The 48,182-nt window shown below is 39.6% G+C and carries 49 protein-coding genes (1 of these 49 only partly in view); 34 read left to right on the top strand and 15 right to left on the bottom strand.

Annotated features, from left to right (window positions below):
- Nucleotides 1-160 precede the first annotated feature (160 nt).
- Complete coding sequence (locus J3L16_RS14105; RefSeq protein WP_207613638.1) at nucleotides 161-691, top strand: gamma carbonic anhydrase family protein; 531 nt, start codon at nucleotides 161-163, stop codon at nucleotides 689-691.
- Here the strand turns inward: J3L16_RS14105 and aroE are convergent.
- The 8 genes from aroE to J3L16_RS14065 all read right to left on the bottom strand — a co-directional run bounded on the left by aroE (nucleotide 660) and on the right by J3L16_RS14065 (nucleotide 7,133).
- Nucleotides 660-1,475 (bottom strand): shikimate dehydrogenase, encoded by an 816-nt coding sequence (gene aroE, locus J3L16_RS14100; protein WP_207613637.1) that lies wholly within the window; start codon nucleotides 1,473-1,475, stop codon nucleotides 660-662. The two genes, J3L16_RS14105 and aroE, sit on opposite strands and share 32 nt — an antisense overlap.
- Nucleotides 1,476-1,599: 124 nt before the next feature.
- Complete coding sequence (locus J3L16_RS14095; RefSeq protein WP_207613636.1) at nucleotides 1,600-2,271, bottom strand: OmpW family outer membrane protein; 672 nt, start codon at nucleotides 2,269-2,271, stop codon at nucleotides 1,600-1,602.
- A 98-nt stretch (nucleotides 2,272-2,369) separates the two neighbouring features.
- On the bottom strand, nucleotides 2,370-3,296 hold the full coding sequence (hemF, locus tag J3L16_RS14090; protein ID WP_207613635.1) for an oxygen-dependent coproporphyrinogen oxidase: 927 nt from the start codon (nucleotides 3,294-3,296) through the stop codon (nucleotides 2,370-2,372).
- A 2-nt stretch (nucleotides 3,297-3,298) separates the two neighbouring features.
- On the bottom strand, nucleotides 3,299-3,865 hold the full coding sequence (locus J3L16_RS14085) for a Sua5/YciO/YrdC/YwlC family protein (protein ID WP_207613634.1): 567 nt from the start codon (nucleotides 3,863-3,865) through the stop codon (nucleotides 3,299-3,301).
- Nucleotides 3,849-4,400 (bottom strand): topoisomerase DNA-binding C4 zinc finger domain-containing protein, encoded by a 552-nt coding sequence (locus tag J3L16_RS14080; protein WP_207613633.1) that lies wholly within the window; start codon nucleotides 4,398-4,400, stop codon nucleotides 3,849-3,851. Before J3L16_RS14080 ends, J3L16_RS14085 begins: the two co-directional genes overlap by 17 nt.
- 24 nt (nucleotides 4,401-4,424) lie before the next feature.
- Nucleotides 4,425-4,901, bottom strand: coding sequence for a DUF494 family protein (locus J3L16_RS14075; RefSeq protein WP_207613632.1), 477 nt, complete (start codon nucleotides 4,899-4,901; stop codon nucleotides 4,425-4,427).
- A gap of 2 nt (nucleotides 4,902-4,903) precedes the next feature.
- Nucleotides 4,904-5,998: a DNA-processing protein DprA gene (gene dprA / locus J3L16_RS14070; protein ID WP_207613631.1), complete on the bottom strand. Its 1,095-nt coding sequence runs from the start codon at nucleotides 5,996-5,998 to the stop codon at nucleotides 4,904-4,906.
- 52 nt (nucleotides 5,999-6,050) lie between these two features.
- On the bottom strand, nucleotides 6,051-7,133 hold the full coding sequence (locus J3L16_RS14065; protein WP_207613630.1) for a LysM peptidoglycan-binding domain-containing protein: 1,083 nt from the start codon (nucleotides 7,131-7,133) through the stop codon (nucleotides 6,051-6,053).
- Nucleotides 7,134-7,308: 175 nt separating this feature from the next.
- On the opposite strand from J3L16_RS14065, the gene def reads away from it, so the two are divergent.
- From def to trkA, 4 genes are read left to right on the top strand one after another with little or no spacing between them, the layout of a single operon-like run.
- On the top strand, nucleotides 7,309-7,818 hold the full coding sequence (def, locus tag J3L16_RS14060; RefSeq protein ID WP_207613629.1) for a peptide deformylase: 510 nt from the start codon (nucleotides 7,309-7,311) through the stop codon (nucleotides 7,816-7,818).
- A gap of 9 nt (nucleotides 7,819-7,827) precedes the next feature.
- Nucleotides 7,828-8,757 carry a methionyl-tRNA formyltransferase gene (gene fmt / locus J3L16_RS14055; RefSeq protein WP_207613628.1) on the top strand — a complete coding sequence of 310 codons (930 nt, stop codon included), beginning with the start codon at nucleotides 7,828-7,830 and terminating at the stop codon, nucleotides 8,755-8,757.
- Nucleotides 8,754-10,034: a 16S rRNA (cytosine(967)-C(5))-methyltransferase RsmB gene (rsmB, locus tag J3L16_RS14050; protein ID WP_207613627.1), complete on the top strand. Its 1,281-nt coding sequence runs from the start codon at nucleotides 8,754-8,756 to the stop codon at nucleotides 10,032-10,034. Before fmt ends, rsmB begins: the two co-directional genes overlap by 4 nt.
- A gap of 29 nt (nucleotides 10,035-10,063) precedes the next feature.
- Nucleotides 10,064-11,443, top strand: coding sequence for a Trk system potassium transporter TrkA (trkA, locus tag J3L16_RS14045; protein ID WP_207613626.1), 1,380 nt, complete (start codon nucleotides 10,064-10,066; stop codon nucleotides 11,441-11,443).
- A 17-nt stretch (nucleotides 11,444-11,460) separates the two neighbouring features.
- Here trkA and J3L16_RS14040 read toward each other — a convergent pair whose 3' ends face one another.
- Nucleotides 11,461-12,912 (bottom strand): TrkH family potassium uptake protein, encoded by a 1,452-nt coding sequence (locus tag J3L16_RS14040; protein ID WP_207613625.1) that lies wholly within the window; start codon nucleotides 12,910-12,912, stop codon nucleotides 11,461-11,463.
- A gap of 422 nt (nucleotides 12,913-13,334) precedes the next feature.
- Between J3L16_RS14040 and polA the strand changes: the two genes are divergently transcribed.
- Complete coding sequence (gene polA, locus J3L16_RS14035; protein WP_207613624.1) at nucleotides 13,335-16,103, top strand: DNA polymerase I; 2,769 nt, start codon at nucleotides 13,335-13,337, stop codon at nucleotides 16,101-16,103.
- A gap of 576 nt (nucleotides 16,104-16,679) precedes the next feature.
- Here the strand turns inward: polA and yihA are convergent.
- A complete protein-coding gene (yihA, locus tag J3L16_RS14030) occupies nucleotides 16,680-17,288 on the bottom strand; it encodes a ribosome biogenesis GTP-binding protein YihA/YsxC (RefSeq protein ID WP_207613623.1) in 609 nt (202 codons plus the stop codon).
- Nucleotides 17,289-17,464: 176 nt separating this feature from the next.
- Between yihA and J3L16_RS14025 the strand changes: the two genes are divergently transcribed.
- From J3L16_RS14025 to J3L16_RS14000, 6 genes are all read left to right on the top strand, one after another.
- The gene (locus tag J3L16_RS14025; RefSeq protein ID WP_207613622.1) at nucleotides 17,465-18,112 is read left to right on the top strand and encodes a cytochrome c; all 648 of its coding nucleotides are present in this window, start codon (nucleotides 17,465-17,467) and stop codon (nucleotides 18,110-18,112) included.
- Between the two features lie 376 nt (nucleotides 18,113-18,488).
- Nucleotides 18,489-18,977 carry a Der GTPase-activating protein YihI gene (yihI, locus tag J3L16_RS14020; RefSeq protein WP_207613621.1) on the top strand — a complete coding sequence of 163 codons (489 nt, stop codon included), beginning with the start codon at nucleotides 18,489-18,491 and terminating at the stop codon, nucleotides 18,975-18,977.
- Between the two features lie 3 nt (nucleotides 18,978-18,980).
- Nucleotides 18,981-19,433 carry a DUF2489 domain-containing protein gene (locus tag J3L16_RS14015; protein ID WP_207613620.1) on the top strand — a complete coding sequence of 151 codons (453 nt, stop codon included), beginning with the start codon at nucleotides 18,981-18,983 and terminating at the stop codon, nucleotides 19,431-19,433.
- A gap of 64 nt (nucleotides 19,434-19,497) precedes the next feature.
- Nucleotides 19,498-20,403, top strand: coding sequence for a glycine--tRNA ligase subunit alpha (gene glyQ, locus J3L16_RS14010; protein WP_207613619.1), 906 nt, complete (start codon nucleotides 19,498-19,500; stop codon nucleotides 20,401-20,403).
- Nucleotides 20,403-22,460, top strand: a complete 2,058-nt coding sequence (glyS, locus tag J3L16_RS14005; RefSeq protein WP_207613618.1) for a glycine--tRNA ligase subunit beta — start codon at nucleotides 20,403-20,405, stop codon at nucleotides 22,458-22,460. The genes glyQ and glyS overlap by 1 nt, the downstream gene beginning before the upstream one ends.
- Entirely contained in the window at nucleotides 22,457-22,924 is a 468-nt protein-coding gene (locus J3L16_RS14000; RefSeq protein WP_207613617.1) for a hypothetical protein, read from the top strand. Before glyS ends, J3L16_RS14000 begins: the two co-directional genes overlap by 4 nt.
- Before the next feature lie 288 nt (nucleotides 22,925-23,212).
- Here the strand turns inward: J3L16_RS14000 and gyrB are convergent, their stop codons facing one another.
- The 4 genes from gyrB to dnaA are packed head-to-tail and all read right to left on the bottom strand — an operon-like array spanning nucleotide 23,213 to nucleotide 29,351.
- A complete protein-coding gene (gyrB, locus tag J3L16_RS13995) occupies nucleotides 23,213-25,633 on the bottom strand; it encodes a DNA topoisomerase (ATP-hydrolyzing) subunit B (protein ID WP_207613616.1) in 2,421 nt (806 codons plus the stop codon).
- A gap of 3 nt (nucleotides 25,634-25,636) precedes the next feature.
- Nucleotides 25,637-26,734, bottom strand: coding sequence for a DNA replication/repair protein RecF (recF, locus tag J3L16_RS13990; RefSeq protein ID WP_207613615.1), 1,098 nt, complete (start codon nucleotides 26,732-26,734; stop codon nucleotides 25,637-25,639).
- A gap of 18 nt (nucleotides 26,735-26,752) precedes the next feature.
- Complete coding sequence (dnaN, locus tag J3L16_RS13985; RefSeq protein ID WP_207613614.1) at nucleotides 26,753-27,856, bottom strand: DNA polymerase III subunit beta; 1,104 nt, start codon at nucleotides 27,854-27,856, stop codon at nucleotides 26,753-26,755.
- A 31-nt stretch (nucleotides 27,857-27,887) separates the two neighbouring features.
- Nucleotides 27,888-29,351, bottom strand: coding sequence for a chromosomal replication initiator protein DnaA (gene dnaA / locus J3L16_RS13980; RefSeq protein WP_207613613.1), 1,464 nt, complete (start codon nucleotides 29,349-29,351; stop codon nucleotides 27,888-27,890).
- 530 nt (nucleotides 29,352-29,881) lie between these two features.
- Between dnaA and rpmH the strand changes: the two genes are divergently transcribed.
- From rpmH to J3L16_RS13870, 22 genes are all read left to right on the top strand, one after another.
- Nucleotides 29,882-30,016 (top strand): 50S ribosomal protein L34, encoded by a 135-nt coding sequence (gene rpmH / locus J3L16_RS13975; RefSeq protein ID WP_207613612.1) that lies wholly within the window; start codon nucleotides 29,882-29,884, stop codon nucleotides 30,014-30,016.
- A 3-nt stretch (nucleotides 30,017-30,019) separates the two neighbouring features.
- Complete coding sequence (gene rnpA / locus J3L16_RS13970; protein ID WP_207613611.1) at nucleotides 30,020-30,409, top strand: ribonuclease P protein component; 390 nt, start codon at nucleotides 30,020-30,022, stop codon at nucleotides 30,407-30,409.
- Nucleotides 30,397-30,645: a membrane protein insertion efficiency factor YidD gene (gene yidD, locus J3L16_RS13965; RefSeq protein ID WP_207613645.1), complete on the top strand. Its 249-nt coding sequence runs from the start codon at nucleotides 30,397-30,399 to the stop codon at nucleotides 30,643-30,645. The genes rnpA and yidD overlap by 13 nt, the downstream gene beginning before the upstream one ends.
- 9 nt (nucleotides 30,646-30,654) lie before the next feature.
- Nucleotides 30,655-32,307 carry a membrane protein insertase YidC gene (yidC, locus tag J3L16_RS13960; RefSeq protein WP_207613610.1) on the top strand — a complete coding sequence of 551 codons (1,653 nt, stop codon included), beginning with the start codon at nucleotides 30,655-30,657 and terminating at the stop codon, nucleotides 32,305-32,307.
- Between the two features lie 19 nt (nucleotides 32,308-32,326).
- A complete protein-coding gene (locus tag J3L16_RS13955; RefSeq protein ID WP_207613609.1) occupies nucleotides 32,327-32,809 on the top strand; it encodes a YajQ family cyclic di-GMP-binding protein in 483 nt (160 codons plus the stop codon).
- Nucleotides 32,796-34,172: a tRNA uridine-5-carboxymethylaminomethyl(34) synthesis GTPase MnmE gene (gene mnmE / locus J3L16_RS13950; RefSeq protein ID WP_207613644.1), complete on the top strand. Its 1,377-nt coding sequence runs from the start codon at nucleotides 32,796-32,798 to the stop codon at nucleotides 34,170-34,172. Before J3L16_RS13955 ends, mnmE begins: the two co-directional genes overlap by 14 nt.
- Nucleotide 34,173: 1 nt before the next feature.
- Nucleotides 34,174-34,602, top strand: coding sequence for a flavodoxin domain-containing protein (locus J3L16_RS13945; protein ID WP_347564681.1), 429 nt, complete (start codon nucleotides 34,174-34,176; stop codon nucleotides 34,600-34,602).
- Nucleotides 34,603-34,605: 3 nt separating this feature from the next.
- A complete protein-coding gene (locus J3L16_RS13940; protein ID WP_207613607.1) occupies nucleotides 34,606-35,271 on the top strand; it encodes a DnaT-like ssDNA-binding domain-containing protein in 666 nt (221 codons plus the stop codon).
- A gap of 10 nt (nucleotides 35,272-35,281) precedes the next feature.
- Nucleotides 35,282-36,097, top strand: coding sequence for an ATP-binding protein (locus J3L16_RS13935; RefSeq protein ID WP_207613606.1), 816 nt, complete (start codon nucleotides 35,282-35,284; stop codon nucleotides 36,095-36,097).
- Between the two features lie 656 nt (nucleotides 36,098-36,753).
- Nucleotides 36,754-38,655, top strand: a complete 1,902-nt coding sequence (gene mnmG / locus J3L16_RS13930) for a tRNA uridine-5-carboxymethylaminomethyl(34) synthesis enzyme MnmG (protein ID WP_207613605.1) — start codon at nucleotides 36,754-36,756, stop codon at nucleotides 38,653-38,655.
- Nucleotides 38,656-38,668: 13 nt separating this feature from the next.
- The gene (gene rsmG / locus J3L16_RS13925) at nucleotides 38,669-39,310 is read left to right on the top strand and encodes a 16S rRNA (guanine(527)-N(7))-methyltransferase RsmG (RefSeq protein ID WP_207613604.1); all 642 of its coding nucleotides are present in this window, start codon (nucleotides 38,669-38,671) and stop codon (nucleotides 39,308-39,310) included.
- An 8-nt stretch (nucleotides 39,311-39,318) separates the two neighbouring features.
- Complete coding sequence (locus tag J3L16_RS13920; protein ID WP_207613603.1) at nucleotides 39,319-40,116, top strand: ParA family protein; 798 nt, start codon at nucleotides 39,319-39,321, stop codon at nucleotides 40,114-40,116.
- Nucleotides 40,117-40,150: 34 nt separating this feature from the next.
- Entirely contained in the window at nucleotides 40,151-41,068 is a 918-nt protein-coding gene (locus J3L16_RS13915; RefSeq protein ID WP_207613602.1) for a ParB/RepB/Spo0J family partition protein, read from the top strand.
- 111 nt (nucleotides 41,069-41,179) lie between these two features.
- Entirely contained in the window at nucleotides 41,180-41,563 is a 384-nt protein-coding gene (locus J3L16_RS13910; RefSeq protein WP_242698842.1) for an ATP synthase subunit I, read from the top strand.
- A 55-nt stretch (nucleotides 41,564-41,618) separates the two neighbouring features.
- Complete coding sequence (gene atpB / locus J3L16_RS13905; RefSeq protein WP_207613601.1) at nucleotides 41,619-42,452, top strand: F0F1 ATP synthase subunit A; 834 nt, start codon at nucleotides 41,619-41,621, stop codon at nucleotides 42,450-42,452.
- A 46-nt stretch (nucleotides 42,453-42,498) separates the two neighbouring features.
- Nucleotides 42,499-42,720 carry a F0F1 ATP synthase subunit C gene (gene atpE, locus J3L16_RS13900; protein ID WP_207613600.1) on the top strand — a complete coding sequence of 74 codons (222 nt, stop codon included), beginning with the start codon at nucleotides 42,499-42,501 and terminating at the stop codon, nucleotides 42,718-42,720.
- A 46-nt stretch (nucleotides 42,721-42,766) separates the two neighbouring features.
- Entirely contained in the window at nucleotides 42,767-43,237 is a 471-nt protein-coding gene (gene atpF, locus J3L16_RS13895; RefSeq protein WP_207613599.1) for a F0F1 ATP synthase subunit B, read from the top strand.
- Between the two features lie 15 nt (nucleotides 43,238-43,252).
- Nucleotides 43,253-43,786, top strand: coding sequence for a F0F1 ATP synthase subunit delta (gene atpH / locus J3L16_RS13890; RefSeq protein ID WP_207613598.1), 534 nt, complete (start codon nucleotides 43,253-43,255; stop codon nucleotides 43,784-43,786).
- Nucleotides 43,787-43,813: 27 nt separating this feature from the next.
- The gene (gene atpA, locus J3L16_RS13885; RefSeq protein WP_207613597.1) at nucleotides 43,814-45,355 is read left to right on the top strand and encodes a F0F1 ATP synthase subunit alpha; all 1,542 of its coding nucleotides are present in this window, start codon (nucleotides 43,814-43,816) and stop codon (nucleotides 45,353-45,355) included.
- Nucleotides 45,356-45,383: 28 nt separating this feature from the next.
- A complete protein-coding gene (atpG, locus tag J3L16_RS13880) occupies nucleotides 45,384-46,244 on the top strand; it encodes a F0F1 ATP synthase subunit gamma (RefSeq protein ID WP_207613596.1) in 861 nt (286 codons plus the stop codon).
- Between the two features lie 46 nt (nucleotides 46,245-46,290).
- A complete protein-coding gene (gene atpD / locus J3L16_RS13875; RefSeq protein ID WP_207613595.1) occupies nucleotides 46,291-47,676 on the top strand; it encodes a F0F1 ATP synthase subunit beta in 1,386 nt (461 codons plus the stop codon).
- A 35-nt stretch (nucleotides 47,677-47,711) separates the two neighbouring features.
- Nucleotides 47,712-48,122 (top strand): F0F1 ATP synthase subunit epsilon, encoded by a 411-nt coding sequence (locus tag J3L16_RS13870; protein ID WP_207613594.1) that lies wholly within the window; start codon nucleotides 47,712-47,714, stop codon nucleotides 48,120-48,122.
- 30 nt (nucleotides 48,123-48,152) lie between these two features.
- Here the strand turns inward: J3L16_RS13870 and J3L16_RS13865 are convergent, their stop codons facing one another.
- Nucleotides 48,153-48,182: the end of a tRNA-uridine aminocarboxypropyltransferase gene (locus J3L16_RS13865; protein ID WP_207613593.1), read on the bottom strand. Its footprint extends 549 nt past the window's final position; the window shows 30 of its 579 coding nt (coding positions 550-579); its start codon lies beyond the right edge, outside the window; it ends in the stop codon at nucleotides 48,153-48,155.

Raw genomic sequence — 48,182 nt, 5'->3', positions numbered from 1 at the left:
CTTACTTGCTTGACTGATCCCTAAACCCAACTCGTTGAGTCATTTACCTGTCGAAGCGGAGGCGCATTCTACAGAATATATGGGAGGCGTCAACCCTATTTATAAAAGAATTTAAGACTATTATACTTATTGTTTAAAATATGAATTAACGATAGGTATTATGGAAAACTTCAATGGCTTTATTCCGCTTATTAAAGAGCGGGTCTATGTTCATACGTCCGCAGTATTAGTTGGCGACATACATATAGATGAAGACGCGAGTATTTGGCCACTGGTGGCAGCTCGCGGTGATGTTAACCATATTCGCATTGGTAAAAGAACTAATATACAAGACGCTACTGTTTTACACGTTAGCCGTGCTTACCCTGACAACCCCGATGGTTTCCCATTGATTATTGGCAACGATGTTACTGTTGGTCATAAATGCATGTTACACGGATGTATTCTTAAAAATCGTATTCTGGTAGGCATGGGTGCCATAGTCATGGATGGTGTTGTTGTAGAAGACGATGTATTTATTGGCGCCGGAACATTGGTCCCGCCTAATAAGGTCCTTAAGAGTGGTTATTTATATGTAGGCAACCCTATGGTACAAAAACGGAAGCTCACAGAAAAAGAACTGACGTTTTTAAAAACGTCAGCCCAAAACTATGTGACACTTAAGCAAGCATACCTTGACGAAGCGTCTTAATTAACGATTCGGTATCAGGCTCAAACCCCGTCCAAATAGTAAATGAGACTGCCGCCTGACCAATTAGCATACCTAATCCATCAGCGCACATACGGCTACCTTGTTGTTGGGCAGACACTAAAAAAGGTGTTTGCTCTGCCTTATAACTCATATCGTAAGTTAGTGTCGTTCCGTTAAACTTCAACCCACCTAAATCTAGTGCATTTCCGGATAAACTCGCTGATGTACTATTAATAACTATGTCGAAGCTATCGTTTAATTCTGACAAAGTACTTGCAAAGATACGGTTGCTATCAGCCATACTCACTAAATCGTTTGCTTTTGCTATGGTTCTATTTGCTATGGTCAAGCTCTCCACTCCCTGATCTAATAGAGTTCGCATTACCCCTCTGGCCGCCCCACCTGCGCCCAAAAGCAATATTCTGCTACCAGAAATAGAGCCGATTAGCCTCGTCACGTCATTTACCAAACCTGGGCCATCGGTATTGTGAGCTTCTATATGACCATTAATACTGTGAAGCGTATTTGCCGCTTTTGCGTCTTTTGCAGTACCAAAAGCTTGATCTGCAAATTGATAAGCTTGCTCTTTGAACGGAGCCGTCACATTACAACCAACGGCGTTTTCTTGTTCGAAAAAGCTTGCTAAGTCAGTTTTAAAAATTTCAGGCTGGGAAAGTTGCTTTTCGTAGCTAATTTTTATATTGGCCTGAAGAGCAAAATCATTGTGAATAACAGGAGATAGGGATTGTTTGATTGGATTACCGTATACAACGAACTTTTTCATACTGTGGCGTAGCCGCTAAAAAATACTTAATAGCAAATAATAATCGAAGCGAGGCGGAAAGCGCCAGCTTAAAAGTCACCTAATTAAACCAGCGCTATATTTATTGCGGTTTTTGTTATATCAATTAAAAGGTATAACCAATCAAAATACTGTAGACAAATGGATCTATTTCAATATCGGCCACTCGGCCCGACGTACCATTAAGGTTGAAAGATGCTTCTGTATCTATATCGATCCAACGCACTGAACCATTAATGTGCCATTTATCATTAATCGGAACATCAAATCCTAATTGCGCACTAACACCAAAAGAATTATCGAGGGATAAATCATTCAAACCCGCAGCTTTGTTCGCATCAGTAAAGCTATCATCAAAGAACAAAGTATAATTTAACCCTATCCCCACATACGGTTGTACTGGAGAATCGGCTCCTAAAAAGTAATAATTAACCAATAATGAAGGCGGTAGCTGTGTAACCTCGCCAAGCTGATTTCCCGTACCTAAAGGATCTGTAACAGAAAAATTCACATCATGGGTAAAAGGCGTTGCCGCTAACAACTCAACATTAATTTTGTCGGTTAAAAAATACGCCAAATTAATACCTAATTGAGTATTGTTGTCTACCGTCAAACCAACGCCTAAATCTTGACCTCCTAAAAGGATATTCGAACTACTTTCATCTGGAACCACTGATGTTAGCCCAGCCCTTACAACCCAATCACCTTTTTCATAAGCAATAGTTTGAGTGCCAAACATCAAGCTAACAACAAGTAGCGATAACTTAAACTTTTTCATGCGTCACCTTCATTATCTGTGTATTCAATATAAATATAGAACATAAATACACACATTCATTTGATATACCGCAAAAATTTAACTTATTTCAACAAAAATTAACTCTTCGCTAACCAATCTGTAGGTACCAACCAACTCGATAAACTCGCTTCTGGTGAGTTTGGTTCAGGTTCATAGCAATATTCCCACCTGACTAACGGCGGCATAGACATTAAAATAGACTCAGTACGCCCACCAGATTGAAGCCCGAACAACGTACCTCGATCAAATACAAGGTTAAACTCTACATAGCGCCCTCTGCGATACAGTTGAAATTGTCGCTCTCTATCACCAAAAGTTCTATCTTTATTTCCTTTTACGATAGGCAGATACGCGGGTATATAACCGTTTCCTACATCTTGCATAAACGAAAAGCATTTTTCGAAGCCCCATTCGTTTAAGTCATCAAAAAATAAACCTCCTATTCCACGCGTTTCATTTCTATGCTTTAAGAAAAAATATTCATCGCACCAAGTTTTGTAGTTTTGATAGACATCATCTCCATAAGGTTCACACAAAGCGGATGCGGTCATATGCCAGTGCTTTACATCTTCGGAATTCGGATAAAAAGGTGTTAGATCAAATCCGCCTCCAAACCACCAAATTGGATCTTCACCTTCCTTTTCTGCAATAAAAAATCGCACATTTGCATGAGACGTTGGAACATAGGGGTTATTAGGGTGAATAACTAAAGACACTCCCATGGCCTGAAATTTACGTCCTGCCAATTCTGGTCGCGCAGCCGTTGCAGAAGGAGGTAGTTTATCGCCAAAAACATGTGAGAAATTAACACCTGCTTGTTCGTACACCTCACCACCAGAAAGAACCCTAGAGCGGCCACCGCCTCCTTCTTCTCTATCCCATTCATCTTGATGAAACTGTTTCGAGCTTTCGACTGAACTTAATGAAGCACAAATGTCGTCCTGTAAAGATAATAGGAAAGCCTTAACTCGTTGAATCTGTTTACTACCAATGTTATCTGTCATTTTCATCCTCTTACTGTATTACCACTTACTGCATCTTTTATCGTACTTGGCGAATGTCTACCTTCAACATCACCATCAACATAAACCACCTGCTCACCAAATTGGCTTTCTACATCTTGCTTTGAAATACAACTAGGCTCACCAGATAAGTTAGCGCTAGTAGAAACTATAGGTTTTCCCAACCTTTCACATAAAGCAATAAGGGGAGGATAAGATGTCACTCTCACTGCAATTTTTGCATGTTGTCCGGTTATCCATTTAGGTGCTTTTGATGCCTTTGGCATCAGCCACGTAATTGGTCCCGGCCAACTTGAAAAAATATCGGGCCTACGTCCAGGTGGAATAGCGGAGTCCTCAACATAAGGAAGAAGCTGAGAATAGTTTGCGGCAACCAAAATAAGTCCTTTATCCACATTTCTTTTTTTCAAAGAAAGTAACTTACTAACAGCTAGTTCATTGTCAGGGTCGCATCCCATTCCCATCACAGCCTCGGTGGGATAAACAATGATTTCGCCCTCATCAAATGCCACCTTTAATGTGTCGTGTTGAATCTCATTTGATTGATTCATCCTCAATGTACCTACATGTTTTTTGTGGACAATGATATTGCCCGGATTTTTTTATTAATATGAGCCAGTCGCATTTAGGACAAGCTTTCGGAATTGGTGCGAAATTTACCACATACCGACAATTTGGGTAATCAGTACAGCTAAAAAACCGCTTACCATAGCGATTTGTCTTTTCCATTAATTGCCCTTTTTTACATAAAGGACAGGTAACCTGTGTTTCTGTTTTAGCTTGAGTAGAGGATATGTAATCGCATGACGGATAGGCTGAACAACCTATAAATAAACCAAAGCGCCCTTTTTTAATCTGGAGCACTTCATTACACTGAGGGCATAAAGATTCGTCGATATTTTTAATAACATCGACGCTAGTGTCAGTAAGAGGTTTTATAAATTCGCAGGCTGGGTAATTTCTACAGCCGATAAAAGGCCCATTTTTACCGTTTTTTATTAATAGCTCGCCCTTACACTCTGGGCATACGCCATAACTAGCTTTAGACGTTAAGCCGTCAAAAAGGTCTTTATCAACTTTACTCATAGAACAAAGTGACAACGTAAAGTATTAATGTAATGGACCTTCAGGCTCTTCGAACAATAACTCTTCCATTTGTGCATAGGCATTTTCTTTACCTGGAACATTGAACAGCACCATAAGCACTACCCATTTCAAATCTTCTAGACAAAATTCACTGGCGTCTATTTCCATTACCCGATCAACAACCATTTCTCGTGTGTTGGCATCAAGTACACCTGCTTGCTCCAAAAATAACATGAAACCTTGGGCTTCAACATCCAACCTTAAACTTTCATCATGAGTATAAATGCGATGTACACCACTGGTGATAGGCTTTGACAAATAAGGGGTTGTTGAAGTTTCTTGAAGCGCAGCTAACTTTTCTAACCAATTAAGCGCTTTGAATATTTCATCGTGATGAAATCCAGCACGAATTAACTCATCAGTTAACTCATCTTGATCGACGCGAATTTCCGACTCACTGTGCACTAAGCTTTCAAATAAATACATAAGAATGTCAAACATAGCTATTCACCTCTCAACTTAAGGTACCCCCCTGGAACGGCGGTTACCAAGCCTTGCAACTCGTGCTCTAGTAATGCTGTCAATACGTCACTGGAAGACAGTTTACTGCGTTTTATTATTTCATATAATGGTGTAACGTCGTAATCAACACTATCCAATATCGGATCTATTGCCAAGCCCTTTCTTTTAGAATCTGGTTTTTCTTCAGCAACTGTATAAACATTGAACTCATTCAGTATATCGGCACTTGAAGTTATCAATTTAGCACCTTGCTGAATTAACCAATTTGCCCCTTCACTCAATGGATGGTTAATATTCCCAGGCACTGCAAATACATCTTTACCCATATCAGCAGCTAAATTACAGGTAATGAGTGAACCAGAACGAATTTTTGCTTCAACCAATAAAACGCCCGTACTTAACATAGCGACAATTCTATTTCGACAAGGGAAATGGTGAGGTCTTGGAGGGGTATTAGGCAAAAACTCCGAGACTACTGTGCCATTTCGTTGAATAATTTTATCAAATAACCCTTGATTATATTTTGGGTAACAAATGTCGATTCCGCAACCTAAAACCGCAATTGTTCGGCCGTTACTAGCGTTTAGCGCTCCTAGGTGAGCCTGACTATCTATTCCCCGAGCAAGTCCACTGGTTATAACAATCCCCTGCTCCGCAACGTCTTGAGCAAAAGATTTTGCGGTATATTGCCCATTCTTCGATGCATGTCTAGACCCAACTATAGCCAGTTGTCGATCATGCAAATTACTGTTATTCCCTCTTATAAATAACACTGCGGGAGGATGAGATAATAAACGAAGAGATTGAGGGTAATCACTAGCACTGTAATACGTGCACTGCACATCTGAATTCTTGGATAAAAAGTGGATTGCTAACTCAGCAAGATGAGTAGCTTTACTTCGCTTTTCAACAATTGAAGGATGGATTCCGATTGTTAACCAGTCATCTGAAGGCAAGCGGCATAGTTCATCAATAGTCAGGTTGTGTTGTTCGGAGAGCTGAACCCACTTGTTAGGCTTTATTGAAGATAGCTGACTTAGTACAAGCCAGCTCATAATTGAATTGTAATTTTCCACGCTGTGTACTCCTTACACAGCTCATACTAAACTAGTACTTTAGAATCCGTTTCTATGGTTTACCGACCACGAACCCACGCTTAATCGATTTTTTAGAACGCGTAATTATGCCGTAACTCACAGAATCAAATACTGAGAAAACAATTAATTCACCCATTTTAATTGCAGGTTGAGAAACTGTTTCCCCTTCTTCTAAAGATCTCAGGGCTGTGTCTGATTTTTCTACATATTTAGGTTTTTTCTTGCCAACAATATCTGGCCCCTGTGCATAAATGCCTAGCACACTTCCAGGACTAACTTCATCGCTACCCAAATCGACAATTATCACATCGAACTTTCCAAATAAGTAATGATCATCAAATCCACCAATTACATGCCCAGTAGCGTTCTCTGCAGGTTTCAAAACTAAACTTTCTCGATCATATTCAGGCGCATTCCACAACACATCACCTTGAACAACTTCTCTTTTATTATTTTTTACTTGTATCAACCATTCTGAATCCAATTCATCAATTAGTACTTCAGCATCTGCAACATGATTAAGCTGTACGCCCAGCTCATTGCCTTCCATATCCCTAATGCTACCCATATTACGAGTGATATATAACTGTTCTTCAGATCGTTCTGACTGCTTAGTTAATAAAACGTCGTTATTAGCAAAAGTAATACTGCCCTCTCCATTCCCTAATACCTTAGGTAAAACAATATAGTCATCAGCACTAACAACCCAGCTTTGCCCAATATAAGGTTCAAGTAAGGTCCATGGAAGAACATCAATAGCACTATTTTTATCTTTACGTTTGGATTCTGGAGACAGAACAAATTTTTGCTTCTGCTTTTCAAGGGTCAAAAATGGAACGCCATCAGTAAAAGACAAAACTAAAACATCACCGGGAAAGATTAAATGGGGGTTTTCTATCTGGGTATTTTTAATCCACAGTTCAGGCCAGCGCCAAGGTTCATCAAGATAAAAACCCGATATATCCCACAAGGTATCACCTTTTTTAACCACATATCGGCTAGGAGCAGATTCCTTTATATCTGCAGCATAGATTGCAAAGACACTGCTACCCCAAAATAAAGCGGCAACTAAAACTAGAAACTGGAGAGGTTGAGCAAGGTACTTTTTTATCATTCTAAAAATCCACTTTTCTCTATTGTGACGAGTATGGCAGATATAATCCCGCCATTAAACGCTATAATGCGTTAAAATATAAACCTAATTTGTTGAAAATAAAATATTGTTAACAAGATCAATACAAAACAGAGAGAGAACGCTCGCTGATTGTTACAACGGAGCATAGAAATTTATGGCCATTTTAGAAGTTTTAAGTTTTCCTGATGAGCGGTTAAGAACCGTTGCAAAGCCTGTGTCAGAAGTAAATGATGATATTCGCAAACTAGTAGAAGATATGTTTGAAACCATGCGTGACGAAAATGGTATTGGTTTAGCGGCGACGCAAGTTAATCGACATGTGCGTGTAGTAGTTATGGATGTATCGGAAGAACAAAATACGCCAAGAGTATTTATTAACCCTGAAATAACGAAAAAAAACGGCTCAACTATCAGTGAGGAAGGCTGCCTCTCGGTACCAGGCAATTATGCAAAAGTTGAACGTGCGGAAGAAATAACAGTAGTTGCGCGGGATAAAAACGGCGAACAGTTCGAGTTAGAAGCCGATGGTTTATTGGCGATTTGCATTCAGCATGAACTTGATCATTTGCAAGGCAAGCTATTTATCGATTATTTATCGCCATTAAAGCGCCAAAGAATAAAAAAGAAACTTGAAAAAGAAGCTCGCTTAGCAGCTAAACAGTAAGGACCTTAGGTGAGAATAGTATTTGCAGGAACACCGGAGTTCGCAGCTCTACATTTAAAAGCTCTGCTAGATGCAGACTTTGATGTTGCAGCGGTTTACACACAGCCAGATCGTCCAGCTGGACGAGGAAAAAAGCCACAAGCTAGTGATGTAAAAAAGGTAGCATTAGAATACGGTCTTCCAGTGTGCCAACCAGAAAACTTTAAATCAGCATCATCAGTTGAAGAATTATCATCATTTAATGCAGATATAATGATCGTAGTCGCTTACGGTATTATTTTGCCTTTAAGCGTTTTGACGACTCCGACATACGGTTGTTTAAATGTTCACGGTTCTTTGCTTCCTAAATGGCGCGGTGCAGCTCCCATCCAGCGCTCAATTTGGGCCGGAGATGAAAAAGCGGGCGTTACCATAATGCAAATGGACGAAGGCTTGGATACAGGAGACATGCTACTCAAAGCTGAATTAAGCATAACACCTGACGATACCAGTACATCTCTCTATGAAAAGCTTGCTAAACTTGGCCCCACAGCATTAGTTGATACTTTACGGGATTATCATACGTTAACGCCCGTTTCTCAGGATGATGACTTAGCAACTTATGCAAAAAAACTAAGTAAAGACGAAGCCTGTATCGATTGGCAACTCGACGCTGCTCAACTAGAAAGAAATTGTAGAGCCTTTAATCCTTGGCCTGTTCAATGGTTTAAAACTCAAGAAACCGCAATAAAAGTTTGGCAATGCCATGTTGTGGAATCTAACGATAACAGGGCTACACCGGGTCAAATCATCAGTGCTGACAAATCAGGCATTACCGTTGCTACAGGTAATGGAGCCCTATGTATCACTAAAATGCAGCTTCCCGGTAAAAAGCCACTATCCGCAGGAGAAGTGCTCAATGGTAGAGCTCACTGGTTCTCAGTAGGTGGCACTTTATGAACAAGAACCATAGATTTGGACAAAACCTACGAGCTGATTCAGCCTGGATCCTTTATCAAGTTCTAGAAGAAGGCCGTTCAACTCGGGAGCTTTTTATTCCTGTGCTTGAACGTTATTCCTCAGCAAAAGACAAAAACTGGATCAACGAAACCGTGTTGGGCGTGCTGAGAAACTTACCGACACTGCAAATATGGCTACGCCCAAAATTACAAAAGCCATTAAAAGGTTCAAAAAAAATCGTAGAGCATGTACTACTAATTGGCCTTTATCAATTGGGCTTTATGCGTGTATCTGAACATGCCGCAATAAACGAAACAGTCAATGCATGTACCTTATTTAATGCTCATGGCCTCAAAGGCTTAGTTAACGCAATCCTTAGGGATATTCAACGCTCTCCTCCTGCTATTCCAGAAGATCCTCAAATCGCATCAGGCTTACCTAAGTGGATTTACAACACAGTCAAACTTGCCTATCCCAATGACTGTGACAAGGTTATTGAAAATATGAATAGCAAAGCGCCCATATGGTTACGGGTGAATACTCTACAAGTAGAGTTTGATCGCTTTTGTTCACTTTTAACAAACCAAGGAGTGCAGTTTCAGCAACCAGCCCACAGCGAGTATGCACTAATTGTAGAAAACTGTAATGTGACGGAACTGCCTGGCTATGATGAAGGCTTTTTTGCTGTTCAAGACGGTGCTGCGCAGAAAGCTGCTGTTTTACTTAATCCTCAAAATAATGAAAAAATTCTCGATTGCTGCACCGCTCCCGGTGGTAAAGCCTGCCATTTATATAACTTGGCTCCCAAGGCGCACATTACTGCGGTAGATGCAGATGAAAAACGCTTATTACGAGTAAAAGAAAACCAGGAAAGGCTAAAGTGCAGTTTTAATATTGTACATGGTGACGGCGCTAAACCAGAAAGTTGGTGGGATGGAGAGCAATTCGACCGAATTCTTTTAGATGCGCCTTGCTCTGCTACTGGTGTGATCAGGCGACACCCTGATATTCGTTGGTTGCGTAAGCCTACTGATATCGACAAACTAGTGACATTACAAGCTGAGATTCTTTCCGCCATTTGGCCATTGTTAAAGCCCGGCGGCACATTGCTTTATGCAACGTGCTCTATTTTACCCAAAGAAAATTGTGAACAAATAAACAATTTCATAGAAAACACCATTGATGCAGCAAGAAACATGGACGATATACAAATTTTGCCAGGCCAAGAACAAATGGATGGTTTCTATTATGCTCGACTGGTAAAGTCGAACGGTTAGCGTAAGGTCGTACAGAAGAATAAGAATTTATGAAAATCATCATACTGGGTGCAGGACAAGTTGGCGGCTCTTTAGCTGAAAACCTTGTTGGAGAGAAAAACGAAATCACCGTGATTGATTCCGATCAAGAACGATTGCGTTTGTTACAAGACCGGCTTGATTTGCAAGGCGTTCATGGAATGGGCTCTCACCCAGATGTATTGCGAAAAGCAGGTGCAGAAGACGCAGACATGTTAATTGCAGTAACCAACAGCGATGAAAGTAACATGCTAGCCTGCCAAGTTGCTTATAGCTTATTTAAAACACCAACTAAGATTGCACGTGTTCGTTCAGAACAATACATTATTTATCAATCACAATTGTATAAACAGCAAGATATTCCAGTAGATCATATCATTGCTCCAGAGCAATTAGTTACCCAAGCGATAAAGCGACTTATTGATTATCCAGGCGCATTGCAAGTTGTTGAATTCGCAGACGGAAAAGCCAGCCTCGTTGCCGTTAAAGCCTATTATGGAGGCCTTTTAGTAGGTCATGCATTGTCTGCACTAAAAGAGCATATGCCCAACGTAGAAACTCGAGTCGCAGCTATATATCGTCGAGGAAAACCAATTAGACCACTCGGTTCAACGGTTATTGAAGCCGATGACGAAGTGTTTTTTATAGCTGCAACTAAGCACATACGTGCAGTGATGAGCGAGCTACAAAAGCTTGAAGGCAGTTACAAGCGCATAATGATTGCCGGCGGAGGGTTAATTGGCGCAGGCCTCGCTAAAAAGTTGGAGCACAAACACAACGTAAAGCTCATCGAATTTCACCCAGATAGAGCCGAATATTTATCGAAACATTTAGACAAAACCATAGTATTTAGTGGCGATGCATCAGATGCTGAATTACTCGCAGAAGAAAACGTAGAAAATGTTGATGCCTTTATTGCGGTAACAAACGACGACGAAGCAAATATCATGTCGGCGATGTTAGCCAAGCGAATGGGTGCGCAAAAAGCCATGGTGTTAATTCAACGCAGCGCCTATGTTGACCTTGTCCAAGGAGGCGAAATAGACATTGCATTTTCTCCTCAACAAGCCACCATTTCAGCATTACTTACCCATATTCGCAGGGGTGATATAGTTAATGTGTACTCACTTCGGAGAGGCGCAGCGGAAGCTATCGAAGCCATTGCTCACGGCGATGAAAACACCTCAAAAGTGGTAGGCCGTCAAATAAAAGATATAAAAATGCCGCCAGGTACAACCATTGGCGCAATAGTCAGAGAAGATAACGTAATTATTGCTCATGGCGATACTGAAATAGAAGCCAACGACCACGTTATATTATTTTTGGTAGACAAAAAATACATAGGCCATGTTGAAAAACTGTTTCAACCTAGCGCATTCTTCTTTGGCTAACAACAAGGTTATTAGTACTAATCCCGCCAAAATGTGGGCGAAAAGAGCACTAATAGAGAGAACACTTCCAAACGGCCAAATAACATGGCAAGTACAAGTAACCACTTAGCGGAATCTGAAACAGACGAATAGGTGGATGCAACCTCTCCCAACCCAGGCCCTAAATTATTCAACATCGCCGCGGTGGCTGTAAATGAGGTAATGTTATCCAGTCCCGTAGCAATTAGACCAATCATAATAATTACAAATACAATCGCATAAGCGGAAAAGAACCCCCATATTGCCTCAACAACACGACTTGGAACAGCCCTATCACCTAACTTTACAGCATAAACCGCTTTCGGGTGTACAAGTCTGTCTACTTCTCTTTTTCCTTGTAAATAAAGTAGAACTATTCGAATAACCTTCAGTCCGCCCCCGGTCGACCCTGCACAACCGCCAATAAAGCTTGAAAAGATAAGGAGAATAGGCAGAAATAAAGGCCATGACGCAAAATCTGTAGTAGCAAAACCAGCGGTAGTACTAATTGAAACTGCTTGTACCATTGCTTGATCTAAGCCTTGCTCTGCGGAAGTGTAGTAACCACTTAACACCAAGGTAAAAAAACAAACTAAGATCAAAACTACTTGAAGAAAAAAGAAAGCCTTAAATTCGGGATCATATTTATAGCCCTTCAAGGTCTTATTATTTACCGCAGAATAATGCAATGCAAAATTCAATGCTGCGATCCAAAGAAACACAACACAAACTATATTCACCACTGGCGAGTCAAAGTATCCCAAACTCGCATCGTGAGTAGAGAAGCCACCAATCGCAATTGTAGAAAAAGCATGGCAAATGGCATCGAAGAATGTCATTCCAGCTAGCCAATACGCAAACGAACATGCAATGGTGAGCGATAAATAAATATACCAAAGGTGTTTTGCTGTATCGGCAATACGAGGTGTCATCTTAGAGTCTTTCACAGGCCCTGGCGTTTCTGCTCGATACAATTGCATGCCCCCTACCCCCAAGATAGGTAATATCGCCACAGCCAACACAATAATTCCCATACCACCGAGCCATTGAAGCTGCTGACGATAGAACTGTACTGCATGAGGCAAAAAGTCGATACCTTCAATAACAGTGGCACCGGTTGTCGTTAAACCGGAAAACGATTCAAAGATTGCGTCAGTTATACTCATTTCAGGTTGATCGAGCAGCATAAACGGGATCGCCCCAAAGCTCGCCAGCACTGTCCAAAAAAGTACAACGATAAGAAACCCTTCTTTCGCTCTCAAATCAGATTTCATATCTCGGTTGGGGTACCAGAAAGCGAGCCCTGTGAATAAACAAAGTACAAACGCCATTACAAACGGTAAGCCGCCGCCATCTTGATAAATTAACGACACAATTGCAGGGGGAATCATTGTTACACTAAACAGTGCAACCAGTAGCCCTAAAATACGAATTATTGCTCTATATTGCATAACTTTCTATTTTTACTCTTATGCTGTTATTAGGTCAGATGGCGTTTCAGAGAACAACCTTTTTTTGCTTATAAAAAAATAAACACTTTTTTTCTAAAATTGTGCTTTTTTATTATTAACAAAAGTATCACGCGCTAAAAAATTTATGCTAATCTTTATTCAATTAAAATGTTACTTAAGATCTTTACAGTCGTTTTATTCACATTCATAAAAAAGTAAAGTTTAAGACAACTCACCTCAAAAACATCATAACGCATTGATTTTAATATAATTTTTAATTTAATTTTAGAAGTTATTTATTTTTTTATATTTTTCCCTGTTTTTCACACAGACTTATCCACAGGGCAGCCTCTTTCTTTCATTTGAATTATAGGTATCTTGTGGCATCCTGACAGTCATATAACCGATTAAGTACTACAATAATGCCACAAGACAATACGTCCCCCTTCATCTTAGTAGATGGTTCTTCTTATTTATTTAGAGCATTCCACGGATTACCTCCTCTAACCAACTCAAAAGGTAAAGATACAGGGGCAATTTATGGCGTAGTCAATATGCTAAAAAGCTTAATAAAGGAATATGACCCTTCACATATTGCGGTCATATTTGATGCTAAAGGAAAAACCTTCCGCAACGATCTCTATTCCGAATATAAAGCCAACCGTCCTCCAATGCCCGAAGAGCTAAGAGAGCAAATAGCGCCGTTACACGAAATAGTAAAAGCCATGGGGCTTCCTCTTCTTGTGGTTCCAAATGTAGAAGCCGATGACGTTATTGGTACACTAGCACGTCAAGCATCTGAGCAAGGTAGAGCTTGCCTCATCAGTACTGGCGATAAAGATATGGCGCAGCTAGTCAATGAGCACGTTACCCTAATCAACACTATGAATAACCAAGTTACCGATATCGATGGTGTGTTTGAGAAATTTGGCGTCCATGCGGAACATATCATTGATTTCCTCGCCCTTAAGGGAGACAAAGTAGACAACATCCCAGGTGTTCCGGGAGTCGGTGACAAGAGTGCGCAAGCAATGCTAAACGGTGTTGGCGGCATAAATGACATTTATAATAATTTAGATAAATTAGCGGATTTGGGATTTCGTGGTTCAAAAACTATCGCGAAAAAAATGGCAGAATACGAAGAACAAGCTCGTTTATCTTACACTCTTGCTACAATAGATACTCATGTAGAACTAGAACATACTCCTGACAGCCTTCTCGCTACCCCGGAAAATACAGATAAGCTGATTGAACTCTACACAGAGTATGAATTTAAACGCTGGTTAACGGACGCACATAGTGAATCATCACCCAAAAGCGCCCTAACGTCCAATGACGAGACAATTGAAAACGAAAGTGCAGAGGTAGAATCAGCAATTTCTAGAGAAAACTATGAAACTGTTTTCACAGAATCAGACTTATTCCGCTGGATAGAAAAAATTAAAACAGCGCCGCTTGTTGCAGTAGATACTGAAACAACAAGCCTAAACTACATGGAAGCAGAAATTGTGGGCTTTTCATTTTGCGTCACAGAAGGTGAAGCCTGCTATGTTCCTGTAGGTCACAAACAGGAAGGAGCTCAACCTCAATTAGATAAAACTTGGGTACTCGAACAATTAAAGCCTCTTTTAGAAAGCGAAGAAATCAAAAAAGTAGGCCAGCACATAAAATACGATAAAAACGTACTTGCTAATGAAGGTATAACCTTAAAGGGCGTTCAATTTGACACCATGTTAGAAAGCTACGTTTACAATAGTACAGCAAGCCGCCACAACATGGATGCCCTAGCCCTTGCTTACCTAGATCATAAAACCATCAGCTATGAAGAAATTGCTGGAAAAGGCGCAAAGCAATTAACTTTCGACCTTATTGATATCGACATTGCTGCACCGTACGCAGCTGAAGACGCCGACATTACCTTTAGATTGCATCAAGTGCTTAACAATAAATTGGAAAAAGAAAGCGAACTTAGTGATGTCCTAACTCAAATAGAAGTACCTTTAAGTGATGTCCTATCTAAAATGGAACAGTGTGGCGTAAAAATCGATAGTCAACTGCTTGCGCAACAGAGCCAAGATTTAGCCGTACGTATAAAAGAGTTAGAAACTGATGTTCACGAAACCGCCGGAGAAGTCTTTAACTTAAGCTCTACAAAGCAATTACAACACATTTTATTTGAAAAGCTGTCTCTTCCAATCATTAAAAAAACCCCAAAAGGTGCACCATCCACCTCTGAAGAAGTATTACAAGAGCTAGCACTAGACTATGAAATTCCCAGAAAATTAATGGAATACCGCAGTCTCACAAAACTGAAGTCGACATACACAGACAAATTACCCAAGATGATTAATCACAGAACAGGTCGTGTACATACCTCTTACCATCAAGCCGTTACAGCTACAGGGCGATTATCTTCTTCCGATCCTAATTTACAAAACATTCCTATTCGCACAGAAGAAGGAAAACGAGTTCGCCAAGCGTTTATACCAGAATCCGGATATGTGTTCGTCGCTGCCGATTACTCTCAAATTGAACTTAGAATAATGGCTCATTTGTCTAAAGATAAAGGGCTTTTGAATGCGTTTAACAAGGGATTAGACGTACATAGGGCAACCGCAGCAGAAGTATTCGGGACTACCCCAGAAAATGTTACTGACAACCAAAGGCGCAGTGCTAAGGCCATTAACTTTGGTTTGATTTACGGCATGTCTGCATTTGGGTTGTCAAAGCAACTCAATATTTCAAGAGCTGATGCCCAAGCTTATATGGATGTTTATTTTGAACGCTACCCCGGCGTTTTAGATTACATGGAGAGTACGAGAGCTCTTGTAAAGGAACAAGGCTATGTCGAAACGGTATTTGGTAGACGATTATATTTACCCGATATAAAAGCAAGTAATGGAGCTCGACGTAAAGGTGCTGAGCGTGCCGCTATCAATGCGCCAATGCAAGGTACTGCAGCTGATATCATTAAGAGAGCAATGATAGAAGTTGAAAAATGGCGCGTTAAAGAAGCGCCAGACGTGAAAATGACTATGCAAGTCCATGATGAATTAGTTTTTGAAATCAAAGAATGTGATGTAGATAAAGTCGTCGCTAAGATTAAAACAATCATGGAAAATGCATCTCAACTCTCTGTACCATTAGAAGTCGAAGTGGGCACAGGATTAAACTGGGAAGAAGCACATTAAAAACAAATGAATTACATAAATTCAACACCTTATTAAATTTTTTAATTTATTTGGGAACAAAATAGACCTTCGAAGGGTCTCTATTAGTGTTAAATATGTGTTTCTCTAAGTGTATTTTGCCCAGCCATTGCGCTGGGTTTTTTTTGCCTTTTAAAAAGAGCCTCTTAAATAAAAATTAAATAAATTTTCACTTCTGTGGGAACAAATCACGCCTTTGCAAGGTCTCTATTAACGTTATATATGTGTTTTCTCTAAGTGTGTTTACCCAGCCATTGAGCTGGGTTTTTTTTGTCTTTTAAAAAGAATGTCTTAAATAAAAATTAAATAAATTTTCATTTCTGCGGGAACAAATAATGCCTTTGTAAGGTCTCTATTAATGTTATATGTGTGTTTTCTCTAAGTGTGTTTACCCGGCCATTGAGCCGGGTTTTTTATGTCTTTTAAAAAGAATGTCTTAAATAAAAATTAAATAAATTTTCATTTCTGCAGGAACAAATAGTGCCTTTGTAAGGTCTCTATTAATGTTATATGTGTGTTTTCTCTAAGTGTGTTTACCCGGCCATTGAGCCGGGTTTTTTATGCCTTTTTAGAAGGTATATTCAACCATTCGTTCAACGTATTTTCTAAATCAGGCAAACCGATACCTGATAGCGAAGAGAAGGTGTGAACTCTAACATCACCACAAAACGCCAGCGAGGCTTCTCTAGCCATTAATAACTGTGCCTTTCTCTTCCCTGATTTCAATTTATCAGCTTTCGTCAGCAATGCTAAAACAGGAATATTGGCATTTACTGCCCAATAAATTAATTCTTGGTCTAAATCTTTTAACGGATGACGAATATCCATCAGTACAACAACACCTTTAAGACATTTTCGTACATTCAAATATTCCCCTAATGCTTTTTGCCATTTAAGCTTCATTTCTATCGGCACTTTGGCAAAGCCGTATCCAGGTAAATCAATAAGCCTGCGCTCTTCGTCCAGCGTAAAAACATTAATCATTTGTGTTCTACCTGGTGTTTTACTGGTTCTCGCCAACTGCTTTTGCCTGACTAGTTTGTTCAAAGCACTTGATTTACCTGCATTTGATCGACCAACAAAAGCTACCTCATACCCAGAATCTCCCTCTAAATGTTGGATATTTGGCGCGCTCATGGAAAAATTAGCTTTACTAAAGTAGCTCATTGTCTTGTTTAATTGCTCAATTGCGTTATTTTTGTCTATTGTAAACGCAATTCAATGAATTTACCGCTATAAAAGCTCTTCTCGTATTATGGAGTGGAAATGTAAGGTATTAAATTGCAAAAAAGTATGAATTCGTTCGCGTTTTTCCGATAAATTTATTTGCAGTAGAGAAAGTTATGAAAGCCTCTTCTTTTTTAGTATTAACAACATTGTTTACGTTTGGCGTTCATCATTCTGTAAGCGCTCAAAATCAATCTACTGAAAATGAAATTGCTGCAGGTAAAGCAAAATCAGTAGTTTGTGCTGCCTGTCATTCAGTTGATGGAAATAGCCAAATACCATCAAATCCTAAGCTCGCAGGGCAGCACAAGACTTATCTTGTGAAACAATTAAACGAATATAAACTTGCAATCCAAACTGGTGAAAAAGAGGGCCGTAGCAGTCCCATAATGGGCGGAATGGCATCGTTTTTAACAGATGAAGATGTACAAAATGTTGCTTCTTATTTTAGTAGTCAAACACCTACAGAATCAAAGCAAAAAACACCAACAAACTTAAAAGCACAAACTCTTTTTAATTCTGGGGATATAAACAGAAAAATTCCTGCTTGTGTTTCTTGCCATGGTCCTAAAGGAAATGGTTCAAACCTCTCTGGGTTTCCCGACATATCTGGCCAGCATGCGCAATATACCCTATCTCAGTTAAAAGCATTCAGGTCAGGAACCCGGCTTAATGACAAGAATGGAATGATGCAAAGTATAGCTGCAAAACTTACAGATGAAGACATAGAGGTATTGGCAAACTATATTTCAAGTTTAGATTAGCCAGCTTGAAATGTTAAAAATTTGTATCTCCCCTTGTCTTCAACTTTTTTTGGTGTATGCTATTTCATCAATTAGATGAAATTAGTTAATTTCACTTAATAAATACGGGACTAAATATAAAGTGTCAGGATGACCTAAAACAATAATGCTCTGTAAATAAAAACAAAAGTGGGGCTATGCTATGGAAGCACTAACACAATGATGTGTATATCGGGAGAAGTGTCTAACGACGCGGAACATGAGGTGATGACGGTTGTCATCACCTTTTTTTATTTTTAATTAAGCCTACTTCCACTACCAATCAACTTATTTTCAATAAGCTTCTGTCGCCAAGCTAATGTATAATTAAACGATAATGTACGGTTAAGAGTTAAACATGCCTAGAAAAAAGAAGTCCAGGAAAGTTGGTAGTATTGGTGTTTCAAAATCATCGGACTTTACGCGCAAAGAAAAAAACGTAAAGAAGCCAAGTAAGGGTCGTCCTGCCGGCAATAGACAAGCTGTTGCACAAAGCACGACTAGATCTAGTGGCGGTAGTAAGAATACTGACCCCAGACACGGAAGCAAAAAGTTAATTCCTCTACAAGTCACCCACGTTAAAAAAGTAGTGTATGCCAAACCAAGTGATGAACTGGCCGCTATTGAAGCAGATTCACGACTTATCGCTTTATTGGATAAACAAGAAAAAGGGCAACGTCTTCGGGTAGATCAAAAAGACTACATAGAAAGCAAGCTAAGCCGTCACGCTATTTTGTGCGAAATGCTAGGTATTGATGTGTCTGAGGACGAAGACAATGTTGATATCGATCCGTTAGATAAACTCGATGCTATTTCCATGAGTGATTTTGACGACGAGAGCAAATAATACATGTTGCTAGTATTACTTATCATTGGTTGTCTCATCGTCGCTGGGTTAGCTTTTTACGCTGGACGACTTTTATTATTATTGTCAAAGCAAAATCAACAGCGGCAACAAGCCCTTGATGATCGCATAGATAATCTATTAGAAAGTATTGTTACTATTTCTAAAGCCATGCTTCAACAACAATGCGAATTATCTGAAGGTGCAATTCGGATTTGTAACTTGTTGCAAGCACTGCCCTTAAACCCTTCACCTGACTATTCAAGCAAGTTTCCTGCAATATTTACCTTATTCAGTGCTATTAGCGGTTTTGCCACATTAGAGGCCAGACGTGCATTAGACAAGCGTTCTAGAATGCTAGAAGATAGACAAAGACAGGAAATAGAGTCTCAGCATGAAACCCTAGTTTTAAACGAATTAGAATCAATTATACAATTTTGCACAGAGATTAACGGTTAAACTACACTCTGAAGCCACGAGCCGCTATAATAACCGCCTTTTGAGCGAATCGGGCAGCAGGTCCATGCAAAAATTTGATACTAAAACGTTTCAAGGCTTGATCCTTGCGTTACAAGATTTTTGGGCACAACAAGGTTGTGTCATTATTCAACCACTTGATATGGAAGTGGGCGCGGGAACATTCCATCCAATGACATTTTTACGTTCACTGGGCCCGGAGCCAATGAACAGTGCTTATGTTCAGCCATGTCGCAGACCAACAGATGGTAGGTATGGCGAAAACCCCAATCGCTTACAACATTATTACCAATTTCAGGTCATGTTAAAACCTTCTCCTGATGACATACAAGAGCGTTACCTTGATTCTCTTCGCATGCTTGGTTTTGATCCCGAAGAAAACGATATTCGTTTCGTCGAAGACAACTGGGAGTCCCCTACTCTTGGTGCCTGGGGACTTGGTTGGGAAGTCTGGTTGAACGGAATGGAAGTCACCCAGTTTACTTACTTCCAACAAGTAGGCGGTATCGAATGTAAGCCTGTTACAGGTGAAATCACCTATGGTCTTGAACGATTGGCCATGTACATTCAAGGCGTTGATAGTATCTATGATTTAGTCTGGGCTCATACTCCACAAGGCGTAGTTACTTACGGTGATGTTTTCCATCAAAACGAAGTAGAGCAATCTACTTACAACTTTGAATATGCTGATGTGAAAACCTTATTCACTCAATTTGATGAATGTGAAAAAGCCAGTCAGTTATTAATTGAAAAGAGCTTGCCACTGCCAGCATACGAACAAGTAATGAAGGCATCTCATGCATTTAATTTGCTTGACGCACGTCATGCAATTTCTGTAACCGAACGCCAACGGTTCATTTTGCGTGTTCGCACACTAGCTAAGGCGTGTGCGCAAAGTTACTTTGAAGCGCGAGAGGCGCTTGGCTTTCCATTGTGTAGTAAGGATAAATAATGTCTCACAACGATGCTTTATTAATTGAAATTGGTACTGAAGAATTACCACCAAAAATTTTAAAATCCTTGGGCGAACAATTCGCCAACAACATTCACAATGCGTTAATTGAAGCCAACTATGCGCCTGAGTCTTTTGAATGGTTTGCTAGCCCCCGTAGGCTTGCGATATTAGTTTCAAGTGTTTCAAGCGAACAACCTGACGTAGAAGTTGAAAAGCGCGGCCCTGCCGTTAGCGCTGCATTCGATTCAGAAGGCAATCCCACAAAAGCTGCATTAGGTTGGGCAAAAGGCAACGGTATTGATATTGCCGACGCGCAACGATTAGTAACCGATAAAGGCGAGTGGTTATTACATAAAGCGACGGTTAAAGGTCAACATATCTCATCGGCCATTGGTGAAATGGTGACTCAAGCGTTGAAGAAATTGCCCATTCCTAAGCCTATGCGCTGGGGTAACAATGACTATCAATTTATTCGCCCTATCCATACGTTAACTATTCTATATGGAAGCGACATATTAAAGGCGGAAGTATTAGGTATTTCGTCAAACAACTTGCTCCGAGGGCATCGTTTTCATGGGAATAAAACCTTTACATTAACTCATGCGAAAGAATACGAAAACACACTTATCAACCACTATGTAGTTGGTTCGTTTTCTCGTAGAGTGGATACCATTAAATCTACATTAGATTTAATGGCTGACTCAATGAACCTTAAAGCTGATTACTCAGTTTCGCTACTAGAAGAAATTGCGTCTTTAGTAGAATGGCCAAAAGTACTGCAAGCTAAATTTGAAGAACGCTTTTTAAGTGTTCCTAAAGAAGCGCTTATTTACACAATGAAAGATGATCAAAAGTACGTACCCCTGCTAAATAGCGACGGGTCACTGAGTCATCATTTTTTGTTTGTTTCCAATATAGACAGTAAAAAACCAGAGCTTGTTGTAGAAGGTAATGAAAAAGTTATCCGCCCTAGACTTGCCGACGCAGAGTTTTTCTTTGAAACCGATAAAAAGCGTTCTTTATATTCAAGAGTTGAAGACTTAGGCACAGTTGTTTTTCAAAAGAAATTGGGCACACTTAAAGACAAAGTCACTCGTATATCAAACACCGCTGAACGTATTGCCTCGCTAATAGGAAGTGATTCTTCGCTAGCAGCTCGTGCAGGTTTACTCAGTAAATCTGACTTGATGACCGAAATGGTAATGGAATTCACCGAGGTGCAAGGTGTAATGGGTCGTTATTATGCAGCCCATGACAACGAACCTGAAGAAGTATCACTGGCCATTGAAGAACAATATTTACCTAAGTTTTCTGGCGATGTATTGCCACAATCAACGACAGGTATGTGTGTATCTCTAGCTGATAAACTAGATACCCTTGTCGGTATTTTTGGTATAGAGCAAAAACCTAAAGGTGACAAAGACCCATTTGCACTTCGTCGCGCAGCCATAGGTATTTTGCGTATTATATCTGAGTCTGGTTTAGACTTGGATTTACAACAACTTATCAGCACTGCAGCACTTCAGTATCCGGAAGGAGTATTGGTCGATAACGGGGACGAAGTGATTGATTTCGTTCTTAGTCGTTTTTCTTCGCTACTTCAAGAGAAAGGATACGGTTCAGATGTCATTCAAGCGGTATCGATTCGCCGCCCTACTAAACCAGATGATTTTGTAGCTCGTGTCGCAGCCGTAGAAGCATTTAAACAACTTCCTGAAGCTGAAGCATTATCTGCTGCAAATAAGCGCGTAGCGAATATTTTAGCTAAACAAAAGGTTGCTTCAGATGATATAGCCGTTGATGCTGAATTATTTGAGTCTGAATATGAGTCTAATTTGTATCGAAAAATAACTGAACTGAGTGGACTAGACATTCAAGATCATAGCACTGCGTTGTCAAATCTTGCGTCTTTACGTTCCCCCATTGATGCGTTTTTCGACAACGTTATGGTAATGGCAGAAAACGAAGAGATTAAACGCAATAGGCTTGCTTTGTTAAACCAACTGCGTAGCTTGTTTTTACGTACTGCTGACATTTCCGTTTTAGCCAAATGAAAAACTGTCAGCGCTCAATTAAACGAATTAGCACTAGTGTATTAATTGCGCTGACATTCATTTTAGCCGGTTGTACTACGCAACCTAGTGGTTATGTTATTCCTGACCCTTATAAAGCGTCTCTCGATGAGCAGGCGCTTTATTTAAGGGGAACATTTAATTGGTGGGGAGTACAAGAGTCTTTTCGCTTTGTAAGTAACGGCACTAACTCCTGGTCAGCAAGAGTTTATTTAGAAGCAGATGGGCGTACTGAAGATTTTAAGATATCCGATCCCAATTGGTCTCCACTTCAAACTTGTGGAGGGCTAGATAAGAAGGTCGTTATGGTCGAGAAAATCGCTGTAAAATTATTCTGCAATATTCAAAGCCAAAACTTTCAGTTTACCCCTCACAAAAACGGTAATTATGAATTCCGTTTAGCGAAACAAAGCGGTAGTTATACTCTTTCTATTAATCGACTTTAATTTCTTAAACTTTTTTTTCTTCCACTGTTCCTTTCTTCTTTACCTATCTATTTAAACCTTATTCTTAGATTTGTGATTATAGTATTAAGCGTTTTTCATCGTTGTTTTTTTACAAAGAGTTCTGTTGAGGCATCCATATTTCATGTATTACTCTGTGTTTTTTCATTAATCAAAAACACTATTTTTAGATGACTGCGGCAATTCAATTTATCCGGTCTTTATCAATAAAAAAGGGCTTATCCTTTCAGATAAGCCCTTTTAACAAACTCTAAATTGAAATATTAAATACTATATATCTAAGTTTTCTACGTTGAGCGCATTCTCTTCGATGAACGCCCTTCTCGGTTCAACTTGGTCACCCATAAGCGTTGTAAACAATTGGTCACAAGCTATCGCATCTTCAATAGTTACTTGAAGCATACGTCTGCTTTCAGGATCCATAGTCGTTTCCCAAAGTTGCTCAGGGTTCATTTCACCTAGACCTTTATAGCGCTGTATATATTGACCACGTTTAGCTTCAGCCATTAACCATTTAAGCGCCTCTTCAAAGCTTTCAATTGGTAAGGTTCTTTCACCACGTTTGATATAAGCAGTTTCGTCCATCATTCCAGCAATGGTGTTGCCAAGCTCTTTAATCTTGACGTATTCATTTGAACAAACAAAGGTTTGGTCAATAGTATAATGATAGTCAATGCCGTGCATACGCATAGTCACTTTTACAGACAAGGTTTCTTTTTCAGCCTCTTTAATCACTTCAAAGCTATAAGTTGCGCCTTCTGTTTCTACATCTGCTAGTTTCTTAACTAAAGACTCACCGAACGACGTTAAAACTACTTCATCAGTTAAACTAGCTTCGTCCAATTTCGCTTCATAAATCAATGATGTAAGTAAAGACTTTGGCATATGTCTGTGCATACGCGATATCATTTTCTCAACAGCTTGATATTGATTTACAAGCGACTCCAATGCCACTCCAGATATAGCTGGTGCGTCTTCGCTTGTGTATAAAGATGCGTTATCAACAGCAATTGTTGTTAGGTGCATATTCAATGCATCATCATCTTTTAGATATTGCTCTTGTTTGCCCTTTTTAATTTTATATAGAGGTGGTTGTGCGATATAAATGTAACCACGCTCTAGAATTTCAGGCATTTGTCTGTAGAAGAAAGTAAGTAATAAAGTACGAATGTGAGACCCATCAACATCAGCATCAGTCATGATTATAATGCTATGGTAACGCAGTTTTTCAGGGTTATATTCGTCTCTACCAATACCACAACCTAAAGCGGTAATTAACGTTGCGACTTCTTGAGAAGACAACATTTTATCGAAACGGGCTTTTTCTACGTTTAGAATTTTACCTTTCAAGGGCAAGATAGCTTGGTTTTTTCTATTACGTCCTTGTTTCGCTGAACCTCCTGCAGAATCACCCTCCACTATGTAGAGTTCACTGTGTGCTGGGTCTTTCTCTTGGCAATCAGCCAATTTACCAGGTAAGCCTGCTAAATCTAATGCTCCTTTTCTTCTTGTCATTTCACGAGCTTTACGAGCTGCTTCACGTGCTCTTGCCGCGTCAATTATTTTGCCAGCAATTGTTTTTGCATCACCAGGGCTTTCTAATAAAAATTCATTTAATTTTTCGCCCATAGTCGTTTCTACTGCAGCTTTAACTTCAGAGGAAACTAGCTTATCTTTCGTTTGTGATGAGAATTTTGGATCTGGAACTTTAACAGATACAACTGCAGTTAAACCTTCCCTTGCATCATCTCCACTCGCATTTGTCTTCGCTTTTTTATTTAAACCTTCCTTTTCCATATAAGAATTTAAGGTTCTGGTAAGCGCTGATCTGAATCCAGCTAGGTGAGTACCACCGTCCCTTTGAGGAATATTGTTGGTAAAGGTAAAGATATTTTCGTTAAAACTGTCGTTCCATTGCATTGCAACTTCAACAGAAATTCCATCTTCTCTAGTACTTGTAAAATGAAATATTTTCTGATGAACCGGCGTTTTGTTTTTATTTAGATATTCTACGAAAGCTTGAATACCACCATCATATTTGAAGTGGTCGTTACGCCCGTCTCTTTCATCTTTCAAGTTAATTGAAATGCCAGAATTAAGGAATGAAAGCTCTCTTAATCGCTTAGCTAAAATGTCGTAATGGAACTCAATATTAGTGAATGTTTCTTCACTTGGCCAAAACCTTACACCAGTACCTGTAGTTTCAGTTTCACCGGTTACGGCTAGAGGCTCTTGTGGTACACCGTGCTGATATTCCTGCTCATGGACTTTACCTTCACGTTCAATGCGTAACTTAAGCTTAGACGATAGCGCGTTTACAACTGATACACCTACACCGTGTAAACCACCAGAAACTTTATAAGAGTTATCATCAAACTTACCCCCAGCGTGAAGTACTGTCATGATTACTTCCGCAGCAGACACACCTTCTTCGCTATGAACAGCGGTAGGGATTCCTCGCCCATTATCAGAAACCGACACAGAATTATCACTATGAATGGTAACGAATATATCTGAGCAATAACCGGCAAGTGCTTCGTCTATTGAGTTATCTACCACTTCAAATACCATGTGATGTAATCCTGAACCATCATCGGTATCACCAATGTACATTCCAGGACGCTTCCTTACTGCATCGAGTCCTTTTAAAACTTTAATACTTGAAGAATCGTAGTTATTCTCTTCTGCCATGTTTTACTCCTCTTTCACGCTACCATGTTCCACGTGAAACATTTTCTTATTGTCATATTTGTTTGTAAATTTAAGCTGCTCTTTATCAATAGCCGTTACCAACACCTGAGCATTAGTTTTCACGAGTTCATCTAAAAATAACTCGCGTCTGCTTTCATCTAATTCAGCGCCTAAATCGTCTAGCAAAAATATACTCGTACTGCCCGTTTTAGCATTAAACGCTTTTGTTTGTGCTAATAACAACCCAGCAACAATCATTCGTAATTGACCACGAGATAGAACTTCCGATGCATCTCTCCCCGCAATCTTAAATTTGATATCTGCTTTATGGGGCCCAACAGACGTAATCCCCATATGCCGATCACTCGAAAATCTTGCTTGCATCGCATCTACAAGAGATTCGTTTTCTTTCCACCCTTTATTATACTCTAGTTCAACTTGAAACTCTGATAAAAATTTAGCCTGTATTTCAGAAAAAATGGGTTTAAATTCTTCGATATAGTTTTTGCGCATTACAGATAAGTCTGATGATAAATCGCAGAACTTCTGGTCCCAAATAGACACTTGCTTCAAATCTAAGTTTCGATTTTTCAACAACGCATTTCTTTGCTTTAATACTGTTTTAAAATTTCTAATCAATTGACTATAAGAATGTTCCACGTGAAACACTCCCCAATCAAGAAATCTACGTCTATCTTTTGGTGACCCCAATATCAAGTCAGTGCTCTGAGGGGTGAAGAGCTGAACAGGAAAAAGGCTAACCAACTCAGTTAGGCGCTTACCTCTCTCACCATCTATTTGGCATAGAAACTCTTTGGTACGACTCCGAGACAGACCTACCTTAAAATATTCAAAAGAACTAGAGGCAGCTGTTGGTTTGGCAATTGCGAACAACGAAAAGGAATCAGTATCATGTTGGATACAACTGCTCAACTTGTTAGTTCTAAACGAACGCCCAAAGCCAAGCAGATAAACAGATTCAATTACTGAGGACTTTCCACTGCCATTCTTACCAAGGAAAATATTTAAATTAGCAGATAGTTCTAAAGAATTTTTGGGGGAGTTTCTAAAATTAGTGGTATCGATACGTTCTATAATCATAAAAAGCGCAATGCACCCCTAAAGGCGCATTGGCATAATAACGTATAACGCAGCGTCATCTTCAGCATCTTCAATTAATGCACTGGCATTAGCATCAGAAAGGCTGATTTTAACAGTGTTAGATTTAAGAGAATTAAGTACATCAATTAAATAAGCGACATTAAATCCAATCTCAAGATCTCCGCCCTCATAATCGATATCAACAATTTCTTCCGCTTCCTCTTGCTCCGGGTTATTAGCTGTTATTTTCAATTCACCTGAAGAAAGATTTAATCGAACACCTCTGAACTTTTCGTTAGATAATATAGCTGCACGAGAAAATGCTTCTTTCAAAATATCCTTACTCGCCACAATAACTTTATCGCCTTCTTTTGGAAGTACACGACGATAATCGGGGAAGCGACCATCTACTAATTTGCTAGTAAAAATAAAGTCAGCTGAAAAAACCCTAAGATGATTAGCACCCATCTGAATTTTTACCAACTTATCGCTAGTTTCGATAAGGCGAGAAATTTCCATAACACCTTTGCGAGGTACGATAACCTGACGTTCAGGCAACTGATTTGCGTCGTAACTCTTGCGACACAAAGCAAGCCTATGACCATCAGTAGCAACAGTACGAATAAGGCCCTGTTCTGTTTCAAGAGACATGCCATTAAGATAATAACGCACATCCTGCTGAGCCATAGAAAAGTGAGTACTGTCTATCAAACGTTTAAAATCATCACACGAAATTTCAAACTCAGTTTCGCCTTCCCAGTCTTCTAAATTTGGATAGTCATCAGCAGACAAGGTGGAAAGAACATAACGCCCTCTTCCCGCCTTTAAAACTGCCTTAGAACCGTCTACTGAAAAAGAAATTTGGCTTCCATCAGATAATCCACGACAAATATCCAACAACTTTTTCGCAGGAACAGTTATCTCTCCATCGACATGCTCTTCTTCTAATTTAGCACTAGAAATAAGCTCAACTTCTAAATCTGTACCTGTAAACCATAGTGAACCTTCACTAACTTTTAACAACACGTTAGATAATATAGGTAAAGTATGGCGTCTTTCTACGGCGCCAGAAACCAACTGAAGTGGCTGTACAAAAGCTTCACGACTAATTGTAAATTTCATTTTCTCAAGTACTCTCTCATAAAAGACTTAACTAAGAAGATAAGGTGCGTATTAGGTTTTTATAATCTTCTTTTATATCATGACTTTCTTCCCTTAGCTGCTCTATTTTTCGGCAAGCGTGAAGAACAGTCGTATGATCCCTTCCACCAAATTGATTACCTAGTTCTGGTAAACTATGGTTTGTTAACTCTTTGGAAAGTGCCATAGCCATTTGTCTAGGACGAGCAACACTTCGTGTTCGTCTTTTAGACATAATATCTGCTACTTTTATTTGATAATAATCTGCCACTGTTTTTTGTATATTACCAACAGTAACTAACTTCTCTTGTAACGCAAGTAAATCCCGTAGTGCTTCGCGAACAAAATCGATGGTAATAGGCTGGCCAGTAAAATTCGCATTTGCGATAACTCGATTGAGCGCCCCTTCAAGTTCACGCACATTTGATCTCAAACGCTTTGCTATAAAAAACGCTACTTCATTCGGAAGATGAACTCTGCTATCCATAGCTTTACGCATAAGTATAGCTACACGAGTTTCTAACTCAGGCGGTTCAATAGCTATAGTTAACCCCCAACCGAAACGAGACTTAAGCCTATCTTCAACACCATCAATCTCTTTAGGGTATCTATCAGAGGTTAATATGATTTGCTGGTTACCTTCTAAAAGCGCATTAAAGGTATGAAAGAACTCCTCTTGAGAGCGATCTTTTTTCGCAAAAAATTGAATATCATCAATAAACAAGGCATCTACTGAACGATAAAAACGCTTAAAGTCTTCAATCGCATTATTCTGTAAAGCCTTAACCATATCCTGGACAAAACGCTCACTGTGCATATAAACAATACGCGCATCCGGTTTATTAGCAATAATGCCGTTGCCAACTGCGTGCAACAAATGGGTTTTACCTAAACCAGTCCCGCCGTATAAAAATAAGGGATTATATGAACCACCGGGATTATCAGAAACTTGAGTAGCAGCTGCTCTAGCTAGCTGATTTGATTTACCTTCGACAAAATTATCGAAAGTATAGCTAGTGTTGATGTTACTTTTATGCGCAATGCCTTCTGGCAGAGGAATTACAGCTCCTTGAGGAACCCTGTTTTGTAAGTTAGCTTTTTTAACCGCAGTATCAGGTTGAGGTTTTGCCCTATTAGGCGTCTGCATGGACTGTTCAGGCACTTTCACCTGTGAAGTAGGAGCTGAATAATTATTAGCTACTGCACTAGAGACTTGAGAAACAACCGGTGCCCTACGCTGAATAATATCAAACTTTACAAGAGGGACATCATTGTCCTCATGACAAACCCTAGAAATCGTTTCACTGATCAAATCTCTGTATTTATCTCTCACCCAGTCCAATACAAACCGATTAGGCGCTAACAAAACCAATTCATTTGAAGACTCTTCAGACTTGAGAGGTCTTATCCACATATTATATTGTTGATTGGGCAGTTCTTGTTTTAATAAATCTAAGCACGACTGCCAAAGGGACATATCCGTGTACTCCAAAATTACTTAGTAAAAAGCTTTGAAAACGCTGATGTGCGAAAATTAGGCTAAGGAAAAATCAGCTAAAAATAAAATCTCTCGATGAAACCTAAATTTCCATAAAAAAAAAGGAAAAAACGTAAAATAGCGTTTAAAATAAAATTATCTGTGGAAATTATGAAGGTAATTAAACATTAAGTAAACCGCATATTCCAATAAACACCAAAATACGCCCTAATCAACTGATAAATAAACAATAATTTAAAAACAAAGACTATTTTAAAATCACTCAAATTGTAGTTAAAAACTTCAAAAAATAAGTTGATTTATAAATTTTTGATGTTAATTAAATAAAAAATGTGGATAAACTACTATTAAACATAGTATTACTAACAATCATCACTCGCGACTAATCGTATTAATAATAATCTATTGACACCCAAACCTAATTTCTATAGTATTCAGCGTCCATTTTTTACCACCTAATTAACTTAACCGTTTAATGGTGACAAACCTTTAATTGTGAGATATTGGAAATGAAAAGAACATTTCAGCCAAGTAATTTAAAACGTAAACGTTCTCACGGTTTTCGCGCTCGTATGGCCACCAAAAATGGTCGTAAAATACTTGCAGCTCGCCGTGCTAAAGGACGTGCTACTCTGTCAGCATAATTGATGACAGATTCCCTAAGTGGGGAAAATAGATTTTCCAGGGAGTTAAGACTTTTAACTCCCAGCCACTTCTCCAATGTATTTGAAAAAGCCATTCCTTGTGGTTCACAATACCTTACCCTATTAGCAAGAAATAATGACCACGACCATCCAAGGTTAGGAATTACTATTGCAAAAAAACGTGTAAAAAAAGCAGTTCAACGTAACCGCTTAAAACGCATAATAAGAGAAAGTTTTAGACTCCACTCAAACTCAATGCCCAATATAGATATAATAGTAATGGCCAAGAGCGGATGTGATACTCTTAGTAACGAAGAATTACACTCTCTAGTAAAAAAGTCTTGGAATAGGTTGAATAAAAAGTGCTTACGCGCAAATCAATCAAACGATTAATCGTTTTACCCATTGTTTTTTTAATACATGTCTATAGATATACACTCTCACCCCTTTTAGGGCCAAAATGTCGTTTTCACCCAAGTTGTTCTGAATACGCTATAAAAGCACTAAAAGTACACGGATTTACAAAAGGCAGTTGGTTATCTATCCAACGCATACTAAAATGCCACCCTTTGCATCCAGGCGGATATGATCCTGTACCTGGACGTGTAAATGATAAACCTGATAAATAAGTGATAATTATGGAATCGCAGCGCAGTTTTTTAATAATAGGTCTAGCTCTAGTATCCTTTATGCTATGGCAGCAATGGCAAGTGGATTACGGACCTCAACCTATAGAACCAATAGCAGAGCAGGCATTATTACCTGAATCTGACACCCCTTCAGTTTCATCTACCACAAGCGTAGATGACAGCTTCGTGCCTGAAGGTGACGCTAGCACTGTAAAAACAACGAATATAGACGCTACCCAAAGATACGTAAAGGTAAAAACCGACGTATTAGATATCACTATAGATTTAATTGGCGGTGATGTAGTAGACGCTCTTCTAATAGATTTCCCTATTTCTCAAGACAGCGACGACCCCTTTATATTGTTACAACGGGACAACGGAATTCACGTAGCCCAAAGTGGCTTAGTTGGTTTAAATGGTCCTGATGCAAGTAAAGATGGAAGACCAAAATACCAAGTACAACAATTAAATTTCGTTCTTGATGAAAATCAAAACGAAATCACTATTCCATTAACTTGGGAAAGCGACACAATCAGTGTGACTAAGTTATTCACAATAGCTAAAGGTAGCCACGACGTAAAAGTTAATTATGACGTTTTAAATAAAACATCATCGCCAATACAAATACAGCAATACGCACAACTAAAACAAACCACCGACGCAGACGATTCTTCTAGTTTATTTATGCCTACCTATAAAGGTGCTGCATATTCTACTGAAGATAAACGTTATAAAAAATACGATTTCGACGACATCGCAGATGAAGACCTAAGAAAATCAACGCCTGCCGGCTGGGTAGCCATGTTACAACACTACTTTGTGGCGGCATGGGTTCCACCTCAAACAGAGACCAATAACTTATATACAAAGCAGCTTAGAAATGGCGATGCTATTATTGGCTTTACTGGCAGCCCAGTTAATATTGCGGCAAATGACAAAGTATCAATCTCTACCTTGTTATATGTAGGTCCAAAAAATCAAGAACACCTGAAAACACTGGCTCACGGTCTAGATCTTACCGTAGACTACGGACCACTTTGGTTTATATCAGTATACTTATTTAAATTACTTAATTTTTTACATGGCCTTGTACAAAATTGGGGACTAGCAATAATCCTTATCACAGTCATTGTAAAAGGATTAATGTACCCGTTAACTAAAAAGCAATATGAATCCATGGCGAAGATGCGAAATCTAGCGCCAAAAATGAAGCAATTAAATGACCGTTATGGCGACGACAGACAGAAAAAATCACAAGCCATGATGGAACTGTACAAGAAAGAAAAAGTTAACCCTATGGGGGGGTGTTTTCCAATACTCCTACAAATGCCGATTTTCTTAGCTTTATATTGGGCATTGCTAGAAAGTGTGGAATTACGCCACGCCGGTTTCTTGTGGATAACTGATCTCTCCGTACAAGACCCCTATTTTATAATTCCAATATTAACTGGCTTAAGTATGTTCTTTTTACAAAAACTTCAGCCGTCAACTATGACTGATCCAATGCAGCAGAAGATAATGCAATTCATGCCAGTAGCAATGAGTATATTTTTCTTCTTCTTCCCTGCCGGTCTTGTTTTATACTGGTTGGTAAGTAATGTAATCACATTAGTACAAGCAAAAATAATCTATGCGTCTATGGAAAAGCGCGGTTTAAAATAAACGAAAGGTAAACAGGCCCATGCCATCATTTGATGTTGTTTCTGAAATAAATATGGAAGAAATCCGCAACGCCACTGAAAATGCGTCGCGAGAACTTAGTACACGTTTTGATTTTAGAGGTGTAGCCGCTAGCTTCGAATACAAAGATGAAAGCGTAGTCATGTCTGCTGAAGCTGAGTTTCAGCTTCAGCAAATGGATTCCTTATTCAGAGGGGCCTGTGCGAAACGCCAAATAGATACCAGTGCTCTTGATGTTCAAAAAATGGATGTACGTGGAAGAAATTATCGTCAAACCATATTGTTCAAACAGGGCATAGAAAAAGACGTAGCAAAGAAAGTAGTTAAAGCTATAAAAGACGCAAAGTTAAAAGTACAAGCGTCTATTCAAGGCGACCAAGTCCGAGTGACAGGTAAAAAGCGCGATGACCTACAAGGGGCAATTGCGTTATTAAAAACCACTGACTTAGGCCAACCTTTTCAATTTAATAATTTCCGTGACTGATACTATTGTCGCACAAGCTACACCACCTGGCAGAGGTGGTGTAGGCATAGTAAGAGTGTCAGGTCCTCTCGCCAAAGATGTCGCAAGCCACGTTTTAAATACAAGTCTTTCACCCAGAAAAGCAACCTACCTTCCCTTTTTATCTGATAACAACGACGTTATAGACCAAGGCATAGCCCTATTATTTACTAATCCAAATTCATTTACCGGTGAAGATGTTTTAGAACTTCAAGGTCATGGCGGGCCAGTCATTATGGATATGTTGTTAGAAACCATCCTAAAATTAGAAGGCGTTAGACTGGCCAAGCCTGGTGAATTTTCTGAACAAGCATTTTTAAATGACAAATTGGATCTTGCTCAAGCAGAAGCAATCGCCGATCTTATCGACGCAAATTCCCGTGCCGCGGCAAAAAGTGCACTTCGTTCTTTGCAAGGCGTGTTCTCTGATCAAGTGAGCGCGTTAGCCAACGAAATTATTCATTTACGTATGTACGTAGAAGCCGCCATTGACTTTCCTGAAGAAGAAATCGACTTTTTAACCGATGGCAAAGTCACAAATGATCTTAGTATTATTAATTCAACACTGAAAACCCTCATAGCAACAACCAAGCAAGGTGCCCTTCTAAAAGAAGGTTTAAATGTGGTTATTGCCGGCAAACCTAACGCAGGTAAATCAAGCTTATTAAATCAGTTATCGGGGAAAGCCTCAGCGATAGTAACTGATATAGCCGGTACCACCCGAGACACCTTAAAAGAACATGTCTCTATAAATGGCGTTCCTCTGCACATAATAGATACCGCAGGTTTAAGAGAAAGCTCAGATAAAGTTGAATTAATTGGGATAGAACGAGCGTGGGACGCCATAAACCAAGCTGATAGAGTGTTATTTGTTGTCGACGCTGAAGATAACGAAAATATCGACCCCTACGAAATTTGGCCTGATTTCATGCATAAATTACCCAGTGATATGCCAGTTTCAGTTGTGCGAAATAAAATAGACAAAACCGAAGAAAACGCCGGAATAGAAGATGTAAATACAAAGCACGGTAACTTCCCAGTAATACGAATTTCAGCTCAAGCTCAGCAAGGCATAGACACCTTGCGCAACCACTTAGCTGAAACAATGGGCATTGCACAAGTGACTGAAGGTCAATTTATCGCAAGAAGACGCCATCTGGATGCGTTAAATACAACAGAACACCATTTAACTATAGGTACTGAGCAATTGCATGACGCTATGGCAGGTGAGCTTCTAGCAGAAGAACTTCGATTAGCACATAGTGCTTTGTGTGAAATAACAGGCGAATTTACATCTGACGATCTATTAGGCAAAATATTCTCATCCTTTTGTATTGGAAAATAACGTGTCTAACAAAGTAGCAATCATTGTGGGTAGTGTTTTAGGCGCTACCGAATACGTCGCTGAAGCAGTAGAAAACTGCTTAAAAGATAAAGGATACGAACCACAAGTATTCCTAGCACCTAACATTGACGATATACCAACAGATGTAGAATGGTTAATTTGTACTTCTACTCATGGTGCAGGGGATTTGCCCGATAATATTGTTCCCTTTGCAAACGCATTAAATAATGTCGACTTGTCTTCTCATAAAGCGCGGATCATTGGCCTAGGCGATTCCAGTTACGATACCTACTGCTATGGCGCTATGACAATGGAAAAAAAATTAATTGCAGCAGGAAGTACACTAGTGACCCCTGTACACACAATCGATGTGTTACACCACCCCATACCTGAAGATGAAGCGGTAAAATGGGTAAATGAAAACTACTAATGCATGAATGATTTAGAGCTAGACGCACTTAATAATCCTTTAAGTAACGATGCTAGAGTCGTTTATATGTTGGGTTTAAGACCTAATTTTAACAAGCAATCAGGGTATACTAGCCCACTAGATTACAAAGCCTTACTCAATTTAGTTAATGGGAAAGAGCCTAAACTGACTCGTGGGCGACAAATTAACGCGTTAATAAAAGAATTGATCTCCGTCAATTTAGTTGCACTATTGCCCAATGACGACATTCAATTATCGTTAAACGGGAAAATATTGTTACTACCAAAGTGCAACGAAGAAACAAGCCCCAAATTAAAAGCAACGAAAGTCCTTTCCAATAAAACCCCGATACACCGAGATTGGGAGCCAAACAAAGACACCTTTATTGATATTTGCACACTAATAGGTGTCATTGAAACTGAATATTCACAAGAAGAGTTGGGTGAATTTATTGCATATTGGCTAGGAAGAACCGAGGTCAATCATACCGAATATCAATGGACGCAAAAGTTTGCACAACAATTAAAGCGCAATAGAACCTCTGTAGAGTCTAATTTAAGCAAACAAACAGGCACTCAAACTCATACAAACACAGTTTCTTCTCTCGAGGCAGATGACAATGCCAAGCGCCTAGTGGCAAAATACAAGAAAACGAAAAACAATAAATAGGTTTTTACCCATGGAATCTTTTAAAAATAAGCTCGATAAATTAGCGCGTTCATTAGGTAAGCCTGAAATAAGTCAAAATACCATTGATTACAAATCAATGCGTAAAGTTTACGATCAACAAGCTAATGACGATATTAAGCAGTTACAACAACATACCAAGCTAAAACGCATTGAAGCGATACACGGTAAATCTGACTTAAATCCGAAATGGACCTTTGAAAACTTATCTAGAGACAGTGAAGACGTAATAGAAGCAATTAGCATAGCGGAATCCTTCATTGCAGCACACGATGATTTAGAGTGGCGTACTAGTAGCTCACACATGATGTTGTTCTACGGTGATTATGGAAGAGGAAAGTCTCATATAGCCGGTGCAATCGCTCACAAGCTTATCGATCAGCATGAAATAAGCGTTTTATACAGACAACTATCGACACTTTTAGAAATGCGCTTTTTTTCCTATGATTTTTCTTCTCAGGACAACATCGGAGAAAAATTTAGACAAGCACATCAACAATTATTAGACGTAGATTTGCTCATATTAGATGAAGTTTGCGTAAACGAAACCGTATTAAAAAAGAATGCACAAAGCTGGTTAGGCCATGTATTGCGCCAACGTTCAGCAGACAACAAAAACTGTATACTGATATCAAATCACAATTTAAAAGAGCTAGAACACGCTCTAGGCAAGTATTGCTTTGAATCAATAAAAGAATACGATACCTATAAAGTTAGATTCAGCGGGCCTAGCAGACGAAACACAATCGTACCGGAAATACCTGAATCCCATTCAAGTAATAGCTACAAACCGAATCAAGTAAAGTGATTAACCTGATCCCTGTTTAATAAATCGCGCTCGGTGCTGTCAGAATTAGCGCTTACAAAGAAACACTTGTACCCTTCCTTAAACAGGATTCAGATTAATTTTTCTCTCTTAATTACCTTCTAAAACGATAAAAAATGAATGAATAATCCTTATTTCTAATAAAGATTATTCATTCACCCGCATCTAAAAAATAATTACTTCTAAAATCACACAATACTATCCACATTACACATCCTTTAATTTTGTTAGCTTCTAACAGTTTATCCCCAAAATAATGACAACTTATTATTAGCTGTGGATAAGATCATCCTAGATCATGTGAATAACCTAGTTATAGTTTAATAATATTCAAAGTACAATTTTTAACCTGTGAATAAATCAACACCTTATACACATGTTCTAAACCTGATCAAAATAGACTTATACAAACTTTATTATGTTATTCAAAATATTGTTTTAATTAGAAAAAAAAGGGTTATCCACAAAAAAAGGCCAACCTAATAATAGTAATAATAAAGATCTATATAAGTTCTTTATAAATATTAAAGAAATCGCTTCGCTCAATAATAGGCTAAAATTGTAGCAATTTTGACCATTCCAAATTGGCTCATTCTTAGCTAGAATACGCGACCAATTTTCTACCCTAAGGTGTATGTATGTATTACCACCAAAATTTTGACGTCATTGTTGTTGGCGGTGGGCATGCTGGAACTGAAGCTGCTCTTGCATCTGCACGTATGGGTGCACAAACTTTATTGCTTACTCATAATTTAGAAACTATTGGCCAAATGTCGTGTAATCCAGCTATTGGTGGAATAGGTAAAGGCCACTTAGTCAAAGAAATAGATGCACTAGGTGGTGAAATGGCACTTGCCATTGATAAAGGTGGAATACAATTTCGAACTTTAAACGCAAGTAAAGGCCCAGCAGTACGTGCAACAAGAGCACAAGCAGATAGATCACTTTATCGAGCTGCCATTAGACAAAAAGTAGAATCCCAACCGAATCTCACCTTGTTTCAACAAAGTTGTGATGATCTTATTGTAGAAAATAACCGTGTATACGGCGTTGTTTCACAAATGGGATTGAAATTTAAAGCTAAAACCGTGGTTTTAACTGTAGGAACCTTTTTAGGTGGAACAATCCACATAGGTTTAGAAAATTACAAAGGTGGAAGAGCAGGTGATCCCCCATCAATCGCATTAGCAAAACGTCTTAGAGATTTACCTTTTAGAGTTGATCGATTAAAAACAGGTACACCCGCTCGTTTAGATATACGCTCGTTAAATTTAGATGTGATGCAAGCACAACCAGGTGATACCCCTACTCCTGTATTTTCATTTATGGGAAATGAAAGCTTACATCCTGAACAAATTCCTTGTTACATTACTCATACAAACGAAAACACACACGATATTATACGTTCAGGTTTAGACCGTTCGCCTATGTATACAGGTGTAATTGAAGGTGTTGGTCCAAGATATTGCCCGTCTATTGAAGATAAAATAGTGCGTTTTGCAGATAAAACATCTCATCAAATCTTTGTAGAGCCTGAAGGATTAAACAGCATTGAAGTTTATCCAAACGGCATATCAACAAGTTTGCCATTTGACGTACAAGCAAATTTAATTCATTCAATTAAAGGATTTGAAAACGCACATATCATTCGTCCAGGCTATGCAATTGAATATGATTTTTTCGATCCAAGAGATTTAAAACAAACATTAGAAACCAAATTCATTGAAGGTCTATATTTTGCAGGTCAAATTAATGGAACAACGGGTTATGAAGAAGCGGGAGCTCAAGGTTTATTAGCCGGTGCAAATGCTGCGTTAAAAACCATGGAAAAAGATCCCTTAATAATTCGCCGAGACCAAGCTTACATGGGCGTATTAGTTGATGATTTAGCCACAATGGGCACAAAAGAGCCTTATCGTATGTTTACAAGCCGAGCTGAATATAGATTATTGCTGCGAGAAGACAATGCAGATATAAGACTTACGCCAATGGGAAGAGAAATTGGTTTGGTTGATGATCAGCGCTGGGCATCGTTTAATGAAAAACAAGAAAATGTTGAACAAGAATTACAACGCCTAAGAAGTTTATGGATTCATCCAGAGCACGCAGCTACAGCTGAATTAAATAAATTAGTAAAAACGCCCATAAGCAAAGAACATTCTGGTGAAGAATTAATTCGACGACCAGAAATTACGTATCAGAATTTAATGAAAATTCCGTCGTTAGGGCCAGCCTTAGAAAATAAAATTGCCGCAGAGCAAGTTGAAATTCAAATTAAGTACGCAGGTTATATCGCTCGACAGCTTGATGAAATTGAAAAATCGCGCAGACATGAAGACACGCTCCTACCAATGGACTTTGATTATGCAAAAATATCCGGTCTATCCAATGAAGTCGTTGCTAAATTAACACAAGCAAGACCTGAAACTATTGGTAAGGCGTCTCGTATTTCGGGTATTACGCCAGCAGCCATTTCACTTTTACTCGTGCATCTTAAAAAACAAGGTTTGCTGCGCAAACATCACAAGCAAAGCGCTTAGTGAAGGAATAACAATGGAATTCGACCGTTCGCGTTTAACCGCAAAATTAAAACAGTGTTGCAACGCATTGCCGTTTGATGTTGAAGAAAATCAACAAGAATGTCTATTAGATTATTTAGCTATGATGGTTAAATGGAATAAAGCGTACAATTTAACATCAGTTCGTAACGCCGATGACATGTTAATTAAACATATTGTTGATTCAATATCGATAAAACCTTATATCAAAGGGAAACATTTTATCGATGTAGGTACAGGGCCGGGTTTACCTGGAATTCCTTTATCAATTGTTATGCCTGATTGTGAATTTACCTTGCTAGATAGCCTAGGTAAACGGGTTAGGTTTATGAAGCAGTGTGCTTTTGATTTAAAATTAGAAAATATTAACCCAGTACAAAGTCGCGTAGAATCGTACTCAGAAGGGATTCCATTTGATGGAGTATTGAGCAGAGCGTTCGCATCGCTAAAAGATATGTTGCACTGGTGCGAACATCTGGTAGATTCAAAAGGAATATTTTACGCATTGAAAGGTCAATTTCCTGAAAGTGAATTATCTGATATTGATGATTCGTTTGAGGTTGTTTCAACCCAATCATTAGATATTCCTGAATTGGACGGCGAACGACACTTAATTCTTGTGAAAAAGACAACTTAGAGGTCTCAGTGGCACAAACCATAGCAATTGCAAATCAAAAAGGTGGTGTGGGTAAAACGACAACAGCCGTTAATGTTGCTGCGTCTATGGCTGCAACAAAACGACGGGTTTTACTGATCGATTTAGATCCGCAAGGAAATGCTACTATGGGTAGCGGTGTCGATAAGTACGAAGTAGATTCGACTTGTTATGAGCTTCTAATTGAAAATAAACCTACTGATGACGTAATTATTAAAAACACGTCCGGTAAATATGATCTTATTGCGGCCAATGGCGATGTTACCGCTGCTGAAATTAAATTAATGGAGCAATTTGCGCGAGAATTGAAATTGCGCACTGCACTGGATGTTGTTCAAGAACAATACGATTATATTTTTATAGATTGTCCACCATCGCTAAATCAACTGACAGTGAATGCACTTGCCGCTTCTGATTCTGTACTCGTGCCTATGCAATGCGAATATTATGCCCTTGAAGGGTTAACGGCATTGATGGATACCATTCAAAAATTAGCATCAGTTGTAAATCCGAAATTGAAAATTGAAGGCGTACTGCGAACAATGTACGATCCTCGTAACCGTTTGGCTAATGATGTTTCCGAACAACTCAAACGTCATTTTGGTGAACAGGTTTATCGAACTGTCATACCAAGAAATGTAAGATTGGCAGAAGCTCCAAGTTTTGGCGCGCCAGCAATGTATTATGATAAATCATCCACAGGCGCAAAAGCGTATTTGGCGTTAGCGGGTGAGATTTTGAGAAGGAAAAGTGCCTCCTCAATCAAAAAAACAGCGAAAGCAAGTTAAATACGTTTAGTAAAATAATAAGACAGAGGAAAGTATGTCTGCTAAAAAAAGAGGGTTAGGTCGTGGCCTAGACGCCTTACTTGCGACAAGTCGCGCTCAAGAATCTACATTAGAAAATGGCAATGAAAATACAGATTCTGCTAATACGGATGCGCCAAATCCCAATGCTAATGAATTAAAAAAGCTACCCATTGAGTTTCTTTCTCCCGGTAAATATCAACCACGAAAAGACATGTCTCCAGAAGCGCTAGATGAACTCGCGTCATCAATTCGCGCTCAAGGTATTATTCAACCTATCGTTGTTCGTCCAATTGGCGAAGATAAATACGAAATTATTGCGGGTGAAAGACGCTGGCGTGCTTCACAACTTGCAGAATTAGATGTTATTCCTTGTTTGGTTAAACCTGTACCCGATGAAGCTGCTGTTGCAATTGCGTTAATTGAAAATATTCAGCGAGAAGACCTAAATGCAATGGAAGAAGCGCAAGCGCTAGAGCGCTTAATGAATGAATTTTCATTAACTCATATGGAAGTGTCAGAAGCTGTTGGAAAAAGCAGAACTACAGTAACGAATTTATTGAGACTGAATAACCTTAATGAAGATGTGAAAAAGTTACTAGAATACGGTGATATAGAAATGGGCCACGCAAGAGCCTTGCTTGCTCTAGAAGGCGAATCTCAATCTGAAGCAGCGCAAGTTGTTTCCGGTAAAGGTTTAACTGTACGAGATACAGAAAAACTTGTGAAAAATGTACTTGAACCCTCCCCTCCCAAAGAGCCTAAGTTGGTGGATCCTGATGTTAAACGACTTACCGAGTCTTTATCTGAATCCATAGGAACTCAGGTTGCAATCGACCATAACAAACGAGGTAAAGGCAAAATTACTATAGCCTTTAATGATTTAGATCAACTCGATGGCATACTTTCCCACTTCAATTTAGATAACGATTAATGTTGTAAATATTGTGTAAAAAGAATGTTTCGTTTATTCTTAAGACTAAATGTTGATAATAATCGATAAAACAGTATAATCGCGGCGCTTTTATAAAGAGAAAAACCCGATTTGACTGGAAAATTAAAATCCATAGCGATAGGTAAAAAAATCGCAAAAAAAGGATTCGTATTCCAGCTGGTATGTTCAGCGTTACTGGTAGCTATTGCCACCTTATTTTGTACTATAAATATAGGTTTGGCAGTTGGATATGGCGCAGTAATTAGCCTCCTACCGAATGCAGTGTTTTCCCTCTTTGCATTTCGCTACTCTGGTGCCCAGCAAGCACAAGCCGTAGCGCGTAGTTTTAATCAAGGGTCAAAAATTAAATTGGCCATTACAATCAGTTTATTTGTGGTCGCATTTGCAGGTTTGAATTTGTCTCCTGCGCCGGTTTTTATCGGCTTTATTGCTACTACTTTCGTCTACTGGACGGTATTGTTTCGCACTCAATAAACAATAACAAAGCGAAGCTCGTAAAGAATTTTTATTTTACAAATTAGGTTTAACAATGGCATCAGGATACGAAGTCAAAGACTATATTGGGCACCATCTTACTAACGCTACTATGTGTTCTACGGACAATGGAATAGCGTTTAATGAAGCATGTGCCGATGCGGGTTTCTTTGCAATTCACTTAGATTCAATGGGTTGGTCTATTGGCCTTGGTTTAGTGTTTCTTATTCTTTTTCGCAGCGTAGCGAAAAAGGCAACTACTGGCGTACCTGGAAAAATGCAGGCGTTCGTAGAATTGGTTGTTGAGTTTGTTGATGACAACGTGAAAAGTACTTTTCATGGAAAAAGCGCGCTTATTGCGCCATTGTCTCTAACCATTTTCGTTTGGATTTTATTGATGAACTTAATGGACCTTGTGCCTGTTGATGTAATCCCTAAAATCAGTGGTATTATTGGTGAACAATTCTTCGGTATTGATTCTCATCATGTCTACAACAAAGCGGTACCGACCACAGACATTAATGTTACTCTAGGTTTAGCCCTAGGGGTATTTGTTCTTATCTTATTCTACTCATTGAAAATGAAAGGAATTGGCGGTTTTACTAAAGAACTTACCATGCAGCCTTTTGGTCATTGGGCCTTTATTCCGGTTAACTTCATTCTTGAAACTGTGACTTTGCTTGCGAGACCTTTGTCTCTTGCCCTGCGTTTGTTTGGTAACTTATACGCAAGTGAACTCATCTTTATTCTAATTGCTAGCCTTGGTTTAGCGCAGTTACCACTGCACTTTGCATGGGCTGTTTTTCATATTCTTGTACTTCCTCTGCAAGCCTTTATTTTCATGATGCTAACCATCGTGTATTTAAGCTTGGCGAGTGAAGAACACTAATTTTTTAACTTTTAATTTTTAACTTTAAAAACACTTGGAGACGTAAATGTTATACATCGCTGTTGCTCTACTTATTGGGTTGGGTGCACTCGGAACTGCAATCGGTTTCGGTCTACTTGGTGGTAAGTTTCTAGAATCTGCTGCTCGCCAGCCAGAACTAGCACCTACCCTACAGGTAAAAATGTTCATCGTAGCGGGTCTTATCGATGCGATCGCTATGATCGGTGTTGGTATCGCGTTATACCTTCTTTTCGCTGTTGGTGCATAAGTATTATTCATCCAGTTATTAGCGAATAGAGAGAGGAGGCAGGATTATGAATCCTAATTTAACCCTCGTTGGTCAATTAATTGCTTTTGCGGTCTTCGTTATTTTTTGTATGAAGTACGTATGGCCACCATTGATGGCAGCAATTGAAGAGCGTCAGAAAAAAATAGCCGATGGGCTTGAAGCTTCTGATCGCGCTGAAAAAGACCTAGAGCTAGCTCAGAGTAATATTGCTGAGCAAATGAAAGACGCGAAAGCGCAAGCGGCTGAAATTATCGAGCAAGCTAAAAAACGTGCCAACCAATTGGTTGAAGATGAAACACAACGCGGCCATGCCGAACGTGAAAAAATCATCGCACAAGGCCACGCAGAAATTGAAGCTGAACGCAATCGTGCCAAAGAGGATTTGCGCAAACAGGTATCTGCTCTTGCAGTTGCTGGTGCTGAACAAATTCTTGAACGTGAAATCGATGCTAACGCGCAAAGTGACATTGTTGAAAAACTTGTCGCTGAGCTTTGATAAGGAGTCGACACCATGTCTGAATTGACTACGGTTGCTCGTCCTTATGCAAAAGCTGCTTTCGATTTTGCCGTCGACAAAAATGCCATTGAAAAATGGCAAGAAATGTTGGTTTTCGCAAGTGAAGTTGCGGTGAATGAAAATATGCAAGATATGTTGTCAGGTGCATTAGCAGCCGACACCCTTGCAGAATTATTCATCAATGTTTGCGGTGAACAACTCGACGAAAATGGCCAAAATCTTATAAAGATATTAGCCGAAAATAAACGTCTTCCAGCGTTACCTGCTATTTCAACTTTGTTTAACGCTTTAAAAGCGGATTACGAGAAAGAAATTGAAGTTGATGTTACGGCCGCTACTGAACTTACTGCACAGCAGCAAGACAGTTTAAGTGCTTCTTTGGAAAAACGTTTGGCACGAAAAGTGAAGCTTCATTGTAACGTTGACGCATCTTTAGTTGCCGGAATGGTAATTAAAGCAGGCGACACTGTTATCGATGGTTCAATTAAATCTAAGCTGAGCCGTCTTTCAGACGCGTTGCAAGCGTGATTAGCATAAAATCGGGGAAATAAGAGTATGCAACTCAATTCCACAGAAATTGCTGAACTGATCAAAAAACGCATTGAACAGTTCAGTGTCGCTAGCGAGGCCCGTAATGAAGGGACCATCGTTGGTGTTACAGACGGTATTATCCGTATCCATGGTCTTGCAGATGTAATGCAAGGCGAAATGATTGAATTACCTGGTAGCCGTTATGCTATCGCCTTAAACCTTGAACGAGATTCTGTTGGTGCCGTTGTTATGGGACCTTATGCAGACCTTCAAGAAGGCGTAAAAGTAACCTCTACTGGTCGTATCTTAGAAGTTCCTGTTGGCCGTAGTTTATTAGGCCGTGTTGTTAATACATTGGGTGCTCCTATTGATGGTAAAGGCGCAATTGAAGCAGATGGTTTTGAGCCAGTTGAAAAAATTGCCCCAGGCGTAATCGAGCGTCAGTCAGTTGATGAGCCAGTACAAACTGGTTATAAATCTGTTGATTCAATGATCCCAATTGGTCGTGGTCAACGTGAATTGGTTATCGGTGACCGTCAAACGGGTAAAACCGCGTTTGCGGTAGATGCCATCATCAACCAAAAAGGCACAGGCGTTAAGTGTGTATACGTAGCAGTTGGACAAAAAGCGTCTACTATTGCAAACGTTGTACGCAAGTTGGAAGAACACGGTGCCCTAGCGCATACCATTGTTGTTGCAGCTTCTGCTTCTGAATCAGCAGCATTACAATACCTTGCACCTTATTCAGGTTGTACAATGGGTGAATATTTCCGCGACCGCGGTGAAGATGCACTTATCGTATATGATGACTTGTCTAAGCAAGCTGTTGCATACCGTCAAATTTCATTGCTACTTAAGCGTCCTCCTGGTCGTGAAGCGTATCCTGGTGATGTTTTCTATCTCCATTCACGTCTACTAGAACGTGCGGCGCGTGTAAATGAACAATACGTAGAGCGTTTCACTAAGGGTGAAGTAAAAGGTAAAACCGGTTCTTTGACTGCATTACCAATTATCGAAACTCAAGCCGGTGACGTATCTGCATTCGTACCTACTAACGTAATATCGATTACTGATGGACAAATTTTCCTTGAGACAGATTTGTTTAACTCAGGTATTCGCCCAGCGGTTAACGCAGGTATTTCGGTATCTCGTGTTGGTGGTGCTGCACAAACTAAAATCATCAAGAAATTAGGTGGTGGTATTCGTTTGGCACTTGCTCAATATCGTGAACTAGCGGCATTCTCTCAGTTCGCATCAGACTTAGACGATGCAACTCGCGAGCAGCTTGAACACGGTGAGCGCGTAACTGAATTAATGAAGCAACACCAGTATGCTCCGCTTAGCGTAGCTGACATGGGCGTTTCATTGTTTGCTGTTGAAAAAGGGTTCTTAAAAGACGTAGAGTTAGCTAAGACACTTGATTTTGAAGCTGCTTTGCATGCTTACATGAACAGTGAACACGCTGAATTGATGAACTCTATCAACGAAACTGGAAACTACGACAAAGACATCGAAGCTAAGCTTAAAGATGCTTTGAATGCGTTTAAAAATACGCAAACGTGGTAATCCTATTCGGATAACGGGAGAGTAAATCATGGCAAGCGGTAAAGAGATAAAAGGTAAAATTGGGAGTATTAAAAATACTCAAAAGATTACCAGTGCGATGGAAATGGTTGCTGCGTCTAAAATGAAAAAGGCGCAAGACCGGATGGCTTCTGGCCGTCCCTACGCAGACAATATGCTTAAAGTGATTGGTCACATTGCAAACGGTAGCCTAGAATATCGCCATCCTTATTTGGACGAGCGTGAAGCAAAGCGCGTTGGTTATATTGTGATTTCCACTGACCGTGGCTTATGTGGCGGCCTTAATACGAATGAATTTAAAGTGGTAACACAGCAAGTTCAAGAGTGGCAAGCGAAAGATGTAGAAGTAGATTTCGCAGCATTAGGGTCTAAAGCATGTGGTTTCTTTAATCGTTTCGGTGGCTCATTGTTAGCCGCTGAATCTGGTTTAGGTGACGCGCCAAAGAGCAGTGACATTGTGGGTATTGTGCGAGTAATGTTAGACGCATATGACAAAGGTGAATTGGATCGTATTTATCTCGTATTCAACAAATTTGTTAACACAATGACGCAAGAGCCAGTGATCAATCAATTGCTTCCTTTGCCAAAATCGGAAGACGATGAATATACACATCGTTGGGATTACATATACGAGCCAGATCCAAAGCCAATATTAGAGGCGTTGATGGTGCGTTATATTGAATCTCAGGTTTATCAGGGTGTAGTAGAAAATGCTGCATCAGAACAAGCAGCGCGTATGGTAGCGATGAAAGCCGCTACTGATAACGCAGGCAACCTGATAGACGATCTGCAATTGGTATACAACAAAGCGCGTCAAGCTGCGATTACACAAGAAATCAGTGAAATCGTTAGTGGTGCTGCTGCCGTTTAGGTTGCATGTTTGAGGCGAAGGTTTAAAGGTTTAACGAGGACTAATTATGAGTCAAGGTAAGGTCGTCCAGATTATTGGTGCCGTTGTGGATATTGAATTTCCACAGGATCAGGTTCCAAGAGTATACGACGCACTAAAAGTTACAGAAGGTGACTTAAAGGGTTTGACCCTTGAAGTGCAGCAGCAATTAGGCGGTGGCGTTGTTCGTGGTATCGCATTGGGTACTACTGACGGTTTACGTCGTGGTCTGCCAGTAGAAAATACAGGCGCAGCTATTAACGTTCCAGTAGGTAAAGCGACACTAGGTCGTATTATGGACGTTTTAGGTAACCCAATTGATGAAGCGGGCCCAATCGGTGAAGAAGAGCGTATGTCTATTCACCGTGAAGCACCTAGCTACGAAGAGCAATCAAGTTCAGTTGAACTACTAGAAACGGGTATCAAAGTTATCGACTTGGTATGTCCTTTCGCTAAAGGTGGTAAAGTTGGATTGTTCGGTGGTGCTGGTGTTGGTAAAACCGTAAACATGATGGAGCTTATCCGTAACATCGCTATCGAACACAGTGGTTACTCTGTTTTCGCAGGTGTTGGTGAGCGTACTCGTGAAGGTAACGATTTCTATCACGAAATGAACGATTCTAACGTACTTGATAAAGTATCGTTGGTTTACGGTCAAATGAATGAGCCTCCTGGAAACCGTCTGCGCGTAGCGCTTACAGGTTTGACAATGGCTGAGAAGTTCCGTGACGAAGGTCGCGATGTACTTTTCTTCGTAGATAATATTTACCGTTACACGCTAGCGGGTACAGAAGTATCAGCACTTCTTGGCCGTATGCCTTCAGCGGTAGGTTACCAGCCTACATTGGCTGAAGAAATGGGTGTACTTCAAGAACGTATTACATCAACTAAGACAGGTTCTATTACGTCTATCCAAGCGGTATACGTACCTGCGGATGACTTAACAGATCCATCACCTGCAACGACCTTTGCTCACTTAGATGCAACGGTTGTATTGTCTCGTGATATTGCGTCTTTAGGTATTTATCCAGCGGTTGATCCACTTGATTCAACGTCTCGTCAGCTTGACCCATTAGTTATAGGTCAAGATCACTACGATACAGCGCGTGGCGTTCAGTCTGTTCTTCAGCGTTATAAAGAACTTAAAGATATTATTGCTATCTTGGGTATGGACGAGCTTTCTGAAGAAGATAAGCAAGTTGTATCACGTGCGCGTAAGATTCAACGTTTCTTATCTCAACCTTTCTTCGTTGCTGAAGTTTTCACCGGATCACCGGGTAAATATGTATCTCTAAAAGATACAATCAGCGGCTTTAAAGGTATTTTAAGTGGCGAGTACGATAGCTTACCTGAACAAGCGTTCTATATGGTTGGTTCAATAGACGAAGCGTTAGAAAAAGCGAAAAACGCTTAATTCTAAAGCTTCAGTGATCAACTGAAGGAGGGTTTATGGCAGCAACGACAGTACACTTGGATGTAGTAAGCGCCGAAGAGCAAATCTTTTCGGGTCTTGTTGAAACTATTCAAGTGTCAGGCAGTGAAGGTGAACTAGGCATATATCCTGGTCACACACCACTCCTTACGCCAATTAAGCCGGGTATGGTTCGCCTTGTTAAAGAAGGTGGAGAAGAGCAGTTAATTTATGTTGCTGGGGGCGTACTTGAAGTACAACCTAGCTGCGTGATTGTTCTTGCTGATACGGCCGTACGTGGAGAAGATTTAGATGAGCAAGCAGTACTATCTGCAAAACGCTTAGCAGAAGAACACATGAGTGATTCAGAGTTTGACCATACTGAAGCATTGATGGAGTTTGAAGAAGCGGTTGCTCAATTAAAGCTAATCCAAAAAATGCGTAAGTAGTTCGCACTGTAATAAAATTAAAAACCCAGCTTAGGCTGGGTTTTTTTGTGGCCCTTGCCA

It is taken from the genome of Alteromonas sp. 5E99-2 (assembly GCF_017368475.1).
GTDB lineage: Bacteria > Pseudomonadota > Gammaproteobacteria > Enterobacterales > Alteromonadaceae > Alteromonas_F.
This window is presented reverse-complemented; position numbering and strand designations above follow the sequence as displayed.

Coding starts and splice junctions, on each gene's coding strand:
- J3L16_RS14105 (WP_207613638.1), top strand. CDS start 161: ATGGAAAACTTCAATGGCTTTATTCCGCTTATTAAAGAGCGGGTCTAT.
- aroE (WP_207613637.1), bottom strand. CDS start 1,475: ATGAAAAAGTTCGTTGTATACGGTAATCCAATCAAACAATCCCTATCT.
- J3L16_RS14095 (WP_207613636.1), bottom strand. CDS start 2,271: ATGAAAAAGTTTAAGTTATCGCTACTTGTTGTTAGCTTGATGTTTGGC.
- hemF (WP_207613635.1), bottom strand. CDS start 3,296: ATGACAGATAACATTGGTAGTAAACAGATTCAACGAGTTAAGGCTTTC.
- J3L16_RS14085 (WP_207613634.1), bottom strand. CDS start 3,865: ATGAATCAATCAAATGAGATTCAACACGACACATTAAAGGTGGCATTT.
- J3L16_RS14080 (WP_207613633.1), bottom strand. CDS start 4,400: ATGAGTAAAGTTGATAAAGACCTTTTTGACGGCTTAACGTCTAAAGCT.
- J3L16_RS14075 (WP_207613632.1), bottom strand. CDS start 4,901: ATGTTTGACATTCTTATGTATTTATTTGAAAGCTTAGTGCACAGTGAG.
- J3L16_RS14065 (WP_207613630.1), bottom strand. CDS start 7,133: ATGATAAAAAAGTACCTTGCTCAACCTCTCCAGTTTCTAGTTTTAGTT.
- def (WP_207613629.1), top strand. CDS start 7,309: ATGGCCATTTTAGAAGTTTTAAGTTTTCCTGATGAGCGGTTAAGAACC.
- rsmB (WP_207613627.1), top strand. CDS start 8,754: ATGAACAAGAACCATAGATTTGGACAAAACCTACGAGCTGATTCAGCC.
- trkA (WP_207613626.1), top strand. CDS start 10,064: ATGAAAATCATCATACTGGGTGCAGGACAAGTTGGCGGCTCTTTAGCT.
- J3L16_RS14040 (WP_207613625.1), bottom strand. CDS start 12,912: ATGCAATATAGAGCAATAATTCGTATTTTAGGGCTACTGGTTGCACTG.
- polA (WP_207613624.1), top strand. CDS start 13,335: ATGCCACAAGACAATACGTCCCCCTTCATCTTAGTAGATGGTTCTTCT.
- yihA (WP_207613623.1), bottom strand. CDS start 17,288: ATGAGCTACTTTAGTAAAGCTAATTTTTCCATGAGCGCGCCAAATATC.
- J3L16_RS14025 (WP_207613622.1), top strand. CDS start 17,465: ATGAAAGCCTCTTCTTTTTTAGTATTAACAACATTGTTTACGTTTGGC.
- yihI (WP_207613621.1), top strand. CDS start 18,489: ATGCCTAGAAAAAAGAAGTCCAGGAAAGTTGGTAGTATTGGTGTTTCA.
- J3L16_RS14015 (WP_207613620.1), top strand. CDS start 18,981: ATGTTGCTAGTATTACTTATCATTGGTTGTCTCATCGTCGCTGGGTTA.
- glyQ (WP_207613619.1), top strand. CDS start 19,498: ATGCAAAAATTTGATACTAAAACGTTTCAAGGCTTGATCCTTGCGTTA.
- glyS (WP_207613618.1), top strand. CDS start 20,403: ATGTCTCACAACGATGCTTTATTAATTGAAATTGGTACTGAAGAATTA.
- J3L16_RS14000 (WP_207613617.1), top strand. CDS start 22,457: ATGAAAAACTGTCAGCGCTCAATTAAACGAATTAGCACTAGTGTATTA.
- gyrB (WP_207613616.1), bottom strand. CDS start 25,633: ATGGCAGAAGAGAATAACTACGATTCTTCAAGTATTAAAGTTTTAAAA.
- recF (WP_207613615.1), bottom strand. CDS start 26,734: ATGATTATAGAACGTATCGATACCACTAATTTTAGAAACTCCCCCAAA.
- dnaN (WP_207613614.1), bottom strand. CDS start 27,856: ATGAAATTTACAATTAGTCGTGAAGCTTTTGTACAGCCACTTCAGTTG.
- dnaA (WP_207613613.1), bottom strand. CDS start 29,351: ATGTCCCTTTGGCAGTCGTGCTTAGATTTATTAAAACAAGAACTGCCC.
- rpmH (WP_207613612.1), top strand. CDS start 29,882: ATGAAAAGAACATTTCAGCCAAGTAATTTAAAACGTAAACGTTCTCAC.
- rnpA (WP_207613611.1), top strand. CDS start 30,020: ATGACAGATTCCCTAAGTGGGGAAAATAGATTTTCCAGGGAGTTAAGA.
- yidC (WP_207613610.1), top strand. CDS start 30,655: ATGGAATCGCAGCGCAGTTTTTTAATAATAGGTCTAGCTCTAGTATCC.
- J3L16_RS13955 (WP_207613609.1), top strand. CDS start 32,327: ATGCCATCATTTGATGTTGTTTCTGAAATAAATATGGAAGAAATCCGC.
- J3L16_RS13940 (WP_207613607.1), top strand. CDS start 34,606: ATGAATGATTTAGAGCTAGACGCACTTAATAATCCTTTAAGTAACGAT.
- J3L16_RS13935 (WP_207613606.1), top strand. CDS start 35,282: ATGGAATCTTTTAAAAATAAGCTCGATAAATTAGCGCGTTCATTAGGT.
- mnmG (WP_207613605.1), top strand. CDS start 36,754: ATGTATTACCACCAAAATTTTGACGTCATTGTTGTTGGCGGTGGGCAT.
- rsmG (WP_207613604.1), top strand. CDS start 38,669: ATGGAATTCGACCGTTCGCGTTTAACCGCAAAATTAAAACAGTGTTGC.
- J3L16_RS13915 (WP_207613602.1), top strand. CDS start 40,151: ATGTCTGCTAAAAAAAGAGGGTTAGGTCGTGGCCTAGACGCCTTACTT.
- atpB (WP_207613601.1), top strand. CDS start 41,619: ATGGCATCAGGATACGAAGTCAAAGACTATATTGGGCACCATCTTACT.
- atpE (WP_207613600.1), top strand. CDS start 42,499: ATGTTATACATCGCTGTTGCTCTACTTATTGGGTTGGGTGCACTCGGA.
- atpF (WP_207613599.1), top strand. CDS start 42,767: ATGAATCCTAATTTAACCCTCGTTGGTCAATTAATTGCTTTTGCGGTC.
- atpH (WP_207613598.1), top strand. CDS start 43,253: ATGTCTGAATTGACTACGGTTGCTCGTCCTTATGCAAAAGCTGCTTTC.
- atpA (WP_207613597.1), top strand. CDS start 43,814: ATGCAACTCAATTCCACAGAAATTGCTGAACTGATCAAAAAACGCATT.
- atpG (WP_207613596.1), top strand. CDS start 45,384: ATGGCAAGCGGTAAAGAGATAAAAGGTAAAATTGGGAGTATTAAAAAT.
- atpD (WP_207613595.1), top strand. CDS start 46,291: ATGAGTCAAGGTAAGGTCGTCCAGATTATTGGTGCCGTTGTGGATATT.
- J3L16_RS13870 (WP_207613594.1), top strand. CDS start 47,712: ATGGCAGCAACGACAGTACACTTGGATGTAGTAAGCGCCGAAGAGCAA.